Origin of the sequence: Collinsella aerofaciens (genome assembly GCF_015548375.1) — a bacterium.
Taxonomy (GTDB): Bacteria; Actinomycetota; Coriobacteriia; order Coriobacteriales; family Coriobacteriaceae; genus Collinsella; species Collinsella aerofaciens_AB.
Map to the genome: position 1 here is coordinate 1 of NZ_JADMWW010000019.1, position 54,665 is coordinate 54,665.

At 59.5% G+C, this 54,665-nt stretch carries 45 protein-coding genes, 1 tRNA gene and 1 pseudogene; 41 read left to right on the top strand and 6 right to left on the bottom strand.

Translation table 11 applies throughout. The features are described 5' to 3' along the window. Nucleotides 1-164 precede the first annotated feature (164 nt). Nucleotides 165-1,682, top strand: coding sequence for an ATP-dependent nuclease (locus I1969_RS08330; protein WP_195234505.1), 1,518 nt, complete (start codon nt 165-167; stop codon nt 1,680-1,682). After that, a complete protein-coding gene (locus I1969_RS08335) occupies nt 1,676-3,493 on the top strand; it encodes a UvrD-helicase domain-containing protein (protein WP_195234507.1) in 1,818 nt (605 codons plus the stop codon). The genes I1969_RS08330 and I1969_RS08335 overlap by 7 nt, the downstream gene beginning before the upstream one ends. Nucleotides 3,494-3,578: 85 nt before the next feature. Here I1969_RS08335 and I1969_RS08340 read toward each other — a convergent pair whose 3' ends face one another. Further along, complete coding sequence (locus I1969_RS08340) at nt 3,579-5,165, bottom strand: AAA family ATPase (RefSeq protein ID WP_195234509.1); 1,587 nt, start codon at nt 5,163-5,165, stop codon at nt 3,579-3,581. A 544-nt stretch (nt 5,166-5,709) separates the two neighbouring features. On the opposite strand from I1969_RS08340, the gene I1969_RS08345 reads away from it, so the two are divergent. The 6 genes from I1969_RS08345 (at nt 5,710) to I1969_RS08370 (ending at nt 13,342) form a co-directional block, all read left to right on the top strand. Then, entirely contained in the window at nt 5,710-6,798 is a 1,089-nt protein-coding gene (locus tag I1969_RS08345) for an AAA family ATPase (RefSeq protein ID WP_195234510.1), read from the top strand. Next, a complete protein-coding gene (locus I1969_RS08350) occupies nt 6,791-7,546 on the top strand; it encodes a hypothetical protein (protein ID WP_195234512.1) in 756 nt (251 codons plus the stop codon). The genes I1969_RS08345 and I1969_RS08350 overlap by 8 nt, the downstream gene beginning before the upstream one ends. Before the next feature lie 512 nt (nt 7,547-8,058). Further along, a complete protein-coding gene (locus I1969_RS08355) occupies nt 8,059-9,030 on the top strand; it encodes a LacI family DNA-binding transcriptional regulator (RefSeq protein ID WP_229028357.1) in 972 nt (323 codons plus the stop codon). Between the two features lie 183 nt (nt 9,031-9,213). Continuing rightward, nucleotides 9,214-10,614 carry a PTS transporter subunit EIIC gene (locus tag I1969_RS08360; RefSeq protein WP_195234516.1) on the top strand — a complete coding sequence of 467 codons (1,401 nt, stop codon included), beginning with the start codon at nt 9,214-9,216 and terminating at the stop codon, nt 10,612-10,614. A 106-nt stretch (nt 10,615-10,720) separates the two neighbouring features. Then, nucleotides 10,721-12,253 (top strand): glycoside hydrolase family 32 protein, encoded by a 1,533-nt coding sequence (locus I1969_RS08365; RefSeq protein WP_195234518.1) that lies wholly within the window; start codon nt 10,721-10,723, stop codon nt 12,251-12,253. A gap of 96 nt (nt 12,254-12,349) precedes the next feature. Continuing rightward, a complete protein-coding gene (locus tag I1969_RS08370) occupies nt 12,350-13,342 on the top strand; it encodes a PLP-dependent transferase (protein ID WP_195234520.1) in 993 nt (330 codons plus the stop codon). 133 nt (nt 13,343-13,475) lie between these two features. Here the strand turns inward: I1969_RS08370 and I1969_RS08375 are convergent, their stop codons facing one another. Further along, nucleotides 13,476-13,820 carry a winged helix-turn-helix domain-containing protein gene (locus I1969_RS08375; RefSeq protein ID WP_195234522.1) on the bottom strand — a complete coding sequence of 115 codons (345 nt, stop codon included), beginning with the start codon at nt 13,818-13,820 and terminating at the stop codon, nt 13,476-13,478. Nucleotides 13,821-14,013: 193 nt separating this feature from the next. Between I1969_RS08375 and I1969_RS08380 the strand changes: the two genes are divergently transcribed. The 26 genes from I1969_RS08380 (at nt 14,014) to ffh (ending at nt 45,615) form a co-directional block, all read left to right on the top strand. Further along, nucleotides 14,014-15,525, top strand: a complete 1,512-nt coding sequence (locus I1969_RS08380) for an IMP dehydrogenase (protein ID WP_035138103.1) — start codon at nt 14,014-14,016, stop codon at nt 15,523-15,525. 373 nt (nt 15,526-15,898) lie between these two features. Then, complete coding sequence (leuS, locus tag I1969_RS08385; RefSeq protein WP_195234524.1) at nt 15,899-18,475, top strand: leucine--tRNA ligase; 2,577 nt, start codon at nt 15,899-15,901, stop codon at nt 18,473-18,475. 259 nt (nt 18,476-18,734) lie between these two features. Continuing rightward, the gene (locus I1969_RS08390) at nt 18,735-19,229 is read left to right on the top strand and encodes a ribosome maturation factor RimP (protein ID WP_195234526.1); all 495 of its coding nucleotides are present in this window, start codon (nt 18,735-18,737) and stop codon (nt 19,227-19,229) included. Nucleotide 19,230: 1 nt separating this feature from the next. After that, entirely contained in the window at nt 19,231-20,478 is a 1,248-nt protein-coding gene (gene nusA, locus I1969_RS08395) for a transcription termination factor NusA (RefSeq protein WP_022094169.1), read from the top strand. Nucleotides 20,479-20,569: 91 nt separating this feature from the next. Continuing rightward, nucleotides 20,570-23,284: a translation initiation factor IF-2 gene (gene infB, locus I1969_RS08400; RefSeq protein ID WP_195234527.1), complete on the top strand. Its 2,715-nt coding sequence runs from the start codon at nt 20,570-20,572 to the stop codon at nt 23,282-23,284. Nucleotides 23,285-23,295: 11 nt separating this feature from the next. Further along, nucleotides 23,296-23,706 (top strand): 30S ribosome-binding factor RbfA, encoded by a 411-nt coding sequence (rbfA, locus tag I1969_RS08405; protein ID WP_006234038.1) that lies wholly within the window; start codon nt 23,296-23,298, stop codon nt 23,704-23,706. Further along, nucleotides 23,699-24,742 (top strand): DHH family phosphoesterase, encoded by a 1,044-nt coding sequence (locus I1969_RS08410; protein WP_195234529.1) that lies wholly within the window; start codon nt 23,699-23,701, stop codon nt 24,740-24,742. The genes rbfA and I1969_RS08410 overlap by 8 nt, the downstream gene beginning before the upstream one ends. A 15-nt stretch (nt 24,743-24,757) precedes the next feature. Continuing rightward, nucleotides 24,758-25,690, top strand: a complete 933-nt coding sequence (gene truB, locus I1969_RS08415; RefSeq protein WP_195234531.1) for a tRNA pseudouridine(55) synthase TruB — start codon at nt 24,758-24,760, stop codon at nt 25,688-25,690. Continuing rightward, on the top strand, nt 25,687-26,694 hold the full coding sequence (gene ribF / locus I1969_RS08420; protein WP_229028354.1) for a riboflavin biosynthesis protein RibF: 1,008 nt from the start codon (nt 25,687-25,689) through the stop codon (nt 26,692-26,694). The genes truB and ribF overlap by 4 nt, the downstream gene beginning before the upstream one ends. Next, nucleotides 26,687-28,795 carry a DNA primase gene (gene dnaG, locus I1969_RS08425; RefSeq protein ID WP_195234533.1) on the top strand — a complete coding sequence of 703 codons (2,109 nt, stop codon included), beginning with the start codon at nt 26,687-26,689 and terminating at the stop codon, nt 28,793-28,795. Before ribF ends, dnaG begins: the two co-directional genes overlap by 8 nt. A gap of 110 nt (nt 28,796-28,905) precedes the next feature. Then, nucleotides 28,906-30,255, top strand: a complete 1,350-nt coding sequence (gene rpoD, locus I1969_RS08430) for an RNA polymerase sigma factor RpoD (RefSeq protein ID WP_195234535.1) — start codon at nt 28,906-28,908, stop codon at nt 30,253-30,255. Between the two features lie 188 nt (nt 30,256-30,443). Next, a tRNA-Asn gene (locus I1969_RS08435) sits at nt 30,444-30,518 on the top strand. Nucleotides 30,519-30,679: 161 nt separating this feature from the next. Then, nucleotides 30,680-31,069: an Asp23/Gls24 family envelope stress response protein gene (locus I1969_RS08440; protein ID WP_187361832.1), complete on the top strand. Its 390-nt coding sequence runs from the start codon at nt 30,680-30,682 to the stop codon at nt 31,067-31,069. Between the two features lie 27 nt (nt 31,070-31,096). Then, complete coding sequence (locus tag I1969_RS08445) at nt 31,097-32,758, top strand: DAK2 domain-containing protein (protein WP_195234537.1); 1,662 nt, start codon at nt 31,097-31,099, stop codon at nt 32,756-32,758. A gap of 10 nt (nt 32,759-32,768) precedes the next feature. Beyond that, a complete protein-coding gene (gene recG / locus I1969_RS08450) occupies nt 32,769-34,946 on the top strand; it encodes an ATP-dependent DNA helicase RecG (protein WP_195234539.1) in 2,178 nt (725 codons plus the stop codon). Beyond that, nucleotides 34,943-35,599 (top strand): 16S rRNA (guanine(966)-N(2))-methyltransferase RsmD, encoded by a 657-nt coding sequence (gene rsmD / locus I1969_RS08455; protein ID WP_195234541.1) that lies wholly within the window; start codon nt 34,943-34,945, stop codon nt 35,597-35,599. Before recG ends, rsmD begins: the two co-directional genes overlap by 4 nt. Next, entirely contained in the window at nt 35,592-36,089 is a 498-nt protein-coding gene (gene coaD / locus I1969_RS08460; protein ID WP_195234543.1) for a pantetheine-phosphate adenylyltransferase, read from the top strand. The genes rsmD and coaD overlap by 8 nt, the downstream gene beginning before the upstream one ends. A gap of 68 nt (nt 36,090-36,157) precedes the next feature. Beyond that, nucleotides 36,158-36,655 (top strand): ATP synthase subunit B family protein, encoded by a 498-nt coding sequence (locus tag I1969_RS08465; RefSeq protein ID WP_040358176.1) that lies wholly within the window; start codon nt 36,158-36,160, stop codon nt 36,653-36,655. Further along, the gene (locus I1969_RS08470; protein ID WP_055309521.1) at nt 36,655-37,209 is read left to right on the top strand and encodes a YceD family protein; all 555 of its coding nucleotides are present in this window, start codon (nt 36,655-36,657) and stop codon (nt 37,207-37,209) included. Before I1969_RS08465 ends, I1969_RS08470 begins: the two co-directional genes overlap by 1 nt. A gap of 64 nt (nt 37,210-37,273) precedes the next feature. Further along, nucleotides 37,274-37,453, top strand: coding sequence for a 50S ribosomal protein L32 (gene rpmF / locus I1969_RS08475; RefSeq protein ID WP_022094017.1), 180 nt, complete (start codon nt 37,274-37,276; stop codon nt 37,451-37,453). 87 nt (nt 37,454-37,540) lie between these two features. Continuing rightward, complete coding sequence (gene plsX, locus I1969_RS08480) at nt 37,541-38,560, top strand: phosphate acyltransferase PlsX (RefSeq protein WP_195234545.1); 1,020 nt, start codon at nt 37,541-37,543, stop codon at nt 38,558-38,560. A gap of 124 nt (nt 38,561-38,684) precedes the next feature. Then, nucleotides 38,685-38,927: an acyl carrier protein gene (locus tag I1969_RS08485; protein ID WP_006234023.1), complete on the top strand. Its 243-nt coding sequence runs from the start codon at nt 38,685-38,687 to the stop codon at nt 38,925-38,927. Between the two features lie 3 nt (nt 38,928-38,930). Continuing rightward, the gene (gene rnc, locus I1969_RS08490) at nt 38,931-39,656 is read left to right on the top strand and encodes a ribonuclease III (protein WP_148332898.1); all 726 of its coding nucleotides are present in this window, start codon (nt 38,931-38,933) and stop codon (nt 39,654-39,656) included. 10 nt (nt 39,657-39,666) lie between these two features. After that, nucleotides 39,667-43,203: a chromosome segregation protein SMC gene (gene smc, locus I1969_RS08495; protein ID WP_195234547.1), complete on the top strand. Its 3,537-nt coding sequence runs from the start codon at nt 39,667-39,669 to the stop codon at nt 43,201-43,203. Next, nucleotides 43,203-44,120 carry a signal recognition particle-docking protein FtsY gene (gene ftsY, locus I1969_RS08500; RefSeq protein ID WP_055286404.1) on the top strand — a complete coding sequence of 306 codons (918 nt, stop codon included), beginning with the start codon at nt 43,203-43,205 and terminating at the stop codon, nt 44,118-44,120. Before smc ends, ftsY begins: the two co-directional genes overlap by 1 nt. 10 nt (nt 44,121-44,130) lie before the next feature. Continuing rightward, nucleotides 44,131-45,615, top strand: coding sequence for a signal recognition particle protein (ffh, locus tag I1969_RS08505; RefSeq protein ID WP_195234549.1), 1,485 nt, complete (start codon nt 44,131-44,133; stop codon nt 45,613-45,615). 117 nt (nt 45,616-45,732) lie between these two features. On the opposite strand, the gene I1969_RS08510 is transcribed toward ffh, so the two are convergent. After that, nucleotides 45,733-46,497 carry a DUF134 domain-containing protein gene (locus I1969_RS08510; protein ID WP_195234551.1) on the bottom strand — a complete coding sequence of 255 codons (765 nt, stop codon included), beginning with the start codon at nt 46,495-46,497 and terminating at the stop codon, nt 45,733-45,735. 166 nt (nt 46,498-46,663) lie between these two features. On the opposite strand from I1969_RS08510, the gene thyA reads away from it, so the two are divergent. The 4 genes from thyA to I1969_RS08530 all read left to right on the top strand — a co-directional run bounded on the left by thyA (nt 46,664) and on the right by I1969_RS08530 (nt 50,538). Beyond that, entirely contained in the window at nt 46,664-47,512 is an 849-nt protein-coding gene (thyA, locus tag I1969_RS08515) for a thymidylate synthase (RefSeq protein WP_195234553.1), read from the top strand. A 9-nt stretch (nt 47,513-47,521) separates the two neighbouring features. Beyond that, entirely contained in the window at nt 47,522-48,040 is a 519-nt protein-coding gene (locus tag I1969_RS08520) for a dihydrofolate reductase (RefSeq protein WP_138341192.1), read from the top strand. Nucleotides 48,041-48,149: 109 nt separating this feature from the next. Next, nucleotides 48,150-49,064 (top strand): TrmH family RNA methyltransferase, encoded by a 915-nt coding sequence (locus I1969_RS08525; RefSeq protein WP_195234555.1) that lies wholly within the window; start codon nt 48,150-48,152, stop codon nt 49,062-49,064. Between the two features lie 124 nt (nt 49,065-49,188). After that, a complete protein-coding gene (locus I1969_RS08530; protein WP_195544370.1) occupies nt 49,189-50,538 on the top strand; it encodes an MATE family efflux transporter in 1,350 nt (449 codons plus the stop codon). A 129-nt stretch (nt 50,539-50,667) separates the two neighbouring features. On the opposite strand, the pseudogene I1969_RS11120 reads toward I1969_RS08530, so the two are convergent. Next, nucleotides 50,668-50,826 (bottom strand): annotated as a pseudogene (locus I1969_RS11120) (cob(I)yrinic acid a,c-diamide adenosyltransferase); the annotation flags it as partial. Further along, nucleotides 50,817-50,885 (bottom strand): cob(I)yrinic acid a,c-diamide adenosyltransferase, encoded by a 69-nt coding sequence (locus I1969_RS11355; RefSeq protein ID WP_148331513.1) that lies wholly within the window; start codon nt 50,883-50,885, stop codon nt 50,817-50,819. The gene I1969_RS11355 and the pseudogene I1969_RS11120, both read right to left, overlap by 10 nt. 122 nt (nt 50,886-51,007) lie before the next feature. On the opposite strand from I1969_RS11355, the gene ftsH reads away from it, so the two are divergent. From ftsH to I1969_RS11195, 3 genes are all read left to right on the top strand, one after another. Then, nucleotides 51,008-52,900 (top strand): ATP-dependent zinc metalloprotease FtsH, encoded by a 1,893-nt coding sequence (gene ftsH / locus I1969_RS08540; RefSeq protein WP_171021520.1) that lies wholly within the window; start codon nt 51,008-51,010, stop codon nt 52,898-52,900. Between the two features lie 81 nt (nt 52,901-52,981). Then, nucleotides 52,982-53,473 carry a 2-thiouracil desulfurase family protein gene (locus I1969_RS08545; RefSeq protein ID WP_195234559.1) on the top strand — a complete coding sequence of 164 codons (492 nt, stop codon included), beginning with the start codon at nt 52,982-52,984 and terminating at the stop codon, nt 53,471-53,473. A gap of 216 nt (nt 53,474-53,689) precedes the next feature. Continuing rightward, complete coding sequence (locus I1969_RS11195; RefSeq protein WP_195234561.1) at nt 53,690-53,878, top strand: IS3 family transposase; 189 nt, start codon at nt 53,690-53,692, stop codon at nt 53,876-53,878. Between the two features lie 114 nt (nt 53,879-53,992). Here I1969_RS11195 and I1969_RS08555 read toward each other — a convergent pair whose 3' ends face one another. Continuing rightward, nucleotides 53,993-54,664, bottom strand: a complete 672-nt coding sequence (locus I1969_RS08555; RefSeq protein ID WP_229028356.1) for a Type 1 glutamine amidotransferase-like domain-containing protein — start codon at nt 54,662-54,664, stop codon at nt 53,993-53,995. Nucleotide 54,665: the final 1 nt, after the last annotated feature.

The window sequence follows — 54,665 nt, forward strand, 5'->3', positions numbered from 1 at the left end:
ACGGTGGCCATTATTCGGTGACCGGGATTGGTCAAAATAGTTTGACTATTAGCGGCTAAAATCGCCCGGCGCTAACACTCAATACTATCTTCAATCAAGCGACGATTAGCGAAGAGGATTTCGCTAACATTGAAAAGCGCTCAGGGGCTCTAGTTACTTTAAAGTTGGATGAGGACGAGCTCGGAATAACGGGACTCGACATCGATCCTACGACCGGAAACACTATTACCATCTGCGCTTTTGCTGACGACCCGGATTCTCGAATAGAATTTGTGGTTGAGGGAAGCGGGGAAAAGATCTCCCCTTCTTTCATGAGGTCCGTTCACATGTTCAGGTACTCTACTGCATCCTTCAATAGGGGAGACTTGGCGTTTGATGGCACCCGAGGTGTTGGCAAAGTTCTCTCCAAGGGCATCGCTCTTTACCTAGAGAAGGAGGGCAAAGGGGTCTCCGACTTTCTGGATGGGAGCGAGCTTAAAGGTCTGGTTGCAGATCTCGGCTCGATTGTCAGTGACGTTCCCATCTTGTCATCATATGGCGTGAGGCCGGGAGTTGACTCATCGGACGGTGGAACGCTTGGAACCTTGGTTACCTTGCTTGACAAGAGAGGCGTTCATTTTAAAAAGGCGGGTGTGGGCTTGCAGTATCTTGCCATTGCCTCGCTCTCAATAATCGAGAGCATTATGCGTCTTTCGCCTAAACGCCTTCAAGAGAGCCTCTGCTCGGATGACGATGGCAAGTGCGTGCTGCACGCTGTGCTGGCTTATGACGAACCCGAAGCTCACCTTCACCCGTATATGCAGAGGTGTCTCTCGAAGAGCTTGCATAGGATTTGCGAAGGGAGGGATGCCAAGTTCAACGCCCTTCTAAAGGAGTATTTCGGGATCGATTCAATCAAAGCTCAGCTGATCATGGTGACGCATTCGCCTAACATTCTGGCTCGCGGCTATAAGAACATTGTGCGATTCGGGCAGGGCGAAGATTCGCCGAAGGTCGTGTGCGGTAGGGATATTGATCTGTCCGACAAGTTTGAAAAGCATCTTATGTTGAATTTTGAGTCAGTACGTGAGGCTTTTTTCGCTCGGTCTGTTTTGGCTTTTGAGGGGCAGACGGAGTCCGGTGCTATTCCGGTGTTCGCCCGCAACCTTGGGATGGATCTGGATGATTATGGAGTTGTGCCAATCAGGGCTGGCGGGAAAAAGAACGTTGAGCCACTCTGTGAACTTCTGGGCAAGTTCGAGATTCCAAATTATTCCATTGTCGACAGGGATGATGAGCTGCAAGAAACTTCTGGAGACCATATAACGACAACCGGACGGGATTTTGAAGCTGAGGTTGTTGACGCGTTCTTCGCTAGCGATAACCAGGGTGCGTTTATTGCGCTTCTTGAGTCAATTGACCCTTTTCAGAGGGCAACTAGCATCAAGGGGAATTGCAGAGCTCTGAAAAACGCCCGAAATGTCTATGGCGTTAGCTTGCCGGGCGCTGAGTATGATTTCCGGGGGCCGGAGTTTGACGGGCAATTCGCCGGCAAGCCCGAATCGCGTGCGCTTATGTATGCATGGCTGTCATCGAACAAGGGCGTCGCGTCTGGCGTAGCCCTCGCGGGGGCTCTTGGTGCCGAAGGCGTTCCCGACTGTTACAAAAGTATTATTCGCAAGGCCGTGGGGCTTGAATGCTGATGAGCCAGACTGACTTGCTGGATAGCGTTGGGGCCGCGATTGAGGCACGCTGTGATGTAGATGCGTCACAGCGCTCCGCGATTTTTTCACCATCGAAGAGAGTGTTCGTGGAGGCGCCGGCAGGCTACGGGAAGACCACGGTGATGACTGGGCGGGCTTGCTGGCTGCTGGCATCCGGCGAAGTCCGGCCGCCAAAAAAGATTTTGGCCCTGACCTTTAGTGTCGCCGCTGCGCGGAGAATGCGAGCGGATTTGGGCGCCACTATGTCGGCGCTTCCGGGTTCCGTGACCAAGCGTTTTGAGGACAGCGTCATGGCGACCAATTTCCATGGCTTTGCTTGGGCCCTGCTGCGCAGGTACTGGAGATCGCTCTCGCTCCCAGTGAACGTTGACGAGCTTTCTATGGTCGATGATAACCACGCCGTTGACGAGCTGGTTTCGCGAGGCGGTAAGCTTTTCTGGGATGAAAAGAATGTTTTCAGCAGCTTCCTCCGCTCCATGAGAAATGGTCAAGACGAAGACCTGAGGCACGGCGTACGCCCTTTTAATAGGATAATTAAGGATAGGTTCGCGTCGAACGGTCTCTTGCCGTACTCTGGAATGATCTCCCTTGCAATTGAATTGCTTGCCGATTTCTCAAAGTTGAGGTCCTATCTGTCGACGGCGTTTCCTGTCGTACTCGTCGACGAAGCGCAGGACACGAATGCCCTGTGCTACATCTTTTTAAAAGGCCTGCTTTCCGATGAATCAGGAATCTGCATGTTCGGCGATCCTATTCAGCGTGTCTATGGTTTTATTGGCGCAATGGAAGGCTTAAAGACAAGGGCCACTACCGACCTGTGTCTATCGCAGCTGGAGCTCGAACATAATCATAGGTTTTCTGGGGGATCTATTGTCGGGGAGCTCGGTGCTGCGATTCGCTCCAACATGAAGGGTGTCATTGCCGGCGGTACGCCCCGACTTCCCATATTTGTTGGCGCTGCGCAGCAAGATGAAGCGACTGCCATCGTTTCGAAGGTCGCCACTCTCGCTCAAGGAGGTAGCGGTAGGATTGCGATTCTTGTTCGTAAGCGCGGTGCCCTGGCCAATCTCATCACTGACGAGCTGACTAAAGAGGAGATGCCATACTTCAACGGGCTTTTCTCGGATACAGATCCAGAGTTCGTTGAATTCAATGCATTTGCTTTATCCAGGATTACCGATGCAGCGTCTGGAGAAAAAGGCGTCAGCCTGTCTGCTGCGGACAAAATAATTGACTCCGTCTCTAATGAACTGCTGACTGGCTCCAGGAGATTCGAGTATGGGCGGTCCTATGCCATGCTTCTTGGGGCGCTGCGGAAACACCTTAAAACTGACTGCGTCGCGATGGATCCATCTGAGCGCTTCGACTATATCGTTAGCATCTTTTCCGAGGGCTCCCTGCGGCGTTTCTCCGATTACCTTGATGCAGACATCTCGATCATGACCATTCACTCCGCTAAGGGGCTCGAGTGGGACACTGTTTTCATTCCGGGCGTTACGCGTTTCGATTGGCCTGGAGGGATTTGCTCTCGTTGCGAAAATGCTGGTATATGCTTACGTTCTGCGCGAGGTTGCCAGATTGCTGATGCGAAGAAAATGCCAGATGGGCTTATTGAGGAAATAGGCCTGCTGTACGTCGGCGTCACTCGCGCCCGCAAAGCGGTATATGTCTCCGCTTCTATGCAGCGCAGGACAAATTACGGGAACTATCAGGTTGCCCGCCCCTCTTGCTTGACGTCTCTTCAGGGCATTGAGCCTGTGAGTTGGACGGTCATGGACGGGGAGGGGTGATTTGCGGCAGTACGGAGCGTGCCTACTGTTGGAGCGAGGTCCGGTCAGTGGCCTGGCCGGACCTCGCTGGGTGTGAAGAGGCCGTTCAGTGCGAAATATAGTGCCTTAGGGCTTCGGAAAGTTCGTCTCTCAGGTCGCCTTCCAACAAGGAAATTGCACGATCGACATAGATTTTGTTATCAATTCCGAAGTAATGCCCAACGCTTGTTGTAAGAGACTTATCGTTAAATAGCCCGAGAATCTCATTGTAATCATGGTCTTCAATGGCCTGTTGATATCTGTCGTTAACGTTCTTTTCTATGCTCGCAATATTAATTAAGGATACTATGCCATCGGCAGTCAACTGCTCATTATCCGAAATAGTTATTCCGGAAAGCACTTCCTTTACGCCTGCTACAAGCGCTTCCGATATCTGCTTCTTTGCTTGTTTGCTGAACCTTTCACTTACATATGTCTTAATGCTGGAAAAGGTCTTATCTGCATCAGCACCGAAACGCTGAGATAGAATCTGCACCGCTTCTTTGGTGAGAAAGAGATTTTCAACTTCTGCGACCTTGAGGTGGAAGATCCCCTTTTCCTTAAGTGCGTTGAGCTGTTCCTCGGTTTTAAAGTCTCTGTCTATGATGCCCTGGGCCTTTATGGCATGAAGGCTTGAGGTACGATTATATGCCTTCACATTATTGATGACCTGCTCGCATCCGCCGGAAGGGACTACATAACAATCGGGAAAGAGTGCGGAATAGATCCGCTTGTCGTAACTTCCTTCGGTTCCTTCAACGAATAGGACCTCTTTCCGGTTGCCAAGGAGCTCTATTAAGAGCTCCTTTGGAAGGTCGCTATCGGGAAGCATTTCTAATTCCCATTTGGTGCCATCGAAATTCTTAACCCAGATGATATCCGAGCTTCGGTGTGTTGAGGCGAAATTAACATCGTGGGTTATGTAGATAAAGAGGCAGTCTGGGCGCGACTGCTCTAGGGAAGTCCAGAGTCGCGCCATAAGCGATGGATGTAAATGAACTTCAGGCTCATCCATGATGATTATTTTGTCGTTTGGGACACAAAGAACTTGTGCGGCAAGATATAGCACTGAACGCTCGCCGTCACTCATTTGCGTTGCGCTGTAGCGATCCGTTTTACTTTTGGAGTACGCGTAGAAGGCCGCGTCTTCCTGCTCGATCTTTCTTTGAGGAAAGACTTCATCCCAAATTACTTTAAGCTTATCTAGTGCTGTTTTCGGTAGAGGGGGCCTTTCTACAGAAATAGACTCCGCATGTTTGCATTCATCAATAAACCGCTGGTTTTCAAGATTTACTTGTGCGATGAGTGCTGCTAAAACATCGTCAAAATCGTCAAGGAGCTTTGTCGTATAGCTTCCACCCCATCCCCATCGAACTTGTTTTTTCTCCTTATATTGGGAGCCGCCGTAAAAAACGTTATCTTCTGCTTCTGCAAAGCTTTTTAAAGGGACTCTCTCAGAAAAATTGATATCGCGCTGTGCTGAGATTCTATGGACCTTTTCGAAATCTTGTTGCTCTATCCAAGCACCGAGCTTTGATTTACCGGATCCATTTGGTCCGATAATAACGACGGAGTTGACCTGTGCTTCTTTACAGATCTTTATGTTGCTGGCATTGGGTAGCCAGTATTCATATTTTGATTCGTCTTCTGACAATTGACCCACCTATCTAATAACAATTATTGTTTTAATAATAGTATTGATAAGTCCCAGTGACCTGCTTGGTTCCAGCTTTGCATTGCCATACTCTTCGATTTTGCGGCCACAGTTGTTCTCATCAGGCTTAAGGCGCCATAGAAGGCGGAACCTTGCAGAGAAATATTATTACCAGAAGTGCTCTTCCGATTTAGTGGGCGCTCGAGGCGGATGTACCTCACGATGCCGATTCAGCCATCGGCGCACCTGAACTCTTCGATCATTCGCCTGGTAATCACGACAGTGCTGACAACGATGTCGCTCTCTCGTACCGTAAACATGCAGTAGGTCGGTAAGGGCCAGTTGGCGTAGATGCTCACCCCGTTCGCTAAAGACGCTACCAATGGATCGCCCTGCTCGCCGGGTAGTAGGTTGACGACGTCATCGTTCACGTTCCTGCTGCTGCGCGCTGGAAAACCTGACTTTGACTATGACGCCCCTCTGGGTCGCCTCCATGTTATACTTGCCGTAAAAACTTTACGGCAAGTATAACATGGAGGTTTCGATGCTAACGCGTTTTGAGGTCGAGGGATTCCGAAACTTCTCCCATAGATTTACCTTCAATTTGACCGATGTCAGGGACTACAGATTCAATACGTCAGCCATCGATGAGGGCATCGTTTCTTGTGGTCTTATCTACGGTAAAAACGCTGTCGGCAAAACAAATTTCTCCAATGCTCTTCTCGATATTTCAGCAAATGTGGGGCGTCGGACCTTCTATTCCAATAAAACTAATTATCTCAGCGCAGTTGATGGGGTCACGTCGGCGTGCTTTGCCTACACGTTTCGCTTTGGGAATGACGAAGTTGCTTATCGTTACGAAAAGACTGGGATAACAGACTATCTTCGTGAGACAGTGGTTGTTAACGGCAAGATTGCATTTGATTACGACCACCGTGCAGGTAAAGTGCTCGATGGCGATTTGGCTTCTATTGGTGCCGATCGATTGAATTGGGAGTTCAAATCTCCCGGCATTTCCGTTTTGGCGTATGTGTGCAATAACATTCCTTTTGAGAGGGCAATGCCTCTTTTTAAGCTTTATACGTTTGCGCGGTCAATGGATGCCATTGGCGACGCACATATGAACGACCGTAACCTTGTCTCCACCATCGCCGAAAACGTTATTTCGAATGGCTTGGTTTCTGAGCTTCAGGCTTTTTTGAACGACTTTGGAATTCAAGAACGCCTTACTGCGCGTGAAACGCCATCGGGTGATATCGCTTTGTACTTTGAAAAAAGTCGACTTATTCCGTTTGTAGAAAACTGTTCAAGCGGCACTGTTGCGCTGCTGCGACTGTTTAATTATTTTCATGCTACAAGTGTGCCGTCCTTGCTTTTTGTCGACGAGTTCGATGCATTCTATCATCACGATCTCGCCGAGAAGGTCGTTGACTATTTTAAGTCCCAGACTGGACGCCAGGTGCTTTGCGCATCGCATAATACAGATTTGTTCAGCAATAAAATCCTTAGGCCAGACTGCTTATTCATTCTTTCGGATCACAATATTATTTCCGCTGCCAATGCAACAGATAGGGAACTAAGGGAAGGGCACAACCTCGAAAAGCTCTATAAGGCTGGCGAATTCGATGTCTAGGAAGCAAGTCCTGCTTATCGTTGAGGGCATAAAGCAAGAGATTAAACTCTTCCAGGCTCTCTTTAGGTGCTATGGCCTCGACATTGGCTATGAGATCGTTTCCTATAACACAAATATCTACGAGCTTTACGAAAGGATGTTTTCGGACGGCTTTCAGGATGACTTATCGCTTCTCGGCGTCCTTAAGGAACGTGCGTCCGAAGAGGATAAGTGGTTATTTGACCAGGATTATTCTGATGTTTTGCTGGTCTTTGACTATGAGCCCCAAGATAATAGGTTCTCACCTGCACGGTTAGAGGAAATGCAACGTTACTTTAACGAGAGCACAGACAATGGCAAGCTCTACGTTAACTATCCAATGGTCGAGGCATGTAAGCACTTTCTGAAAATGCCCGACGTCGAATATCTAAGCAGAACTGTTTCCCGTGAAGACGTTTTGAATTACAAGGCAATTGTTGGCAATGCTTCTAGGTACCAGAGTTTTGAGCGGCATTTTATTAGGCCTGACGTTGATGAAATGATTGTACTTACCGCCATTAAGGCGCTTCGGTTGTGCGGTCATAACGGCGAGGCCGGTTATGAGTCTGAGTATAGAGACCTTGACCATGAGAGGATCGTGAAGGCGCAAAACGATACTTTGCGTTTGGCTGATGAGGTATGGGTTCTTGGCACCTGTCTGCTATTTATTTTAGATTACTCAACAGGTCTTATTGATTTCGCGGGAATCGAGTCGAAGCTGCTTGGCTAGACTTCTGGACGCTGCAGTTTCGTCTAATGGTCTCAATGCGGAGTCGTTATTTCGGAGGTGCGGGGAAAACCGGAAACCACTGAGCGCAACCCGATTTCGGTAACAAAACCGCAGGTCGCCGGAACTTAAAACAGGGGAATGCTCAGGAGTAACTGACTGTTAGGGCGTTGGTCATTGGCGGCGTCCCGCCCGCGCTTCGTTGGCTATGCTTGATGCGGCAACTCCGGCATGAGGCCGTCCTGCGCCTCATCGAGGCTCGGCACCGAGGCCTTCTAGGAAACGTTCGCGAGGCTCTGCTCAGGTCAATCTTTGCATGGGCGTATTCTTCGATTATGCAGCTAGGGTGATTCTCGTCTGGTAAAACTGGCTGCGAAGTGCTTATCACCAGACACGTCTCAAGTGACTCATTAGTTTCCATGCGTTTCTCTATCATGCAATCACTACGTCATGCGGTCGCTCGCACGGGTATCATGGTGAAAGCGATTTCAACGACGGGGGTGCTCGTGGTAAAGATGAAAGATGTGGCCGAGCTGGCGGGCGTTTCGAGCGCCGCCGTCTCGCGCTACCTCAACGGTGGATATATCTCGGCGGACAAGGCCGAGCGCATTAAGCAGGCAATCGAGTTGACCGGATATGTGCGATCCAGCCAGGCTCGCGCGCTGCGCACCGGCTCCACCGAGCTCATCGGCGTCATCGTACCTAAGATTAACTCGGAATCCGTAAGCCGCATTACCGCCGGTATTGGCCAGGTGCTCGGTCGCCGTGGCTACCAGATGCTGCTTGCCAATACCGATAACGTGGCCAATCGCGAGCTCGAATACCTCGATTTATTCCAAAACCATCCGGTCGATGGCATCGTGCTCGTGGCAACCATGATCACCGATGAGCACCGTCGCGCGATTGAGTCGTGTCGTGTGCCCATTGTGTTGATCGGCCAGCATGTCGAGGGCACGGCGTGCGTCTATCACGACGATTACGAGGCTGCCTTTGAGCTGGGCCATGCGCTTGCGGGCCGTGTGGACGGCAAGATCGCCTACATCGGGGTTACCGAGGAGGACCGCGCGGCCGGTTATGACCGCCGTCGCGGTTTTGAGGCCGGCTTGCGCGCCGCGGGTAACCCGCTCGATGCCGCCTTGATTCGCCTGGGCTCGTTTACGCTCGACTCAGGCTATGGTGCAGCACGTGAACTGCTTTCCGTCGCTCCCGATGTTTCGTTTATCGCGTGCGCGACCGATACCATGGCTGCGGGCGCGCTTCGTGCCATCGATGAGGTTCGCGGCGTGGGCGAGGGCATGCGTCGCGTGAGCGGTTTTGGCGACAACGCGTTTTTGCGCGCGCTGACGGGCGGCATTCCCACCGTACATTATGGCTACCTGACCAGTGGCGTCGAGGCGACCAATATGTTGCTCAACACGCTCGATGGCGTGGAGGGGGAGAGCGGTCTAAAGACCCTCAAGCTCGGCCATCAGCTGATGAATGTCTAGGCTTTGGGCATGTCTGCCGGCTTCTGATTCTCTGTTTTTGTCTCAAAACTACCTTTCACCGTCAATTATCGACCGTTTACCGCTATATGAAAACGATTACAGATATATGAAACTGAAAACGATTACAGTATAAGTGTCAAAGATGGCCGGGTGCACATGCGCCCGTTGGAGGAAAGGGAAGTCATGGACTACCGCAAATCAGCCCAAGAGGTGCTCGACAACATCGGTGGCGCCGACAACGTCGTCTCTGCCGCGCATTGCGCCACGCGTCTGCGCCTGGTGATTGCCGATAACGCGAAGGTTGACAAGGAGGCCCTCGAGAATATTGACGGCGCCAAGGGCGTCTTTGAGGCCCAAGGCCAGCTCCAGATTATTTTTGGCACCGGCACCGTCAACAAGGTCTACGACGAGATCATTGCGCTCAGCGGCGTCGAGGCTGCCACCAAGGCCGAGGTCAAGGAGGCCGCGGCGCAGCAGCAGAACATCTTTATGCGTGCCATTAAGGTGCTCGGCGACGTCTTTGTCCCCATCATTCCCGCCATCGTGGCTTCGGGCCTGCTGCTGGGCATTATGAGTGCCCTCAACTTTATGGCCTCCAACGGCTTTATCGCGCTCGACACCAATAACTTTATCTACAAGATTGCCGACCTGGTCTCGGGAACGTCCTTTGGCATCCTGCAGATCCTGATCGGTTACTCCGCCGCTAAGGCCTTTGGAGCCAACCCGTATCTGGGCGCCGTCGTCGGTGGTGCGTTCATCAACTCCTCGTTGCAGAGCGCCTACACGGTTGCCTCCGAGGGCGTGCAGACCATGGTCAACGTCATTCCCGGTATGTACAGCTTTGAGTGGGTCGGTTATCAGGGCCACGTGATCCCCATCGTTATCGCCTGCGCCATCCTCGCCTTCTTGGAGAAGCGCCTCCACAAGGTTGTCCCCGAGATGTTCGACCTCTTTGTGACCCCGCTCGTCTCGGTGTTCGTGACCGTGCTCGTGACTCTCGTTGCCGTCGGCCCCATCTTTGTCTGGGCTGAGAACGCCATCCTCGGTCTGATCCAGGCCCTGCTCACCCTGCCCTTCGGCATCGGTTCCTTTATCGTCGGCCTGTTCTATGCTCCCACGGTCGTTACCGGTATCCACCAGATGTACACCGCCATCGACCTGGGCCAGCTCGCCCAGTACGGCGTGACTTACTGGCTGCCCATCGCCAGTGCCGCCAACATCGCCCAGGGTGGTGCCGCGCTCGCCGTTGCATTTAAGACCCGCGATGCCAAGATCAAGGGTCTGGCGCTTCCTTCGGCCCTGTCCGCCTTCATGGGCATTACCGAGCCTGCCATCTTTGGTGTGAACCTGCGCTTCTTTAAGCCCTTCATCGCCGGCTGCATCGGCGGCGGTTGCGGTGCCCTGGTCTGCGCGCTCACTTCGCTGGCCGCCTCCGGCACGGGCGTTACCGGTATCTTCGGTATCCTGCTGTGCCTGGCCCAGCCCGTGCAGTACGCGATCATGTTTGCGGTCGCCGCGCTGGTTTCCTTTGCTGTCTCGTTTGTCCTGTACAAGGATGAGCCCAAGGCTTCCGAGCAGGCCTAAGAGCTTTTGCTTGAGGAACACCCGTGGGCTGTATGCTCGCGGGCGTTTCCCGTATCTGGTGCCGATCTCTGGTGCCTTATAACTTTCGATCCGTTAGGACTTTGATATGTCTAATGCACTTGGTCGCGACCTTGCAAAGCTGGTTGCCGCTGTTGACGCTGCCGCCTCTGAGTGCGGTCATGGCGCGTATGGCCAGCGCTTCCATATTATGCCGCCGGCGGGCTGGCTCAACGACCCCAACGGTCTTTGCCAGGCCGATGGCGTGTTTCACGCGTACTTTCAGTATGCCCCGTTTGATGTGAACGGCGGCGTCAAGATGTGGGGCCATGCCACGAGCCGCGACCTTATGAACTGGGATTATGTTGGCGCGCCACTGCTTCCCGACGAGCCGTTCGACTGCCATGGCGTGTATTCGGGCTCGGCATTGGTCGAGGACGGTCGCATTCGCGTGCTCTATACCGGCAACGTTAAGCTCCCCGATGCGGACGGCGTCTTTGACTATGTCAACTCCGGCCGTCGTGCCGACACCGTGTATGTCGAGAGTGTTGATGGACAGACGTTCAGCCAAAAGCGCGTGGTGCTGGCTTCCGAGGATTATCCCGAGGATTTGACCTGCCACGTGCGCGACCCCAAGGTGTGGCGCGATGATGATGGGCGTTACCACATGGTGTTGGGCGCGCGTCGTCGCGTGGATGGGCCGCATGTCGAGAGCCGTTTTTGTGCGATGCACGGCGAGGGTGCCGGGCGCGATGTGGGCGAGATCTTGGTGTATGGTTCGGCGGATATGCTGAACTGGGAGCTCGAGAGCCGTGTGTCTACGCCCGAGCGTTTTGGCTTTATGTGGGAGTGCCCGGGATACCTTGAGCTTGAGGCCGATGGTGGTGTGCCGGCGAGGTGGCTGTCCTTCTCGCCCCAGGGGCTCGAGGGTGGTCGTTGGGACCGCGGCAACGTATACGCTGCTGGCTACATGCCTGTAACGGGCGACATTACCGGTGGTGACGGTGCCTATGAGCTGGGCGAGTTTCGCTTGTGGGACGCCGGTTTTGACTTCTATGCTCCGCAGGAGTTCACGGCCGAGGACGGTCGCCACATTCTGATCGGCTGGATGGGCATGCCCGATGAGCCGACCTATGGCAACGCACCCACCGTGGTGTGCGGCTGGCAGCATTGCATGACGGTGCCGCGTGAGCTTACGGCCGGTGACGGCGACGTGGTGCTGCAGCAGCCGGCGCGCGAGATCGAGCGCCATTATGCCTCGGTGCGTGTGGGGGAGGGCTCGTTGGAGGTTGCCGGCGATACCTGCTTTGACGTTGTTGTCGACGGTGTCGACGGCGTATTTACCGCGATCGTTGATGGCGAGCTGAAGCTGGCGTTTGTGCCCGCCGAGGGCGAGCTGCCCGCGCGCTTTGAGATGCGATTTACCGATGAAGGTCGCGCTTCTGCCGGCTGCGGTCGCACCGTGCGTTGGGAGCCCGTCGACGAGGTTCGTAACGTGCGCATTATCGGCGATGTCTCGTCGGTCGAGGTGTTTGTGAACGACGGCGCGCTCGTGTTTTCGACGCGCATCTATCCCGAGACCTATGGCGTGTCCGTTGATGCTCCGGGTGCGAGTGTGACCTACCACGCGCTCAACATCTAGGCGATTCGTCGCATGTCGGCGCTATACTGCAGCCGTTGCCCACGATGCGGGAAACATCCGCATCGTGGGTTTTTGTTTATGAAGGGGTGGTGCCTTGTGGATGTACAGCAGCTAGAAGAGGCCTGGGCTGTAAGGGCTGGCGCGCGTGATGCGCGTCTTGTTGAGGCCCCTCACGTGCCGGCGGCGTTGTCGCTGTTGGGTATTGTGCGTCCCGGTGACCGCCTGGTGGCTTTTGCGGACGACTTTGCCGATGCGTTTGCTCGTGGCTTTGATGGCCGCGATGTTGTGCTGGTGGGGGATTCGTGCGCCGAGGTATTTGTTGCCGCGTCCGAGGGCTTTGATGCCTCGCTTGATGCCGAGGGGCCGCACCTGTGGTGGTTCGTCAATTCTATCGGCTGGTTTGGTCTGCGTGTGCCCGATCTGCGCGCGTTAGGCCGCGCAGCGCGTGAGGCTCATGCGCTGCTCGTGGTGGATAACACCGTGGCCGGCCTCTTTGGGTGCGATCCGCTGCGTTTGGGTGCCGTCCTGTCGCTTGAGGCACTCGACCGTGTGTGCGCCGGTAAGGCTCCTCGCAAGCTCGTTGCCGTATCGGTCGCACGCTCGCAGCTCAAGCGCCATCGTGTGGATGCTGCTGCCGAGTGCGCGCATGCCCTGCTTGAGGGCTGTGGCTTGGCCAAGCTTGATTTGCCTGTTAACGAGGCTGACGTGCTGGAGCGCGGGCTCGATACGCTCGACGTTCGCATGCAGGCCCACTTCGACCGCGCCCGTGCGCTGGCCGAGTATCTGGCGGCTAACGAGATGGTGCGCAACGTGCGCTATCCCGGGTTGAATTCGCATCCCGACCATTCGGTTGCAACGGGAATCCTCGAGCACGGCTTTGGCCCGGCAGTTGAGTTTGATCTGATTGACTGCACCGCGTGCGAATTCTTCAGCATACTGCCGGACGAATTCCGAACATCGCCCGCCGGCGGCGCAACGACGCGCCTTTCGGCCCCACGCGGCAAACAGGGGAGCACCATCCGCCTCTTTGCCGGCACCGACAACCCCCTGGTCGTAGCGTCCACCCTAGACAACGCCCTTCGCAACTAGCTAAATCATCCTCAACTCCATGAGTTGCGGTGAAATATGGATTGATTTACGGCTTTGATCGTATAAACAGTCCCTATTTCACCGCAACTTATGAGAAGGGGTTGTGTGGCTATAAGGCCCCGTCCCAAATGGGCTACTCTTTGATGCTGGCGATGAGGGCGTTGGCTTTGGTGGCGATGACGTTGTTGATGTCGGCCTGCAGCTCCTCGTAGACCGCTATGGCTCGCTCGCCGGCGGGGGTGAGGGTGGATCCGCGGGCTCCGTCGCGCTCGATGAGCTTGCAGCCCAGCTGACCTTCGGCCTCGTTCACAATGCGCCAGGCCTTGGAATACGCCATACCCATGCTCTTGGCGGCGCGGTTGAGCGAGTGCTCGCGGGCTATGCCTTGCAGCAGCAAGACGCAGCCGTGACCGAACACGCCCGGCAGATCCTTGTCGCACGCTTGAATGACCAACTTTGCCGTCGTCCTGTACTCCATGTGCTCCACGTCTCCCCGCTAAAGTGTTTGCTGGGCAAACGCAAAGCCTGCGTCAAACCCTCGTGTGCTCTTCTTAAATCATGCATTGTAGCAGTCAAAGTGCGTTAAGATACTTCCCCAGTATTGGGCGCCCAAGGTTGGGCTGGGTCCTACGAGGCCTGCAGCCGACCGGTCGCATGGAAAAAGGAGAAACATGGCTACGTTCTTTCCCGGTGAGTCCCACACGTTTTCGGAGTATCTGCTGGTCCCTGGTTACTCGTCCTCGCAGTGCATCCCCAACAACGTCTCTCTTAAGACGCCGCTAACCCGCTTTAAGCGCGGTGAGAAGCCGGCAATCACCCTGAACATCCCCATGGTTTCCGCCATCATGCAGTCCGTCTCGGGCGTCGACATGGGTGTCGCGCTCGCTACCGAGGGTGGCCTGTCCTTCATTTACGGTTCCCAGAGCGCCGAGTCCGAGGCCGCTATGGTCAAGGCCGTCAAGGATCACAAGGCCGGTTTCGTTCAGTCCGATTCCACGCTGACCCCCGACATGACCATGGAGCAGGTCATCGAGCTCAAGGAGAAGACCGGTCACTCCACCATGCCGGTTACCGACGACGGCACTCCCAAGGGTAAGCTCCTGGGCATCGTCACCAGCCGTGACTATCGTCCCAGTCGCGATGACCACCAGACGAAGGTCTCCGAGTTCATGACCCCGCGTGAGCAGCTCATCGTGGGCGACAAGAACATCAGCCTTAAGGTTGCCAACGACGTCATCTGGGACAATAAGCTCAACGCCCTGCCCATCGTCGACGACTACGATCACCTCATGGGCATCGTCTTCCGCAAGGACTACGACAGCCACAAGACCAACCCCAACGAGCTGCTCGACGGCGACAAGCGCTACATGGTCGGTGCCGGTATCAACACCCGCGACTATGCCGAGCGCGTGCCGCTGCTCATCGAGGCCGGTGCCGATGTCCTGTGCATCGATTCTTCCGAGGGCTTCAGCGAGTGGCAGAAGCGCACCATCGAGTGGATCCGCGCCAACTACGGCGAGGACGTCAAGGTCGGTGCCGGCAACGTCGTCGACGCCGAGGGCTTCCGCTTCCTGGCCGACTGCGGTGCCGACTTCATCAAGGTTGGTATCGGCGGCGGTTCCATCTGCATCACCCGTGAGACCAAGGGCATCGGCCGTGGCCAGGCCACCGCGCTGATCGACGTCTGCCGCGCTCGCGACGAGTACTACGAGGAGACCGGCGTCTACGTGCCCGTGTGCTCCGATGGCGGCATCGTCTACGATTACCACATGACGCTCGCCCTTGCCATGGGTGCAGACTTTATGATGCTGGGTCGTTACTTCGCCCGCTTTGACGAGAGCCCGACCGAGCGCGTCAACGTGAACGGTCAGTACATGAAGGAGTACTGGGGCGAGGGTTCTGCGCGTGCTCGCAACTGGCAGCGCTACGACCTGGGCGGCGCCGCGAAGCTTAGCTTCGTCGAGGGCGTCGACTCCTACGTTCCCTACGCCGGTTCCCTCAAGGATGGTGTGGGCGGCACGCTCTACAAGGTCAAGTCCACGATGTGCAACTGCGGTGCCCTCTCGATCCCCGAGCTCCAGGAAAAGGCGCGCCTAACGCTGGTCAGCTCCACCTCCATCGTCGAAGGCGGCGCCCACGACGTAGTCGTCAAGGACTCCCAGCAGAGCGTCAGCTACCGCTAAGTGGCTTTCCCAAGCACCGCACCTTGCCGTTCAAACCGTCGCTCGCGTACCAAAGTACGCGACGCTCCTCTTTCACGGCAATCTGCGGCACCTGGAAAACCCGTTCGTGCTAGAACGAGTTTCAGACAAAGGTTGATTCCCAACCACGTTATTTAGATAAAGCGAGATGCCTGCAAGTCGCAGGCATCTCGCTTGTTGTATTTGCTATCATCATGCGAGTTAACGATGTGACGGGGCGTTCTTACCTTTGCTCGCTGCAAGTTCCGCACGAGCCGAAGAGCACTTAATGTGCTCTTCGTGCGAGCAGGACTGTCCGCAGCAGCGAGCAAAGGTAAGAACGCCCCGCCCCAACCGAGATAACAAAGGAGCTGATATGTGCGATTGCACAGATCATAAGGACGAGATTCCTGTTTACGACGCGCAGGCCATCGAGTCCCGGTGGATGAAGGCCTGGGAGGACTCCAACCTCTTTGCCGTCGACACCGACGACAGCAAGCCCAAGAAGTATGTGCTCGAGATGTTCCCGTATCCGTCGGGCGATCTGCACATGGGCCACGCGCGCAACTATACCATCGGCGATGCCATGGCCCGTCAGGCCCGCATGCGCGGCTACGACGTGCTGCACCCCATCGGCTTTGACGCCTTTGGCCTGCCCGCCGAGAACGCCGCTATCAAGCACAACACGCAGGCTGCCGCCTGGACGTATAAGAACATGGACCAGGCGCTCGCCACGATGAAGCGCATGGGCTTCTCCTACGATCTGGATCGCATGGTCAAGACCTGCAGCCCCGAATACTATCGCTGGGGTCAGTGGATCTTTGAAAAGATGTGGGAAAAGGGCCTGGTCTACCGCAAGAAGAACCCGGTCAACTGGTGCCCCAACTGCAAGACCGTTCTGGCCAACGAGCAGGTCACCGAGGGTAAGTGCTGGCGCTGCGGCACCGAGCCCGAGAAGCGCGACCTTGAGCAGTGGTACTACAAGATTACCGAGTACTCTCAGGAGCTGCTCGACGACCTGGAGAAGCTCCCCGGCTGGCCCGAGCGCGTCAAGCAGATGCAGGCCAACTGGATCGGTCGCTCCGAGGGCGCCGAGGTCGACTTTACCCTGTGCGACCGGGATGGCGAGCCCATCGAGGGCGACGAGGGCAAGATCACCGTCTTTACCACGCGTGCCGATACGCTCTTTGGCGTTTCCTTCTTTGTCCTGGCTCCCGAGTACGCCCGTCTGCACGAGCTCGTCGAGGGCACGGAGTACGAGGAAGCCGTGACCAAGATCGTCGAGGACTCCAAGCATATCTCTGCCGTCGAGCGTGCCCAGGGCACCATCGAGAAGCACGGCGCTTTTACCGGCCGCTACGTGGTGAACCCCGTGAACGGCGAGAAGGTCCCCGTGTGGGTTGCCGATTATGTCGTTGCCGACTACGGTACCGGTGCCGTCATGGCCGTTCCCTGTGGCGACCAGCGCGACTTTGAGTTTGCCCGTAAGTACGACCTGCCGATCGTGCCGATCATCCTGGACGATGACGATCGCGCTGCCATCGAGGCCAGCGGCGAGACCATCGATACCTTCCATGCCGAGACCGTCGACTGGGATTGCGCCCACGCTGCCGAGGGCACGCTCGTCCAGTCCGGCAAGTACACCGGCATGCGCGGCGGTAAGCACTCCGAGGGCGAGGCTGCGATCGTGGCTGACCTCGAGGCCATGGGCTGCGGTCGTCGCAAGGTCGAGTTCCGTCTGCGCGACTGGCTCATCAGCCGCCAGCGCTATTGGGGCAACCCCATCCCGGCCATCCACTGCGAGCACTGCGGCATCGTTCCCGTGCCCGAGGACCAGTTGCCGGTGACGCTGCCCGAGAACCTTGACCTGGGCGCCGGCGAGACCCTCGCCGAGTGCAAGGAGTTCTACGAGACCACCTGCCCGGTCTGCGGCCGTCCGGCCAAGCGCGAGACCGATACCATGGACACCTTCACCTGCTCCAGCTGGTATTACCTGCGCTATACCGATCCGCACAACACCGAGCTGCCTTTCTCCCGCGAGGCTGCCGACCGTTGGATGCCCGTCGATAACTACATTGGCGGCATCGAGCACGCCATTCTGCACCTGCTCTACAGCCGTTTCTTTACCAAGGCGCTGCGCGACCTGGGCCTGCTGAGTGTGGACGAGCCCTTCACCAACCTGCTGTGCCAGGGCATGGTCAAGGACGAGAACGGCGACACCATGTCCAAGTCCAAGGGCAATGTCGTGCCCCCGAGCTCGGTCATCGAGCCCTACGGCGCCGACACCATGCGTCTGGCGATCCTGTTTATCGCTCCGCCCGAGAAGGACTTCGACTGGGATCCCAAGGCCGTTGAGGGCGCCAACCGCTTCATCAAGCGCGCCTGGCGTATCGTTTGGCAGCTCGTCCAGTCCGGTGACGCCAACTTGGCCTTCGACAAGTCCGCGCTCGACGAGGTTGCGATGAAGCTCTATCGCGAGCGTCACCGCACCATCGCCAAGTGCACCGAGGACTTCGACCGCGGCCAGTTCAACACCGCCATCTCGGCCGTCATGGAGCTCGTCAATGCTGCGAGCGCCTATCTCAACGCCACTGAGGGTACCGCCCGCGACAAGGCGCTGTGCTACGGCGTGGCCAAGGATATCGTGAGCGTCCTTGCCCCCATCTGCCCGTTCTGGGCCGACGAGCTGTGGCACGAGGCACTCGGCTGCGAGGGCAACGCCTACACCGCCGCCTGGCCCGAGTTCGACCTGGCCGAGTCCATTGAGGACACGGTGCAGATCGTGGTCCAGGTGCTCGGCAAGGTCCGCGGCCGCGTCGACGTGGCCCGCGATGCCTCCAATGAGGATATGCAGGCTGCCGCCGAGGCCGCCGTCGCCAAGTGGCTCGAGGGCAAGACGGTCGTCAAGGCCATCTGCGTGCCCGGCAAGCTGGTCAACCTGGTGGTCAAGTAAGCGCTGCGCGCTTAGCTGACGCATAAAAGACGAGAGGGCGATCCGGTTGGGTAGTCCCTCGTTTTGCATGTACCTGCCCTGATGTCTGCGTTCAATTGTCCTATTCTTGTGGAGAAGCTGTGCGCACGCTGACCTGCAGATTCGTACTGTGCTTGCACGTTTCCGCAGCTATTGGTATAGTTTGCTTGCAAATGAAGTTGTAATTGAAAGAAGTGGGGTTTCGGCCCCGCTTCTTTTTTGTATGGATGGAGGTGCCGCAATGGTCAAGACTAAGACCGAGCAGTCGATCATCGACGCGCTCGAGGCCGTCGCTCCCCAGCACGATGTCGACATCGTCGACGTCGAGCTCGTGGGTGCCACCAAGGCCCCCTGCGTGCGTGTGCGTATCGAGGGTGCCGAGGGTCAGAGCCTGTCGCTCAACGACGTCACGGCCAACACCAAGTGGGTCGGCGATGTGATTGAGGAGCTCGATCCCATCTCTTCGAGCTATACGCTCGAGGTGTCGAGCCCGGGCATGGCGCGCCCGCTGCGCCGCCCGTGCGACTTTGCCCGCTTTGTGGGCGAAAACTGCGAGCTCACCTCCACCGCCACCGAGGGCCGTCGCAAGTACGCCGGCAAGATTGCCGCTGCCACCGAGACGAACGTGACCCTCGAGCTCGAGGACGGCGAGTCCGTCACCCTCGATTTCTCTGATGTTAAAAAGTGCAAGTTGAAGCCCACCTATGACTTCAAGCCCGCGAAGGAAGGAAAGTAAGATGGCAGCATCCGACATGATGTCCGCCCTGATGGAGCTTTGCCAGGAGAAGCACATCGACCAGCTTTACCTGATCGACCGCCTGGAGCAGTCGCTCGCCAAGAGCTATGCCGAGATCCTGCATCTTGAGTGGGGCGCCAAGGTGACCATCGATCGCACCACCGGCAAGATCTACGTCTACCGTCTGGAGCCGATCGACGATTCCATGGACGAGGAGGGCAACTTCACCGAGTTCGAGGAGATCGACGTCACTCCTAAGAACACGAGCCGTATCGCCGCCCAGCACGCCAAGGCCGAGATCAACGCAATCGTACGCAACTCCGCCCGCGAGCAGATCTACGAGGAGTTCTCCGGCCGCATCGGTGACCTCATCAGCGGTACCGTGCTGCAGTCCACGCCCGACTTCACGATCGTCAAGATTCGCGAGGGCGTCGAGGCCGAGCTTCCGCACTTCGACCAGCGCCGTTACGAGAACGAGCGCAACGAGCGTCCGATGGGCGAGCGCTACCTGCACAACCAGCATATCAAGGCCGTGATCATCGACGTTCGCGACCCCAACTCCAACTTGCAGCCGGTCCGTGGCGAGCACAGCCGCCCGCCGATTGTCATCTCCCGTACCCACCCCGAGCTCATGCGTCGTCTGTTTGAGCAGGAGGTGCCCGAGATCTATGAGGGCACCGTCCAGATCAAGTCGATCGCCCGCGAGCCCGGTCAGCGCTCTAAGGTCGCCGTCCACTCGCTCGACGATCGCCTGGATCCCGTGGGCGCCTGCGTCGGCCCTAAGGGCAGCCGTGTTCGCGCCGTCGTGGGCGAGCTCCGTGGCGAGCGCGTCGACGTCATCCTGTGGGATGCCGATCCGGCCGTCTACGTCGCCAACGCCCTGTCGCCTGCCAAGGTCACCCGCGTCCTTATCGACGAGGAGAAGGCCTACGCCGGCGTCATCGTGCCCGATGACCAGCTGTCCCTCGCCATCGGCAAGGAGGGCCAGAATGCCCGCCTCGCCGCGCGCCTGACCGGCTGGCACATCGACATTAAGTCCGAGACCCTTGCCGCCGACATCCTCAAGAATGTTCCCGTTCACGAGGAGCCCGCCGCCGACCTGATCGGTGACGAGGAGGACGAGGACGTCCGTCGCTGCGAGTTCGTGTCCGAGGACGGCATCCAGTGCCGCAACCAGGCCCGTCCCGGCTCCCGTTTCTGCGGTGTCCACGATACCGACGCCTTCGATGATGCGGAGGACCTGATCTAGCGCGCGGTCGCGCCGGGCGGGTCCCAGCGCATATCCCACGCTCGTTCAGTCTCTAGGCACCCAAGGTGCCAGAAAGGGTAGGTGAAGTCATATGGCAAAAGTCCGTGTGTCCACCCTGGCCAAAGAGTTCGGCATGACCTCCAAGGAACTGATGGGTCATCTCGCCGAAATGAAGATTCCCGCTAAGTCCGCTTCCTCCGCTCTGGAGGACGCATACGTCGCCATGGTCCGCAAGCAGCTCGCCTCGGTGATCGAGGCCCGCGCCCAGGAAGTCGAGGCCGCCAAGCTGGCCGAGGAGCAGGCCGCTGCCGCCGAGGAGGCAGCACGCGCTGCCGAGGCAGAGCGCGAGCGCATCGCCGCCGAGAAGGCACGCGAGGAGGAGCGCCGCCAGTTCGCCGCTGCCCAGGCTGCCGAGGAGGCCGCCCGCGCCGAGGCCGAGGCTAAGAAGAAGGCCGAGCAGGAGCGCCTTGCCCGCGAGAAGGAGGAGGCTGCCCGCGAGGCCCAGCGCCGCGCCGTTCCCGCTTCCGACTCCGGTTCGCGTTTCCGCTCTCTGCTCGACCAGATCGCCGCACAGGAGACCGTGCTCAAGGAGAAGAAGGACGCTGAGGAGAAGGCCAAGGCCGAGCGCGCTGCCGAGCGCGGCAACCGTCGTGGCGGCAACAACGACCGTCGCGGCGGCCGTCGTAACGATCGTAACGCCTCCGACAGCAACTCCGAGCGCAACGCATCCGAGAGCCGTCCCCACAGCCATCGCACCAACGCCAGCAACAACGTCGCTGCCGGTATGGACTTCCCCAACCCCGATAAGCAGGGCAAGGGCAAGAAGCGCAAGGGCGGTCACAACAACGAAGAGGACCACTACAGCCGCATGGCTCGCGAGGCCGAGGAGTACAGCCGCGAGAAGGTGCTCGAGGAGGCTCGTGCCGCCGTCGAGGAGGCCTCTCGCGAGTCCACCGGTCGCCGCAAAAAGCGCAAGGAGAAGCGCGAGCGCGAGGCCGCAAAGGCTCAGGAAGAGCGCAAGATTGAGGAGGCGCTGGCCCAGGGCGTGAACCCCGAGGACCTCGACGCCATCAAGGTCTCCCAGGGCGTTACCGTCCAGGAGCTCGCCGAGGCGCTCGACGTTCCGGCCAACGACATCATCAAGCGCCTGTTCCTGCTGGGCACGCCGCTTACCATGACACAGTCCATGTCCGATGACCTCGTCGAGCTCGTTGCCGACGACCTGGGCCGCCAGATCAAGATCATCACCCCCGAGGAGGAGAACACCTTCTCGTTCTACGACGACCCCGCCGATCTTAAACCGCGTGCCCCGGTCGTCACCGTCATGGGTCACGTCGACCACGGCAAGACGAGCCTGCTCGACGCCATCCGTCACACCGGCGTCGCTGCCGGCGAGGCGGGCGGCATTACCCAGGCCATCGGCGCTTCGCAGGTCATGATCAACGACCGTAAGATCACCTTCATCGATACCCCCGGTCACGCCACCTTTACGGCCATGCGTGCCCGCGGCGCCAAGGTGACCGACATCGTCATCCTGATCGTGGCTGCCGACGACGGCGTCATGCCCCAGACCATCGAGTCGATCAACCACGCCAAGGCCGCCGGCGTACCCATCGTCGTCGCCGTCAATAAGATTGATAAGCCGGGCGCCAATCCCGACCGCGTGCGCCAGGAGCTCACCGAGTACGGCATCATCCCCGAGGAGTGGGGCGGACAGAACATGTTCGTCAACATTTCGGCCAAGCAGAAGATCGGTATCGATGACCTGCTCGAGACCGTGCTGCTCCAGGCCGACGTGCTCGAGCTCAAGGCCAACCCTGATACCTTTGCTTCGGGCAACGTCCTCGAGGCTAAGCTCGACAAGGGCCGCGGCTCGGTTGCCACCGTGCTCGTGACCCGCGGTACCCTGCACGTGGGCGACACGCTGGTCGCCGGCCTCACCTACGGCCGCGTCCGCGCCATGCTCGACCCCAAGGGCAACGCCGTCACCGAGGCCGGTCCCTCAGACGCCGTCGAGATTCTTGGCTTGCAGTCTGTGCCCAACGCCGGCGACGAGTTCCGCGTGTTCGAGGACGAGCGCGAGGCACGTGCGCTGGCCGACGAGCGTTCGCTCAAGGCCCGTATCGAGGAGCAGAGCCGCGTCAAGCACGTGACGCTCGAGAACCTCTTCGAGACTATCGCCGACGCCGAGGTCAAGGAGCTCAACCTGATCATCAAGGCCGACGTCCAGGGTTCCATCGAGGCCCTTCAGGACTCCCTCGACAAGATGGATCAGTCCGAGGTGCGCATCAACACGATCCACTCCGCCGTTGGTGCCATCAACGAGACCGACGTGGTCCTGGCCGACGCCTCCAACGCCATCATCATCGGCTTTGGCGTCCGTCCCGACGGCAAGGCCCGCTCCGCCGCCGAGCGCGAGGGCGTCGAGATCCGTTGCTACGACGTCATCTATAAGTGCCTCGAGGACCTCGATGCTGCCCGCATCGGCATGCTCAAGCCCACCGAGGTCGAGGTCTCCACGGGTGCTGCGACCGTTCTGGACACCTTCAAGGTGCCCAAGGTCGGTATCGCCGCCGGTGTCCGCGTCGAAGAGGGCGAGATTGCCGCGACCGATTCTGTGCGCCTGGTGCGCGACGGCATCGTGGTCTTCAACGGTAAAATCGCCTCGATGCGCCACTACAAGGACGAGGCCAAGAGCCTCAAGAGCGGCTCCGAGGGCGGTATTGGCCTGGAGAACTTCCAGGACATCAAGCCTGGCGACACCATTGAGGGCTACCGCATCGACCAGGTTGCCCGTACCGAGTAGGGGGTAGCGCTATGAAGCAAACGCAGGCAACCCGCCGTCTGGGCGAGCAGCTTCGCGAGAAGCTCGGTTATATCCTGCTCTTTGAGGTTTCCGATCCGCGTCTCGACCTGGTCACCTTGACCGCGGTCGAGGTTGCGGTGGACCGTTCGTTCGCGCGCGTGTACGTGTCGTGCGACGCGAGCCGCTACGACGAGGTCATGGAGGCGCTCGCCAGCGCCAAGGGCCGCATCCGTAGCCTGTTGGCCCGCTCGCTCGATTGGCGCGTCACGCCCGAGCTCGATTTTCGCATCGATCGCTCGACCGATGAGGCCGAGCGCATCACGCGTGCGCTGGAAAACGTTCCCGCCACGCTTGCGATCGAAAAGGACGAGGACGGCTATCCGATAGCGGATGCCGCCCAGGAGGCAGCTTTAGATGACTAATTCCGCCGACCTCGCCTCGTGCGAGTCTGCAGATATTCAGCGACGCATCCTCGAGCTCATCGAGGGTGCGTCCTCCATTGCGATTTCGGGACATACTTCTCCCGATGGCGATGCCTTGGGCTCCGTATTGGGTCTGGGCCTTTCGCTCATGAAGTTTTTCCCCAACAAGGACATTGCGCTTCTGCTGGCAGACGATGACCCGGTTCCGCGTATCTACCGCTTTATGGAAGGCTCCGACCGTCTGGTGCCGGCATCTGCGTACGCCGGCAATCCTGACCTGTTCATCTCGGTGGACGTGCCGGTCGTCGAGCGCCTGAACAACTCCGCCGAGGTGCTGCGTCGATCGGCGCATGTGGTGTGCTTCGATCACCATCCGGCGCGCGAGGAATTTGCCGAGCTGAGCCTGAGGTGCGTCGGCGCCGCGGCCTGCGCCATGATCATCGACCGCTTTTTGGACAATTGCGGCATTGTGGCTCGCAACGGTGTCGCGACCTGCCTGCTGTGCGGCCTGGTGACCGATACCGGTCGTTTTCAGTACCAAAACGCCGATGCTGCTGCGTTCCATGCCGCCTCGCGCCTGGTCGCGCACGGTGCCGATCCGGCGCGCGTCGCGCTCGAGGTCTACCAGAGCATGCGCGTAGAGTTCTTGCATCTCAAGTCCATCGTTATGGGTCGTATCAAGACCGTGGCGCACGGTCGCGTGGCATATAGTTATGCGTACCAGAGCGACCTCGAGGCCTGCGGCGTCACTTCGGATGAGTGCGACGGTCTGGTCGATGTGGTGCGTTCGGTGATGGGCGTTGAGGTCTGCCTGTTCCTAAAGGGCATCGAGGGCGATACCAAGGTGCGCGGCAACCTGCGCTCCAAGGGTGACCTCGATGTGTCCGAGATTGCTGCCAACTTTGGCGGTGGCGGGCATCATGCCGCCGCCGGCTTTTCCAACAACGGAACGATTCGCGAGACGCTCGCCGTGGCACTTCCCATGCTGGCCGAGCTGGTGGGGGAGGATCCCGCTTCGGTGACCGTCGAGCTCTAACTTTTTGGATGGTACATGGCTCGTCGTACGCCTTCTCAATTGAATATGCTGCTCGCCGTCGATAAGCCGGTGGGCTGCACGTCCCACGACGTGGTATCGCAGTGCCGGCGCGCCCTCCATGAGCGACGCGTCGGCCATGCCGGTACGCTCGACCCCATGGCCTCGGGTGTCATGGTGGTGGGCGTGGGCCAGGCGACCCGTCTGCTGGGCATGCTAACCCTCGATACCAAAAGTTATGTTGCCGACATTTCGTTTGGTGTCGAGACCAATACCGATGACGCGGAGGGCGAGGCCGTCCGCACGGTGCCCGTTGCCCCCGAGCTGCGCGATCTCGCTTACGCCCGTGAGCAGCTGGCCGCTATGCTTGGCCCGCAGATGCAGGTGCCGCCAGCGTTTTCGGCCATCTCGGTTAATGGCGTTCGCGCCTATAAGAGTGCTCGCGAGGGCAATGCGGTTGAGTTGCCCCCGCGCCCCGTCGAGGTCTATGCCGCCGACCTGATCGCCGTGGGCGGCGAGGGCGATACGTGCGTCTGGACCGTGGCGTTTTCGGTAAGCAAAGGCACCTACATTCGCGCGCTCGCTCGCGATCTGGGTCGTGCCTGCGATAGCGCTGCGCATATTTCCGCGCTGCGCCGTACGGCCTCCGGCGTGGTTTCCATTGGCGCCTGTCATGCGGTAGAGGAGCTCTCTGCCGAGACCGCTGCCGGTTTCGCTCTGGATCCCATCGCCGCCCTAGGTGCCACGCGTGTCGATTTGCCGGGTAATCTTGCAGACGACCTGCTTTGTGGCCGCCGCATTCCCGTTGAACGCGCGCTTGCGGACTTCGATACGGCGAAGGCGCCGTTCGCGCTCGTGCTCGATGGGGGATTGAAGGCGCTTGCTCGTATCGAGGGCGGCCGCTTTGTGATGGAGCACGTCTTTCCGCAGGCGATCGGCGGTGTTCGATGATGCTGGCGCCCCACGAGCTCGCGCGTATCTTTTTCGCGGGTGAGTTGGATGAGGCCCGTATCGTTTCTGCCGATGCTTTTGATGGGTGCGAGTTCTTGGGTTCCGCGTCGATCGCTATTGGCGTGTTTGATGGCGTGCATCGTGGGCACCAAGAGCTGATCGAAGCGGTTATTCGCGATGCACATGATCACGGCAGCAAAGCGGTCGTGGTCACCTTCGATCCTGATCCGGACGTCGTGGTGAGTCCGTTGCCCGCCCAAAAATTGATGACGACGGCCGACCGCCTGCACGCTCTGGCTCAAACCAGGGTCGATGCGGTGGTGGCCGTTCCCTTTACGCCTGCCGTGGCGGCACTCGACCATGTCGGGTTTCTGGCGTTGTTGTCGCGCGTTGTCGACATTCGCTCCATTCGTGTAGGCAGCGACTTTAGGCTCGGCCGCGGCGGCGCTTCGGGCGTTGCCGAGATGCGCGCCTGGGGCACTGAGCGTGGGGTTGACGTTTACGGTCACGACCTGCTCTGCGTTAACGGGCAGACCATCTGCGCCACGCGTATCCGCCATGAGCTGGGTCAGGGTCATGTGGAGCTGGCCGCAGAGCTTCTCGGCCGTCCCTATATGCTGCGCGGCGTTGTGGCGGCTGGCCGTCACGAGGGCTCCGACATGGGCTTTCCCACGGCAAACATCCAGGTGCCCGACGGCATCCAAGTGCCTGCCGATGGCGTCTATGAGGGTCTGGTGCTGGTCGACGATACCGTATGGCCTGCTGCCGTTAACGTCGGCCTGCCGCCGACCTATGCCGATGATGCCGCCTCGGCGCATCTCGAGGCCAACTTGATCGGCTATGCGGGCGACCTGTATGGCGCCTCGGTGTCGCTGGCGTTTACGCGCTGGCTGCGTCCGTCTCGCGTGTTCGATTCCCTGGACGAGTTGATCGCGACCGTCGAGGGTAATATCGACGATATCCGTCATAACTTGGGTGAGCAGGGGGTGAGTATCCGTGATTAGCGATGAGGAAAAAGATCAGGTACGCGCGGCGTCAGACTTGGTTGCCATCGTGCAGGAAACGGTTGAGCTCAAGCCCCGCGGCCATGAGTTTTGGGGCTGCTGTCCGTTTCATGGCGAAAAGACCCCATCGTTTCACATTATCCCTGCTACGCAGGTGTGGCACTGCTTTGGCTGCGGCGAGGGCGGCGACGTCTTCACCTATATCATGAAGCGCGAGAACCTGAGTTTTCCCGAGTCGATCCGCTATTTGGCTGATCGTGCGGGCATTGAACTGCACGATACCGGTGCGCAGCGCGATCGCGGCACCAAGCGTGCCCGCATCTATGACCTGTGCGCCGAGACGGCCCAGTTCTACCACACCATGCTTATGCGCGGTAAGGACAGCCGTCCGCGCGAGTACTTTGCCAGCCGCGGCATGGGTGGCGACGTCTGCCGCCGCTACTGCCTGGGCTTTGCACCGGGCCGTAACGCGCTGGTGTCGCAACTGTCCCAGGCGGGTTTTACCCCGCAGGAGATGATTGACGCCAACGTGGCCGTGAGCCGTGGGCGCGGACAGCTCGCCGACCGTTTTTACGACCGTGTGATGTTTCCCATTTTTGACGAGCAGGGTCATAACATCGCTTTTGGCGGGCGCATCATGGGCGATGGTCAGCCTAAGTACCTCAACACCGCCGAGACGAGCGTGTTTCATAAAAAGCGAAACCTCTACGGCTTTAACTGGGCCAAGGAGTTTATCGTCGCGCAGGATACCGCCATCGTGGTGGAGGGCTATACCGACTGCATCGCCTGCTGGGAGGCGGGGATCAAAAACGTCGTCGCCACGCTGGGCACGGCGCTCACGGAGCATCACGTCAAGACGCTAACCCGCTTTGCCAAGCGCATTGTGTATATGTTCGATGGCGACGCCGCCGGTCAAAAGGCCGCTCGCCGCGCGATTCAGTTTATTGAACAGGATTCGATGGACCTGCGCTGCGTGGTGCTGCCCGACGGCAACGACCCCATGGAGTTCATCACAGCACATGGCGGCGAGGCACTTCAGGCGCGCATCGATGCCGCCGAGCCGCTTATGGACTTTGTTTACCGTTCGCTGCAGGAGTCGAGCGACATCACCACGCCGGGCGGTCGCGCCAAGGCGCTGGAAGATGCGCTGACGCTTATCTATCCGCTGCGCGATAGCTATATGATCGACACGTACTTTATCCAGATTGCCGACCTGTTGGGTTTGGATCTGGAGACCGTGCGTGCGAGTTCGGGTCGCGTGTTTCGCGATTTCGCCAAGCGCGAAGATGCCGAGCGTCGTCGCGAGCAGAATTACGAGCGCCAGCGGGCGCAGGCCGAGCGCTCTGGAAATGCGGGCGGTCGGGCATCGGGTTCTCGCGATGCCGGTCGCGGTGCTTGGGCATCGGGCGCTACGCCGCCGGTGTCCGCGCCGGTCGAAGAAGAGCCGTACGACTACGTCCCGCTCGATGCCTACGGTGCCGCTCCCGTGGAGGTCGTCGACGACCTGCCGCCGATCGATGTGCCTGATGGTATGGGCGCTGTGCCTGTGCCTGATGGTTCGAACGCACCGGCTGCGGCGGCGCCGATGGTTTTGACCGATCTAGAGCGCAAGTCCTTGGCAGGGGAGCGCGAGCTGCTGACCATGCTCACGAGCTACCCCGACCTGTTCCGCACGTATGCCGACCGCATCTGCTCCATCGAGTGGGTTGACCCACGTCACGAGTCCATCGCATGGGCCGTTCTGGCAACGCCGCCGGGAACCGATCCTGCAGCCTGCATGGATGCGGCACGCTCGGTGTGTCCCGAGGCGGCAACGCTTGTGAGTGCCGGGCGCATCTCGGCGACGAGCAAGCACCCCACCGAGACGAACATCGTGTTTATGCTCGATACGCTCGAGCTCTACACCATCAAACGCCGCATGCGTGCCGCACAGGCCAAGCTGCGCCAGGACCGTTCGCTCGATGATGAGGCCCGTCGCGCGCTGACCGTTCAGGCCGCGCAAGATTCGCAACGTCAACGCGAACTGCAAAAGTCGATCGGCGGCGTGGCGGACCCGTTCCGTTTGATCGGCCTGGAGGCCGCGGGCACCGAACAAGCCTAGATGTTGTGGTCAACCAGCGTATTCTCGCCTATATCCAGTCTTCTTTTTGGGTATAGACGTCAATGTGTGTGCTAAAGTATTGAGTCCTGTGGACTATGAAGGGAGAATCTGTGCCAAAAAAGACTGAGAGCACGGGTACTGGGCTGGAATCCTACGTTGCAAAGCTCATGGGCAACGGCTCAAACAGGACTTCGGTAACCGAGGACGAGATTCAGGTCGCCCTGAAGGATATCGATGTTTCTGACGAGCAGCTCACCGCGGTGTATTCCGCGCTGCGCAACAGCGGCATCCAGATTATCTCCGCGAGCGGTAACGACGACGCCCCCATGGACGTCGACGATGACGATAACGATACCGATACCGACGATTTCGATGACGACGACGAGCACGATTCCGGCTCGCTCGACGATCACGAGCTCAAGATGGCCCGTCAGGCCGACGCCGAGATGGGTTCTTCCAAGAGCAAGAAGAAGCGCACCGTGCGCACGTCCCGTTCACGCTCCCGCGTGCGCGGCATCGATGCCTCCACGGTGATGCTGACCGGCGACCCGGTCCGTATGTACCTCAAGGAGATCGGCAAGGTCGACCTGCTGACCGCCTCCGAAGAGGTCGATCTGGCCATGAAGATTGAGGCCGGTCTTGAGGCCACCGAGAAGCTCGAGGCTGCCGAGGCAGGCGAGCTCGAGCTCACGCGTACCGAAATGCGTCGTCTTACGCGCATTGAGAACGTGGGTCTCGAAGCCAAGCAGGCACTCATCAGCGCAAACCTGCGTCTGGTCGTCTCCATCGCCAAGCGCTATGTCGGTCGCGGCATGCTGTTCCTGGACCTTATTCAGGAGGGCAACCTCGGTCTGATCCGCGCCGTCGAGAAGTTCGACTACCAGAAGGGCTTTAAGTTCTCCACGTACGCCACGTGGTGGATCCGTCAGGCCATTACGCGCGCTATCGCCGACCAGGCCCGTACCATCCGTATTCCCGTGCACATGGTCGAGACCATCAACAAGCTCGTCCGTGTGCAGCGCCAGCTCCTTCAGGACCTGGGTCGCGACCCGACCCCCGAGGAGATCGGTGCCGAGATGGACATGAGCGCCGACCGCGTTCGCGAGATCCAGAAGATCTCGCAGGAGCCCGTGTCGCTCGAGACCCCCATCGGCGAGGAAGAGGATTCCCAGCTGGGCGATTTCATCGAGGACTCCCAGGCTATCGTTCCGCCCGATGCGGCCAGCTTCTCCATGCTGCAGGAGCAGCTCACCCAGGTGCTCGATTCGCTTGCCGATCGTGAGCGCAAGGTTATCGAGCTGCGCTTTGGCCTTGTCGACGGACATCCCCGTACGCTCGAGGAGGTCGGCCGCGAGTTTGGCGTCACGCGCGAGCGCATCCGCCAGATCGAGTCCAAGACTCTGGCCAAGCTTCGCCACCCGAGCCGCTCGAGCAAGCTCAAGGACTATATCGAAAGCTAGTCAAGCAAGAGGCGCCCTCAAGCACATCCGCTTGAGGGCGCTTTCATGTAGTCGTTGGGGACGTTCTTGAATGACTGGTCGTTTAAGAACGTCCCCAATGACTAGGTCGGAAAATTTCTTAAAAAAGTTCTTGCCCTGAGCTGATTCGTCCGTATAATAAACTTCGTTGCTTGAGAGCACGCACCTATTCCTCGGTAGCTCAATGGTAGAGCACGCGGCTGTTAACCGCGCTGTTGTAGGTTCGAGTCCTACCCGGGGAGCCAGGTTGTAAAACCCGTCGCTTATGCGGCGGGTTTTTTCATGCCGCGACCACTTGACTCGAACGTTGCCATATCAACATTTCGTGTCGAGGATGTAATCCCGCGACCCACCACCTCAACATGGCGCGGTCGTTGTAGAATATTGCAATGATTGCTCCCACGACATGGTGCCGCGAGCACCAGATAAGGAGATTCTTGTGTCTGAGACCATTAACGGCAGCCTGAGCGTCTCGAACGACGTTATTGCCGATATTGCCGGTTATGCCGCGATGACGTGCTATGGCGTCGTCGGTATGGCTGAGCAGCTCCAAGGCGCCGAGAGCGTGCGCCTGCTTGCCGGTCAGCGCCTCCGCAAGGGCGTGCTTGTCTCCGCCGACGAGAACGGCCTTACGGTCGATCTTCACGTCGTGCTCGAGAACGGCGTCAACATGAAGTCCGTCTGCCACAATCTTTCGAGCTCCGTTGCCTTCACCCTGCAGGAGATCGCCCAGATCGATCCCGCCAGCCTTAAGATCGGCATTCACATCGACGCGCTCAAGAGCCGTCTGAACTAGCATCCGAAAACGGAGATTCAAATACCCATGATTGCAAAGACCATTCGCACCTGTTTTCCGATCGCTGCGGCTGCTGTTTCCGACAAGGCCGAGGAGATCAACAAGCTCAATGTCTTCCCCGTACCCGACGGCGACACCGGTACCAACATGTCGCTCACGCTCGCCTCGGTGACCAAGGAGCTTTCCGCCCTTCCCGCCGATGCCGATATGGAGGCCATCGCCGGCGCCATCACCCACGGCTCCCTGATGGGTGCCCGCGGCAACTCCGGCGTCATCACCTCTCAGATCCTGCGCGGCGTGGCCGAGGGTCTCGTCTCTGCTGATGAGCCCATCACGTCCGCCAACATCGCCTATGCGTTCCGCCGCGCCGTCAAGGTCGCCTTCCAGGCCGTCCGTAAGCCCATCGAGGGCACGATTCTCACGGTGCTGCGCGATGTCTCGACCAAGGCCGACGAGTGCGAAAAGAAGAAGTTCTCGGCCGAGGACGCGCTCGATGCCATCGTCGTCGAGGCCTACCAGTCCGTCGCTCGCACGCCCGACCTGCTGCCCGTTCTGAAGGAGAACGGCGTGGTCGACTCCGGCGCCTTTGGCTTTGCTATTTTCCTTGAGAACTTTGTTGCCGCCGCGCTTGGTCGCAGCACCGTTGTCGAGGATTTCTCCGCTACGTTTGAGTCGGCCGGCTCTGCCCGCGATGCCGCTCTTGGCCGCGTTGAGATCGAGGCTAACGACGACTGGGAGGGCTCGGAGTTCCGCTACTGCAACGAGTTTCTCTTTAAGGCCGACGCCCCGTTTGACGAGGACGAATGCCTTAAGTTCCTAGGCTCCATGGGCGACTGTGAGCTACTCGTGGGCGCCTACCCCGATTACAAGATCCACGTGCACTCCAACACCCCCAACCTGGTGCTCGAGCACATGCTTCAGCTTGGTCAGATCTACGAGGTCTTTATCCACAACATGGAGATGGAGGCCCACGACCGTACCGCCAAGATTCATGAGGACCAGGAAAAGGCCGCCGAGCCCGCCAAGGCGCTGGGCTTTGTCGCCGTTGCCGCTGGGTCCGGCGAGGCAGACATCCTCAAGTCCCTCGGCGTCGACGTGATCGTGTCGGGTGGTCAGACCATGAACCCCTCGACTGCAGACCTGCTGGGCGCCGTTGACCAGGTCAACGCGACCTCGGTCATCATCCTGCCCAATAACGGCAACATCCGCATGGCTGCCGAGGCCGCAGCCTCAGCCTGCACCGACAAGAAGGTCGCCGTCGTTCCCACCAAGACCGTTCCGCAGGCCTTCTCCGCGCTGTTCGCGGTCCTGCCCGATTCCGAGCTCGAGGATGCCGTCGCCGCTATGGTCGACGCCATCAGCGAGGTCCGCGATGGCGAGGTCACCCGCGCCGTGCGCGACTCCAGCGCCTCCGACGGTTCGCCAATTCACTCCGGTGACGTCATGGGCATCATTGCCGGCTCCATCGATGTCGTCGGCTCCGACGTGAAGCAGGTCACGCTCGATTGCATCAACCGCATGCAGGAGGAAGAGGAGGGCGACGCGCTGACGATTCTGGCCGGCGAGGAGCTGTCCGATGAAGCCTTCCAGGAGATCGTCGACGCTATCGAGGAGGCTCAGCCCGACCTGGAGATCGACGCCCATCGTGGCGAGCAGCCGCTCTATCCTGTGATCTTCTCGATCGAGTAGGCATCTGCCCATGTCCGAGCTCTGCTCCGTGCCGCGCGTCTCGGATCGCTTTGCCCAGAGCAATGCGCTCGACGAGGATATTGCGCGACTCAAATATGTTTCGGGTAAACGTGAGGAGGCCCTTCGCCGTCTGGGAATTCGGACGGTGGGGGACCTCCTTCTCCATATCCCTCATCGATACCTGGACTTTACGCGCTCCTGGTCCATCGAGATGGCGCCCATCGGTACCGTGTGCACCATCATCGCCACGGTCGACCGTATCGTTCAAAAGAAGCCGCGTCCGCGCATGCAGGTGACCGAGGTCTCACTCGTTGATGAGACGGGCGTGCTGCAGGTCGCCTTTTTCCGTCAGCCTTGGATTGCCCAGCAGCTTAAGCAGGGCGACCGCCTGGCCGTGATGGGCAAGGTTGAGTTTGCCTACGGTTTTAAGCAGATGGCCTCGCCGCACTTTGAAAAGCTCGATGAGGGGCGTGCTGCGGGCACCATTTTGCCGGTCCATTATGTGAGTGACGGCGTGAGCCAGGCATGGATGCGCCGCATCGTAAGTGGCGCGCTCGAGGTCGTCGGCAATCCTTTCGACCCGATTCCCGCACGCTTGCGCGTTAAACGTCGCCTGATGAGCAATGCTCGTGCGCTTCGATCGATCCACTTTCCCTCGAGCATGGCTGAGCGCGATATCGCGCGCGCACGGCTTGCCTACGAGGAGTGCCTCTACCTGCAGCTGGCGCTGCGCCTGCGCAACGACGGCGGCCTGGTCGATGTGGTGCCCTATGCCCACACCGCGGGCGAGCACCTGGCCGCGCTTAAGCAGGCCCTGCCGTTTTCGCTGAGCGACGAGCAGGAGGCCGCGTTCCAAGACATCCTGCGCGATATGTGCGATGGCGGGCGCGTGATGAACCGCCTGCTGTTGGGCGACGTCGGTACCGGCAAGACCGCCGTTGCCGCCTGCGCGCTGGCTGTGGCTGCCGATAGCGGCACGCAGGCCTGCGTTATGGCGCCCACGGGCGTGCTGGCGCGTCAATATGCCGATAAGACCGGCCCCTTGCTCTCGCGGGCTGGCATGACCTGGGCGCTCCTGACGGGCGCCACGCCGGCGGCCGAGCGCGAGCGGATCCGTGCCCAGCTGGAATCGGGCGAGCTCGATGTCCTCTTTGGCACCCACGCGGTGCTTTCGGATAACGTTGCGTTCAAGCATCTGTCGCTCGTGGTCATCGATGAGCAGCACCGGTTTGGCGTCGGCCAACGCAACGCCCTGCGTGCGAAGGGCCCTGGTGCCGATCTGCTCGTTATGACGGCAACGCCCATCCCACGTACGCTGGCGCTTTCGGTCTACGGCGATCTGGACACGAGCATCATCCGCCATCGGCCCGTCCCTGGCGCTGGCGTGACGACACGCGTGCTTACCGAGTCGAGCCGCGACCTTGCCTATGGCGCCATCCGCGAGGCGCATGAAAAGGGTCAGCAGGCCTACGTGATTTGCCCGCTCGTGGAGCCGAGCGACTCGGCCGATGAGCTGGAGGACGTGCCCGGTATCGCTCGCGACGACGAGGGCCGCGTGACGGTCCCCGTGCCGCTGCACGATACGGTGACCGAGCTCGATCGCCTGCGTCTGGCGTTGCCGGGTCTTGCCATCGAGCGCCTTCACGGCCGCATGCCAGTGGGGGAGAAGGATCGGGTTATCGATGCCTTCAAGCGCGGCGAGATCGACGTGCTCGTCTCGACTACGGTGGTCGAGGTGGGCGTCGACGTGCCCAACGCCACCGTCATGGTCATCGAGAACGGTGAGCGCTTTGGCTTGGCGGCCCTGCACCAGCTGCGCGGCCGCGTGGGCCGCGGCAGCGTGTCGGGCACCTGCCTGGTCATGACGCACTCCAAGGGCAACGGCGGCGCTTCGGCGGCGCAAGACCGTCTCCAGTCGCTCGAAAAGACCTCGGACGGCTTTACGCTCGCCCAGATGGACCTTCGTCTGCGCCACGAGGGCGAAATCCTGGGGTACCGCCAGCATGGCGGTGTGACTCTGCGCTTTGTCGACCTGGATGCCGACGAGGAGCTGATCGAGTGGGCCCATTTGGACGCGGTCGAGCTCTTGCGGTATGCTTGCAACCTTGACTCCGTGGCGACGCGCCCCCTGCGCGATGCGGTCGCCATGCGATATCGACACATTTTTAAGGAGGTCAGCGGAGGATGAGAATCATCGGCGGCGAATGGCGCGGTCGTAAGATCGAGGAGCCCCGTGGTCGCGATGTCACCCGCCCCACGACCGATCGTGTGCGCGAGGCATGCGCATCTATGGTCATGTCGGCATTCGACTTCGATCTGGACGAGGTCCGCGTGCTGGACGCCTTTGGCGGCTCCGGTGCCTTAGGGTTAGAGATGCTCTCACGTGGTGCCCGCTCGCTCACGACGTTCGAGATCGATCGGAATGCCGCGCGGCTCATTACCAAGAATATCGAGTCGCTCTGCCGTGACCGTGCGCGTTGGCGCGTGATAGCGGGCGACATGCTGGCGAGTGCCTCGCGCGGTCGTGTGCCGGGCGGCCCCTTTGATCTGGTCCTGCTCGACCCGCCCTATGCTTTTGGTGCCGAGCCGGTCGAGGAGCTGCTGCAGAACCTGGCTCAGCAGGGTCTTCTTGCACCTGGCGCTTATGCCCTGTTTGAGCATGCCGCCGCCGATGCGGGCGCGCATCCGGCAGGCTTTGAGACTGTACGTGAGAAGCGCTACGGCATTACCTCGGTCGACCTGCTTCGTTGGGTCGGCGATGACGATGGTGAGGGCGATAGCGCCGGCACCGATGCTGACAACAACGATGCCACGACGTTTCAGGAGGATGCTCATGAGTGACACCATCAATCGCGTGATCGTCCCGGGCACCTTCGATCCCATCACGTTTGGCCATATCGATGTGATCCGCCGCGCCCGCCGCATCTTTCCCAGTGTGATCGTCGCTGTTGCCGAGTCACAGGGTAAAAACGGTGTGGGCACCACGTTTATGCTCGATGAGCGCGTGGCGCTGGCCCGCGAGGCGCTCGGTAATATCGACGGCGTCGAAGTCCTGCCCTTTACCGGCCTCTTGGTCGACTTCGCTCGTGAGCAGGGGGCGGGGGCCGTGGTCAAGGGCCTGCGCGCCATGACCGACTTTGAGTATGAGCTGCAGCAGGCCGACCTCAATTATCGCTTGGATAGCGAGCTGGAGTCCATCTTTGTCATGAGTGCTCCGCAGTACGGTTACATCTCGAGCTCGGTCGTTCGCCAGATCGCCTCGCTCGGCAGCGATGTATCGACGTTTGTGCCGCCCAACGTGGTCGAAGCGCTCAGACATCGCTTTTCGTGACGTTTTTTATTGCCTGGTGGCATGTGGTAAACTAGCACGATGATATGTTACCTATGAAAGGAGACCGGATGCCGGGCGAGAATTTTCCTGGCGATAGGATCGTCAGCTTGGTCGATGAGCTCGAAGGGCTGATCGAGGAAGCCAAGCCGCCTTTCGGCAAGAACGCTCAGTTCAAGGTCATCGACGCCGACGTGTTCTTCAATATCCTCGACGAGATCCGCATGAGCTATCCCGAGGAGTGGCAGAAGTCCCGCCGTATCCTTAAGGAGCGCGAGGAGCTTATGGCTTCCGCCGCCGCTCAGGCTGATTCCATCATCGCCGACGCTCAGCAGCAGGCCCTCACCATTGCCGGTGAGCAGGAGATCGTCCGCCTTGCGCAGCAGCAGGCCGACGACATCCGCGATCGTGCCCAGCAGTACGAGCGCGAGACGCGTTATGCTGCCGAGGACTACGCGGAGCAGGTCTTTACGCACCTGGAGGAGAACCTCAAGAGCCTGACTGGCACCGTTACCCGTTGCCGTCAGCAGCTCAACGAGGGTGCCGCCCAACAGAATGGTCAGTGGTAATGGCTGAGTTTCCGAGCGTTACCGTCGATCTTTCCGAGCAGCTCGAGTTTCCTGGAGATTCGTATCCGCTGACCGGTAAGGTCGATGTCGCCACCTACACGGTGGGCGAGAAGGAGTACCAGCTTCAGGACGGCATCGACTACGACGTTGTCTTTACCAATGCCGGTACCGGTGTCTTGCTCACGGGCATGGTCCGCGCGCACGCCACCGGCGAGTGCGACCGTTGCCTGGAGCCCGCCTCGTTTGATATCGCCGGAGAGATCGAGGAGTTCTACCTCTTTGAGGAGCCCGAGGATCCCGAGGCCTACGAGGACGGCTACGAGCTCCTGGGTGAGGACCGCATCGTCGATCTGGGTGAGCCCATCAATGACGCGGTCGTTATGGACACGCCGTTTGTGGTGCTCTGCAAGCCCGATTGCCGTGGTCTGTGCCCCACCTGCGGTTGCAATCTCAACGTCGAGCAATGCGATTGCGCCGCCCAGGCAGAGGCAGAATGGGCCGCTGCCACGGAAAATCCATTTGCAGCATTGAAGAATCTCAAGCTCGATGAGTAAAACTGTGGTAGTATCGCTACTTGCGCGTAATCGCCACACTGGATAGTTCATAAGGAAGGTCACTATGCCCGTACCTAAACAAAAGCAGGGTCGTATCCGCACTCACACCCGTCGTTCCGCCAACATGAAGATCTCGGCTGCTGCTCAGTCCACGTGCCCCCGTTGCGGCGCTGTCAAGCTTCCGCACCACGTGTGCCCCAGCTGCGGTTTCTACAAGGACCGCGAGGTTATCGTTACCGAGTAACGGTATACTCTGGATGCGATGCCGTTCCAAATGGAACCACAATGGCCGGCTCAATGAGTCGGCCATTTTTGTATAAGGAGCATGTATATGAGTAACGTTCGCGTTTGTGTAGACGTTGTGGGCGGAGACGAGAAACCTCAGGTTGTTCTCGATGGTATCGAGGCTGCGCTTGCCGCCGATCCCGATATCGAGGTCTTGGCAGCTGGCCCCGCCGAAATCGTCAATCCCTTTGCCGCCTCCCATGCGCGCGTCGAGGCCCTGGAGGCGCCCGACGTTATCGCCATGGATGACGATCCCATTCGCGCCGTGATGACCAAGCGTAAGTCGTCGATCGTGCTTTCTTGCCGCGCCATTAAGAAGGGCAACGCGGATGCGTTCTTCTCTGCCGGCTCCACCGGCGCCATGACGGCCGCTGCCACAGCCTACGTGACGCCGTTTAGGTATCAGGCCGAAGGCAAGAAGCAGCCGGTGCGCCCCTGTCTGACCAATGCGCTGCCCAATCGCGCCGGCGGTCTGACGGTGTTGTGCGACATGGGTGCCAACCCTGATGTCGAGGTTGACGATATGGTGCGTTTTGCTCAGATGGGTAGCGCCTATGCCCGCGTCGTCCTGGGCATCGAGCATCCCCGCGTGGGCCTGCTTGCCAACGGCACCGAGGACGAGAAGGGCTCCAACTTTACCAAGGCTTGCTTCCCGGCTATGAAAGCCGCCGTTCCCGGCTTTGTTGGTAACTGCGAGGGAACGGACATCACCTCGGGTAACTTCGATGTCGTCGTTGCCGATGGCATGTCGGGCAATATTGCGCTCAAGGCCACCGAGGGCGCTGCCAAGTTTTTGCTTCAGGAACTCAAGGGTGTCTTTATGTCTTCGCTCGGCACCAAGATTGCCGCGCTGCTCATCAAAAAGCAGATGCGCGAGATTAAGGCCAAGCTCTCTGGCGACGCCAAGGGCGGCGCGATTCTTCTGGGCCTGCGCGGCGTGGTCCTGATCGGCCATGGCGCCACCTCAGTCGAGGCTGTCAAAAACGGTACGCTCGCGGCGGCCGAAGCCGTGCGCGCCGGGCTGGTCGAGAATGTCGCCAACTCTATGGACGGTATCGTTTTATAAGAGCGAGTTAGGGCGCTGTTATGTGCTTCGCGGCGCACGTCGTGGGGTAGAATCAGAACCGTGTCTTGGTACCGCCCGGGCGGTACCATTCTTTTGGTATTCATGCACTATGAGAGGAAGCGCTATGGACCGCTCCGAAATCTTCGACAAGATCGCCGAGGTCGCTGCTGACGTTCTGGGCGTCGATGTTGCCGAAATTAGCGATGAGACCACCTTTGACGACCTCGATGCCAACTCGCTCGAGCGCCTGCAGCTGGTTACGGCTATCGAGGACGAGTTCAACCTCGAGATCGATGACGAGACTCTGCTCTCGCTCAACTCTGTCGCCGACGCCGTCGATGCTATCGAAGCTGCCAAGGAGGCCTAAGTCTTGGCTTTATCCGAACGACTTACGCGCGCCCAGGAGATTCTGGGCCATGAGTTCAATGACAAGGTGCTGCTGCGCGCGGCCCTTACGCATCCCTCGGCAGTCGAGGGCCAGCCGGTTTCTGCCAGCTATGAGCGCCTTGAGTTCTTGGGCGATTCCATTTTGGGTGCTGTGGTCGCACGCTCCCTGTTTGAGTCCTATCCGGAGTTTGACGAGGGCAAGCTCACGCGCCTGAAGGTGTCGCTTGTCTCGGGCGCTACGCTATCCGAGGTTTCTCACGAGCTGGGCATCGACGACATCATCATCTTTGGTGCCTCCGAGACCGGTACCGGTGCGCGCGGCCTGCATTCGGCCCTCGAGAACGTCTATGAGTCGCTCGTGGGCGCGCTGTACCTGGATGCCGGCTGGGATGCCGCGGCAGAGTTTATCCATCGTACGCTTAAGCCGCATTTGGCTTCCGAGCGTGCCGAGCATCCTGCGAACCCCAAGTCGTTTTTGCAGGAGTGCGTGCAAGCCGACGGTCACGAACCCCCGGCGTACAAGCTCGTCGGCTCCGAGGGCCCGGCGCATGCGCCCACCTTTACCGCCGTGGTGTTGATCGATGGTATTCGTCAGGGTCGCGGCTCCGGCTCCTCAAAGAAGGAAGCCGAGGGAGCCGCCGCGCTCGAAGCGCTCGACCGCATGGGTTACACCACCAACGGCGTGATTCTGAACAAGAAGCACGTGTAAGCGAGGAACCGTGTATCTCAAGTCCCTCACGCTCAAAGGGTTCAAGTCGTTTGCCGACCGCGCCCATATGACGTTTGAGCCGGGCCTGACCGTCATCGTCGGTCCCAACGGCTCGGGAAAATCGAACATCTCTGACTCGATTCTGTGGGTCCTGGGCGAGCAGAGCGCCAAGCAGCTGCGCGGCCAGGCCATGGAGGATGTCATCTTCTCGGGCTCGTCAGCGCGCAAGCCGGTGGGTGTCGCCGAGGTCACGCTTGTGCTCGATAACTCGGACCATATGCTGCCCGTCGATTTTGACGAGGTCGCTATCACCCGTCGTATGTATCGCTCGGGCGAAAGCGAGTACCTCATCAACTCGAGCCCGTGCCGCCTGATGGACATTCAGGACATCTTGCACGATTCGGGCCTGGGCAAGGATACGCATTCCATCATCAGCCAGGGCAAGCTCGACGCCATTTTGCAGAGCCGCCCCGAGGAGCGCCGCGCCCTCATCGAGGAGGCCGCCGGCATCTCCAAGCACAAGCGCCGCAAGGAGCGTGCGCTCAAAAAGATTAAGTCGATGGACGAGCACCTGACGCGTGCCCGCGACATCAATAAGGAAATCGCCCGTCAGCTGCGACCGCTGGAGCGTCAGGTCGATCGTGCGCGCAAGTACAAAGAGTTGTCCTCGCGCGCGAATGAGCTTACGCAGATGCTGGCTGTCGACGAACTTCGTTCGCTGCAGTCGCAGTGGAACGACCTGGAGAGCCGCTCCAAAGAGGGTGCGGCCGAGCTTGAGCTTGCGCAGTACCGCTTGGACGAAAAGGAGCGCGAGCTCGAGAAGCTTCAGGTCATGCTCGAGGAAAAGGGCCTGTTTGTGGGCGACCTGGGCGAGCAGCGTCGTCATATGCAAGATGTGGTCGGTCGCATTAACTCCGATATGCGCCTGCTTGAGGAAAAGGGCCACAACATGGTGTCGCGCCTGTCTGACATGCGCGGGCAGATTTCGAGCTCCGAGCATCAGCGTCGTCGCGTTGTCGAGGAGCTCGAGGACGCGCGTGCGCAGCTTGAGGAAGCGACCGGTGCGCACAGGCAGGCCCAGGAGGACGTTGACGCCGCTGGTCCTGCCGCCGCTGAGCTCCACGAGCGGCGCGTGGCGCTCGACAATCAGATTTCGCAGCTTACGCGTGGGCAACGCGATGTGCAACGCGTGGCCGATAATGCCGCGCTCGAGCTCGCCAAGGTGAAGGATTCCTTGAGCAATGCCGAGGTCGAGGACAACATGTATGCCTCGCGCCTGGAGCAGATTGACGAGCAGCTCGAGGAGGTCACGGCCTCGCTCGAGAGCCGTCGCGACCGCGCCGAGGAGCTTGAGGGCGCTCTTGAGGAAGCGCGCCAGGCTCAGGTCGATGCGCGTGAGGCCACCGAGACGGCACGCGCGGCCCTGAAGGACCTGCGTGCCCGCGAGAGCGAGGCGCGCAACAAGTTGTCCGAGGTGCGCTCGGAGCTTGCCAGCCAAAAGAAGCTCGATTCCCGTATGGCCGACAGCTCGCCGCTCGTGAGCCGTCTGGTGGGTGCGCTGGGCGACGATGTCTTGGGTCGTCTGGGCGACGTGCTGGAGGCCCCGCGCGAGCTTGAGGGCCTGGTTGAGCAATTGCTCGCCGGCGATATCGATGCGCTGCTGTTTGATGACGTCGCCACGCTTGAGCGTGCCGGTCGTGCGGCTCTGGACCAAAAGAAGGCCTCGGGCGAGGCATTGCTGGTGGCGCGCGGCGTGAGCGGCTCTACCGCCGCTGAGGGCGCTGCCGGTACCCGCCTGGTTGATCGTCTGTCCGTGCGCGCAGGCTACGGACCCGTCGTCGAGGCGCTGCTCGGCGGCTATTACGTAGTGAACGATCTTGCTGCCGCGCTTTCGGCGCCGGTCGTTGACGGCGTGACTTACGTGACCCCCGATGGCGCCCGCGTCGCCTGCGGCGGCCTGGTGCGTGTGGGCCTCGATGCCGGCGAGGCGTCGGGTGCTCTGGAGCGTAAGCGTCGCATTCGCGAGCTGGAGGGGCTTGAGCCCGATTTGGCCGCTGTGTTTGAGCATGTGTCGGATCAGGTCGTCGAGGCCAATGCGGCCGTTGAGGAAGCGCGTGCCGCTGAGGGCGATGCCGCCGGTGAGATTGCCCGTCTTGAGGGCGAGCGCCGCTCGCTGCTTTCCGAGATCGGCCGCTTGGAGCAAAGCGCCAACAATGCCGAGGTCGAGCGCGTGCGTATCTCCAAGCGCCGCGAGCAGGCCGCCGAAGCCGTTCGCGCTGCGCGCCCGCGGGTTGATGAGCTCACCCGTTCGCGTGACGAGGCCCGCGCGCAGGCAAGCGATCTGGGCTTGCAGATTGCCGAGGCCAACGACGAGCTCGACCGCGTTCGCCGTGACGATTCCGAGGCTGCCGGCAAGCTCGCCGACGCCAAGGTTCGCCTAGCCCAAACGAGTGAACGCCTGCGTTCGCTGAAGGGCCGCGTGCCCGACCTGGAGCATCGTCTTGAGGGCATCGACCGTCGTATCCGCGGAACACGCCAGGCCTCGCGCTCGCTCGAGCTGCTGCGCCTGCGCGTCGATCCCATGCACGAACGCTATTCTGCTCTGTTGGAACGCGCGTCGGATTGGGCAGCGCGCCTGCGTGACCAGGCCTCTCTGGAGGAGGCGGACTCCGCTTCGCTCAAGAAGACCATCGAGGATGCCAAGGCAGAGGTTGCCCGCGCTAAGGAGCGAGTCGATACCGCCTCTGCCACGCAAAACGAGTTCAAGGTCGCGCGTGGCAAGCTCGAGGTGCAGGTCGAGGCTGCCATCAAGGCCATTACCGCCGATGGCACGACGGTGCTCGAGGAAGCGCTCATGCTTCCGGCGCCCACGGACCGCGATGCCGCCGAGCGCGAACTCAACCAGCTTGTGCGCCAGATCAACAACCTTGGTCCCGTTAACCAAGTTGCCATGGAGGAGTACGAGCAGCTCAAGCGCCGCGCCGACTACATCGAGGAGCAGCTGGCCGATCTGGAGAGCGCGCGCAAGGCGCTCACCAAGATCACGGTGGCCATTGATCGCAAGATGCGGAAGGCCTTCCTGGTGACGTTTGAGAAGGTCGACGCGAACTTCCGCGAGATCTTCGCTATGCTCTTCCCGGGCGGCCAGGCTCATCTGGAGATGACCGATCCCGAGCATCCTGCCGAGACGGGTATCGAGGTCGTGGCGCAGCCGCGCGGCAAGCGCATCACCAAGATGATGCTCATGTCGGGCGGCGAGAAGAGCCTGACGGCGCTCGCCCTCCTCTTTGCTGTGTACCGCACGCGCACGGTGCCGTTCTATGTGCTGGACGAGGTCGAGGCGGCGCTCGATGACGCCAACCTGTCCAAGCTCATCGGCGCACTCGATGTGTTGCGTTCCGATACGCAGCTCTTGGTTATCTCGCATCAGCGCCGTACTATGGAGGACGCTGACGTCCTCTATGGCGTCTCGATGCAAGCCGACGGCGTCAGTCGCGTCGTCTCGCAAAAACTCGATCGCGAAACCGGAAAGGTCGTGAATGCATAATGGGATTCTTCGATGCTCTCTCGCGCGGACTTGAGCGCAGCCGCGAGGCTCTCAACGAGGTCTTCTACTTTGGTGGCGAGGTCGACGAGGATTTTTGGGAGGACCTGGAGGACACCCTCGTAATGGGTGACATGGGCGCCGAGGTCGCTATCAAGGTCTCCGATGACCTGCGCGATGCCGCGGCCAAGAAGAACCTCAAGACCGCTCCGCAGCTTCGCCGCGCTCTGGCCGAGCAGCTTGAGCAGCACTTTGTGCCCATCGAGCGCGATCCGTTCTCCGATACGCCGAGCTGCGTGCTGTTTGTGGGCATCAACGGTGCCGGCAAGACCACGACGGTCGGTAAGATCGCGAGCGCCATGGCTGCCCGCGGCAAGAACGTGGTGATCGGTTCGGCCGACACCTTCCGCGCCGCCGCCATCGAGCAGCTTGATGTGTGGGGCCAGCGCGCCGGCGTTCCCGTCATCAAGCGCGATCGCGGCTCCGATCCGGCGAGCGTGTGCTATGACGTGCTCGACGAAGCCGATAAGCGCGGCAGCGACCTGGTGCTCATCGATACCGCCGGTCGTCTGCACACGAGCCCCGAGCTCATGCGCGAGCTCGCCAAGGTGGTCAATGTGACCCGTAAGCGCGCCGCCAATATGGCCGCCGGTCCCATGCCGGTCTCGGTTGTGCTTGTGATCGATGCCGCCACTGGCCAGAACGGTCTGAACCAGGCGCTCGAGTTTAACGAGGCGCTGGGCTTGGACGGTATTATCATGACCAAGCTCGACGGCACGGCAAAAGGCGGTATCGCCATGGCCGTGGCCGAGAAACTCAAGCTCCCGATTCTGCGCATCGGCGTGGGCGAGCAGGTCGATGACCTGCAGGAGTTCAATGCCAAAGATTTCTGCCGCGCCCTGGTGGGCGAGTCCAATTAAGGAGTGACTAGTGTTTGATTCCCTGAGCGATCGCCTCAACGACACATTTGACCGTCTGCGCGGCAAGGGCAAGCTGACCGAGGCCGATATCACCTCGGCCATGCGCGACATCCGCATGGCGCTGCTCGAAGCCGACGTCAACTTTAAGGTCGTCAAGGAGTTTGTCGCCAAGACCAAGGAGCGCTGCATGACCGCCGAGGTCATGGAGTCGCTGTCGCCGGCGCAAAACGTCGTCAAGATCGTGCTCGACGAGCTTACCGAGATGCTCGGCTCCACCGAGAGCAAGCTCGTCTTTAGCAATCGTATTCCCAATGTCATCATGCTCGTGGGCCTGCAGGGCTCCGGTAAGACCACGGCGGCCGTAAAGCTGGCCTACCTGCTTAAGAAGCAGGGCCGCTCACCGCTGCTCGCCGCGTGCGACGTCTACCGCCCCGCTGCAGCCGACCAGCTGGCCACACTCGGCGGCGAGATCGGCGTGCCAGTCTTCCGCGGCGACGGTGCACACCCGGTCGACATCGCCAAGGGCGCCATCCAGGAGGCCGTCGACCACCTGCGCGACGTGGTCATCGTCGATACCGCCGGTCGTCTGCAGATCGACGAACAGATGATGCAGGAAGCCGTGGACATCAAGAAGGCCGTCAAGCCCGATCAGGTGCTAATGGTCGTCGATGCCATGACCGGCCAGGATATCGTCAACGTCGTCTCGACCTTTGCCGAGCGAACCGACTTTGACGGGGTGATCATCTCCAAGCTCGACGGCGATGCCCGTGGCGGCGGCGCGCTTTCCGTGCGCCAGGTGACCGGTAAGCCCATCAAGTTCGTGAGCATGGGCGAGAAACCCGATTCGCTGGAGCCGTTCTATCCCGATCGTATGGCCAAGCGCATTCTGGGCATGGGCGACGTCGTCGGCATCATCGAGAAGGCCCAGGAGGCCGCCGATGCCGAGCAGCTCGAGGCTGCCGAGCGCATGCTGCGCGAGGGCTTCACCATGAACGACATGCTCGACCAGATGAAGGCCGTCAAGAAGATGGGCGGTATGAAGGGCATCCTGGGCATGCTTCCCGGTGGCCAGCGTGCGCTCAACCAGATGGGCGGCAATCTGGACGAGGGCATCTTCGATAAGAACGAAGCCATCATCATGTCGATGACCAAGGAGGAGCGCCTGCGCCCCTCCATCATCAACGGTCAGCGCCGTGCCCGCATTGCCAAGGGTGCCGGTGTGACCCCCACTGAGGTCAACAGCCTTATGAAGCAGTGGGGCGAGATGAACAAGATGATGGGCCGCATGCGCACGATGGCCAATCAGGCACAGGCTGGTGGCAAGAAGGGCAAGAAGGGTAAGAAGGGCAAAAAGATGCGCATGCCCAATATTCCCGGTCTGGATGCCATGGGTCTGGGCGGCATGGGCGGCCTGGGTGGCTTGGGAACGGGCGGTCCCAAGTCCGATATGGACCTGCTGCGTCAGATGGAAGCGCAGATGCGCAATAAAAAGTAATGGCTCTTTTGAGTTGTGTATGGCGAAGGCCGCCTGGATCGTATTCCAGGCGGCCTTCGCCGTTCGGTTGCAGGTTGTTGTACGCGTGGGAGCGTGCTGGCGGCAGGGTATTTGCCGCTAGTGGCAGCCGCAACCCTCGTGGCCCTTGTGCTCGTGATGGCCGTGGCAGCCGCAGGACTCGCCATGCTCGTGGGCGTGCTCGTGGTCGTGACCATGGCAGTCGCAGGTGGCCTCGCCGGTCTGCGCGAGCGTGCCCGCGATAAGGGCCTCGACGCAGGCGTCGCAGCTGCCCTGGGCGCCCGCGTAGACCGTGATGCCGGCCTGGGTGAGTGCGTTGATGGCGCCGCCGCCGATACCGCCGCAGATAAGCGTGTCGACGCCGCCGTTGGCAAGCAGGCCCGCCAATGCGCCATGACCGGTGCCGCCGGTGCCCACGACCTGTTCGTTGAGCACCTTGCCATCCTGGATGTCGTAGATCTTGAACTGCTCACTACGGCCAAAGTGCATAAAGATGTTGCCGTTGTCGTACGTCGTTGCCACCCTCACGGTGTCGACCTCCTTTGCTGGCCATGCGGCCGTTGTCGTGGTGATGGGGGAGTACGCGATGTTGCCACCTTCGATGACGATCGCCCGTCCATTGACCAGCGCGTTTGCCACCTTGCGATGCGCGCGGCTGCAGATTGCCGCCACCGTGGCGCGGGCAATGCCCATGTGCTGGGCGACTGCCTCTTGGTTAAGGCCTTCCAAATCGCACAGGCGCAGCACTTCGAGCTCGTCGACTGTCATATCGATGGCATCGCCGCTCGCCAGGCCATCGGGGGTAAAACCGCGATATTCGGGGATGATCCCGACGCGGCGCAGTTTCTCGCGTCTTCCTGCCATACACGCTCCTTATCTGACATATGTCAACAATAGGATAGCGCATGAGTGGTGCTGCGCAAGACATTTTTGGCATATGTCAGAAAATGAGGGCTTATGTTTGGGCTGTGGGGCTGCGTGCGCCTGGGCTACAATGAATCTCGCTTGTAGGCGACTGACAGGAGGGTCAATGAGCAAGGCTGATCAACAGTTTGTAACCATGTGCCGCGATATTCTGGACCATGGCACCACCACCGAGGGCCAAAAGGTCCGTCCGGTGTGGGAGGATGGCACCCCTGCCTATACCATTAAAAACTTTGGCGTCACGGCGCGCTACGACCTGCGCGAGGAGTTCCCCGCGCTTACCCTGCGCCGCACGGCGCTTAAGTCTGCGATGGACGAGATTCTGTGGATCTATCAAAAGAAGTCCAATAACGTCCATGACCTCAACAGCCATATTTGGGACGAGTGGGCCGACGAGACCGGCTCCATCGGCAAGGCCTACGGGTATCAGATTGGCCAGAAGAGCCATTATGCCGAGGGCGATTTCGACCAGATGGACCGCGTGCTGTACGATCTTAAGCACACGCCGTACAGCCGCCGCATTATGACGAACACCTATGTGTTTAGCGACCTGTCCGAGATGCACCTGTATCCGTGCGCCTACAGCGTTACCTATAACGTCACGCAGCGCCCGCAGGACGATAGGCCCACACTCAACATGATTCTCAACCAGCGCAGCCAGGACATTTTGGCCGCGAACAACTGGAACGTTTGTCAGTACGCCATCTTGCTGATGATGGTCGCGCAGTCGGTCGATATGATCCCCGGTGAGCTGCTGCATGTGATTGCCGATGCCCACATTTACGACCGTCATGTCAATATCGTCCGTGAGCTTATCGAGCGCCCGCAGTTTGCGGCGCCTAAGGTAACGCTGAACCCCGACGTGCACGATTTCTATGCGTTTACGACCGACGACCTGATCGTGGAGGGCTACGAGCACGGCCCGCAGGTCAAGAACATTCCCATCGCGGTGTAGGTGACGCGCATGACGTGTAAGCTTTCTGCCATTGTCGCCGTGTGCGATGACTGGGGTATTGGGTGCGAGGGCGACATGGTCGTGTCCAACCGTGCCGACATGCGTCATTTTGTGGCATGCACCAAGGGTTGCCCGGTCATTATGGGGCGCAAGACGCTGTTGAGTTTTCCCGGCGGGCGTCCTCTCAAGAATCGCCGTAATATCGTGCTCACCCGCGACGAGAGCTTTGCTGCCGAGGGCGTCGACGTGGTGCATGGCGTTGACGAAGCGCTCGTCGCGGTAGCCGATGAACCCGTTGCGTGGGTGATCGGCGGCGGCGAGGTGTATCGACAGTTCTTGCCGTATTGCGTCGAGGCCGAGGTTACGCATAACCATTGCGTGCATGACGTGGATACGTACTTTCCCGATCTGGATGCCGATCCCGCGTGGGAGATTGCGAGGCGTGGCGGTGTTGCCACGATTGCCGCGGGCGAGGGTGACGAGGGTCTCGATTATGAGTTCGTGACGTATCGTCGCGTTGAGGCGTAAATCGTCTGGCGTGAACGGTATCATCGGGTTATTTGAATGCATGGGGCGGCGCTTAGCGTCGCCTCGTTTGGTATAGATCTGCTGTAAAGAAAGGTGCGGGCAGGCTGCTATGACTGATGCCGTTGAGGTGCTGCGAATCGATTCGCTCGAGGACGAGCGGCTCGATGCCTACGTGCGACTGACCGAGCGTGAGCTTCGCTGCGTGCTGGAGCCGCAGAAGGGCATTTTTATCGCCGAGAGTGCCAAGGTCATCGAGCGTGCAGTGCGCGGCGGATACGAGCCGGTGAGCTTTCTTTTGGGCGAACGCTGGCTCGACCAGATGCTGCCGCTGTTTGAGCGCCTGGCGGTACGCGAAGGTGCGGGCCCGGTTCCCGTGTTCGTGGCCTCGATGGAGCTTATGGAGCAGCTGACGGGCTTTAACGTGACGCGCGGTGCGCTCGCGGCGTTCCGTCGCCCGCGTCAGATTCCGGTAGCCGAGTTCTTGGGCGGCGTCGTCGAGGCGGCGGGGGAGCGCCCGGTGCGCGTGTGCGTGCTCGAGGGCATTGTCGACCACACCAACGTCGGCGCGATTTTCCGCTCGGCGGCTGCGCTGAACGTCGATGGCATTTTGGTGAGTCCTACGTGCTGTGACCCGCTGTATCGTCGCTCGGCCCGCGTGAGCATGGGCACCGTGTTTCAGGTGCCGTGGACGCGTATTGGCAGTGAGGCGCGCGTATGGCCGCATGATGGGCTGGCGGCGCTGCACGATGCCGGCTTTTCGTGTTCCGCCATGGCGTTGACGGATGATTCGGTGTCGTTGGACGATCCCGTGCTGCAGGAGATTGATCGCCTGGCGATCTTTATGGGTACCGAGGGTGCCGGCTTGGGCGCCAAGACCATTGCCGGCTGTGACCACGCGGTGCGCATTCCGATGGCGCACGGGGTCGATTCGCTTAACGTGGCCGCGGCGAGCGCCGTCGCCTTTTGGCAGCTGTGCCCGCACGTGAGCAATGAGTATCACTACCAGCCGGGTTTGTATCACTAGGCAGTTTTCCGCACCGCGCTCTAATTCGGGGTGTTTCGGTCGCCGCCAGTCGGTGCTAAGCTAGTATTGGCTTTGGTCTTAAATTGCCGTTATGTTGTTTGACGTATGCTGGCGGGGAGGGCGTGTGGCTAAGAAATCTACGGCTATCGATGTAACGCAGGGTGTCATTTGGCAACAGCTGCTGTCGCTGTGCGTTCCCATCTTTTTTAGTTCGTTTTTTCAGCAGGCCTACACGCTTATCGGTACGTATATCGTTGGCCAGTTTGGCGGCAAGCTCGCGCTGGGTGGCATTCAAGCCACGATGGTGCTCACCGAGCTCTGCATTGGCTTTTGCGTTGGCGTCGGCGCCGGCTGCGCGGTCATTACCGGTCAGTATTTTGGCCAGCACGATGATGAGCGACTGAGTCGTTCGGTCCATACAGCCATGACGCTCGCGCTGGTGGGCGGTATCGCTTTCTCGATTCTTGGCATAGTGTTCGTTGAGCCCATGCTGGTGCTTATGAACACGCCGCATGAACTATTGGCCGAGGGCGTGGCCTATGCTCGCTGTTATTTTGCCGCGATGGTTGCGGCACTGCTGCTAAATATGGGAACCGCACTGCTGCGTGCCGTGGGCGACACGCGCGGGCCCGCCGTGATCATTGCCTCTGGCTGCCTTGTTAACGTGGTGCTGGATATCATCTTTGTCGCTGTGTTGCATATGGAGGCGCTGGGCTGCGGCATCGCAGTGGCGCTGACCATTTGCTCCAATGCAACGATGATCGTGTTGCGCATGATGCGCGCTCCGGGTGCATGGCGTCTTTCGCTGTCTAAGCTCGGTATCGATCGCGGTATTTGCAAGAGTATGATCTCGTGTGGTCTGCCACTCGGTTTTCAATCGGCTGCCTATTCGATCTCGAACGTGCTGATCCAGGTGTCGGTTAATTCGTTTGGCGCCGATGTCACGACTGCTTGGGGTCTATCTGGGCGCCTGGATGGCATTATCTGGATGGTGACCGAGGCGCTCGGCGTATCGATCACTACGTTCTCGGCGCAGAACTTTGGCGCGCGCAACTACGAGCGCATGCGCAAGGGCTACCATACGTCGCTCGTGCTGTCGTTTATGCTCATTGGTGGCCTGTCTGCCGTGCTGCTGGTGTTCTCGGGTCCGTTGTCGCGTCTGTTTGTCGACGATGCTTCGATTTCGGCGTACACCACGACGATTCTTCATTTCATCGCGCCGTTTTACGCGATCTTCTCGATTATCGAAAACGCGTCGGGCTCCATTCGCGGCGCCGGCGTGAGCTTGCAGCCTATGATGCTCACCATCTTTGGCACCGTTGTCTTGAGGGTGATCTGGGTGTTTGCAATCATGCCCTTCGATCCGTCGCTTGAGCATCTACTGCTGGTCTACCCCGTAACCTGGCTCATCACCGCAACCATGTTCACCATCTACCACCACAGCGGCAACTGGCTAGGCCGCGCCACCGCCTAGCTCATCCGTCGGATACCCCTGATAAGTTGCGGTGAAATAGTTCCTGAAAAGTCCTTGCGGACCGTCAAACAAGTACTATTCCACCGCAACTTCCTTATGAGCTTTAGGTGTTGGCGGAAAACGAATCAATTAGTATTCGATGCCTTGGCGGGCTAGGAGACCTTCATCGAAGTAGTGTTTGACGGGGCGCATTTCGGTTACTAGGTCGGCAAGGTCGGCGAGGGGTAGCAAGCCGCGGCCGGGGAGCACGAGCTCCGTGGTGGCGGGCTTTATCGCAATCAGTTCCTCGACATCCTCTCGCGCCCCAAAGCAGCCGTCGTCTTGCCCTTGCCGTCGCCTGTATAGATTTGAACCTTGCCGACTTACAGTGATGCCATCTCTGTCCTTTCGTGCCCGGCGTCGGTTTATCGTCGCTCGGGTTGGGTATTCTAGAAACCATTATCAACCCCAGTAGATGGAGTTCAAGCAGATGGAGATGGATGACAACAAGCGTAGACGGAATATGATCCTCTACGTGCTCATCGCCTTCGTCGTCTACCTCGTGCTCTCGACCGTTCTGTTCCCCAACATCGGTCACACGCAGCAGATTACGAAGACCGATTACTCGACGTTTGTCAAGGCGCTCGATAAGAAGAGTGTCGACAAGGTCGAGTACAACACGGACGATTACTCGATTTATTACACCAAGAAGGGCGAGGACGAGAACATCGCCTATAAGACGACCGGTGTGCCGAACGATGCGGGCTTTACCGATCGCGTGCTTGAATCTGGCGCTTCGCTGGAGTCGGTCGTTCCCGATAAAAACTCGGGTTTGATGACCTACTACCTGCTCACACTCATTCTTCCCATGGCGATTTTCTTCCTCATCGGTTGGTGGCTCAACCGCCGCATGAAGAAGGCTATGGGCGATGACGGCCCGTCGATGAACTTTGGCGGCGGCGGTTTTGGCGGCGGCGGACTGGGTAAGTCCGGCGCGCGCGTGATCGCCTCCAAGGACGTGGGCGTGACCTTTAAGGACGTCGCCGGCCAGGAAGAGGCCAAGGAGTCTCTCAAGGAGGTCGTCGACTTTCTGGAGAAGCCGCAGCGCTACGAGGAGATCGGCGCCAAGCTGCCGCGCGGTGCTCTCCTTGTTGGCCCTCCGGGTACCGGTAAGACCCTGCTTGCCAAGGCTGTTGCCGGCGAGGCCGGTGTTCCGTTCTTTAGCATTTCGGGCTCTGAGTTCGTTGAGATGTTTGTTGGTCGCGGCGCTGCAAAGGTTCGTGACCTGTTTAAGCAGGCCAAGGAAAAGGCCCCGTGTATCGTCTTTATCGATGAGATCGATACCATCGGTAAGAAGCGCGATGGCGGCGGCTTTAGCGGCAACGACGAGCGCGAGCAGACGCTCAATCAGTTGCTGACCGAGATGGATGGTTTCGATAACCACAAGGGTATCGTTGTCCTTGCCGCAACCAACCGCCCCGACAGTCTCGATCCCGCTCTACTGCGCCCCGGTCGTTTTGACCGCCGCATCCCCGTCGAGTTGCCCGATCTGACCGGCCGTAAGAACATCCTCGAGCTCCACGCCAAGAGTGTGAAGACCGAGCCGCCGATCGATCTGACCGCGATTGCCCGTGCCACGCCCGGTGCCTCGGGCGCCGACCTGGCCAATATCATCAACGAGGGCGCCCTGCGCGCCGTTCGCGAGGGTCGCAAGCGTGCAACCCAGGACGACTTCGAGGAGTCGGTGGAGGTCGTCATTGCCGGCCAACAGCGTAAGTCCACGGTGCTGTCCGACCACGAGAAGCAGGTCGTTTCTTATCACGAGATCGGCCATGCCATCGTTGCCGCTCGCCAGAAGGGCTCTGCGCCGGTCACGAAGATCACCATCGTGCCGCGCACGAGCGGTGCTCTTGGTTATACCATGCAGGTCGAGGAGGACGAGCGCTTCCTGACGACGCGCCAGGAGGTCTTGGACAAGCTCGCCGTCTACTGCGGCGGCCGTGCGGCCGAGGAGCTCATCTTTGGCGAGATGACGACCGGTGCCGCCAACGATATCGAGCAGGCCACCAAGCTCGCCCGCAATATGGTGACTCGCTTTGGTATGTCCGACGAGTTTGGCATGATGGCGCTCGGTACCGTGCAGAACGCGTATCTCAACCAGGACACGTCGCTTACCTGCGCCCCCGGTACGGCCGAGCGTGTGGACGCGATTGTCGCTAAGCTAATCGAGGACGCGCACGATCGCGCCCTGCAGATCCTCAAGGAGAACAAGTTCAAGCTCCATGAGCTGGCTCGTTATCTGTACAAGAAGGAGACCATCACGGGCGAGGAGTTCATGAATCTCCTCACGCGCGAGAATCCGCTGATGCCCAAGCAGCAGTAACGCCGCGGCCGAGCCAGTAAACGCCGACGCCCCATTTGAGCAGCTTTCTCAAATGGGGCGTTTTGCTTGAGAGGGATGGAAATGAAGATCGTGGTGAGCGCCTGCTTGATGGGCGAGAGCTGCAAGTATAACGGGCTCGACAACTACCACCGCGCGTTGGTCGAGGCCTGCGAACGTACGGGGACCGAGGTTCTCTTGGTGTGCCCTGAGGTCTTTGGCGGCCTGCCCACACCGCGCAAGCCGTCCGAGATCGTGGACGGCGAGGTCCGTACCTGCGAGGGCATCTCGGTCGATCGCGAGTTTCGCCTAGGCGCTCAACGTGCGCTCGATATGTGCGAGCAAGCGGGCGGTCCGGAAGAGATCGCCGCGTGCATCCTGCAGGATCGCAGCCCCTCGTGTGGCGTAGGTCGCATCTACGACGGAACGTTCAGCGGTACGCTCACCGTGGGCAACGGTGTTTTCGTCGACCTGCTCCTGCGCCACGGCTACCGTGTGATCCCGGCAAGCGAGTTTGATCCCAGCATGTTGGAACATTGCCCACAGCACTCGAACCCAACACTTTCTCACGGGTGACCGTTTTGGCATCATCCGTGAATTTGATATTGAGTACGACCCGGTCATCAAAGACGTCGACCGAGTTGACAGGCGCCGTACCCAGGTAGCCCCTCCCTGCGGCTCTCGCGCAGGAACGCGTACACGGCCCTCTCGTCTCTTGCGCCCCTCCCGGAACTGTCCACATCAGTGTGGCCAATCCAGTCCGCCAAGGGCTGCGGCCCGGACAACGCGGCGATGGAGGGCTTCTTCGGCCTGCTCAAGAAGGAGTTCTGGCACGGCGGGGACTGGTCGGACTGGACCCCCGCCCGCTTCATCGAGGAGCTCGGGGGCTGGATCGGCCGATACAATACGGAGAGGCACAGCGATGCGCTCTGTGGCCGCACGCCGGCCGAGTTCCGCTCCGCGCTGGGAAGGGCCGCGTAACGGTCCAAGAAATCGTCCGCTGTCCCCATTCTTGCCCCTTTGGGACGGCTTCTTGTTGGGGCGTGCCTGCCCCGGACCCTGCTAGGAACGAGTGTAGCAAACTGGAATTTTAAATTAGTCTTTGCAAATAACCTTTGAACCTTCACCATCAATTACAATTCCCTGACGATTGTTATTTGGGCATAGATTCAAATTCGAAAACTCAGTTATTATTTTCTCGGTAACTTTCTTAAATGGTGCTGTAAGAAAATGCGGAAGAACATAGAAATCAATCAAATTAAGCCCTGCATCATCTTCTTGTGAGTAGTCCTCCGGCTTTTCATCCATTTGCTCGATATATTGGATGTTTGGAGCGCATACAATCGCACCTGCTGATTCACCAATCATCAGTTTTCCCTTTGCCAATTCTTTCTTCAACAGCTCATCCGTTCCCGTTTTACGGAGCTGGTCTATAAGGAAAAAAGAATTTCCGCCGGTAAAATAGATCACATCCGCATCTTCAAAAAGAGACTGTATCGTTGAATAAGCCTCCGTTGAAATATCAATTTCAGTTACGATTGCTCCCAACTTTTTGAATAATTTTCGAGCCGAGCCGACATAACCGGTGTAGCCTTCACGCAGCGAAGCTGTTGGAATAAATGCGACTTTTTTATTTTCAATTTCTTCCTTTATCAGGCTTCCTACACTTGAAAAGTGCGAACTGTTAGCGCCGGAATAATTTAGCCAAATATAGTCGGCCGAGATTGACCAATCCCGGCCGACCCATTTTAGCCAACACGCCCGCATC

What these genes read in the sequence shown, in the direction of transcription:
- infB (WP_195234527.1), top strand. Translation starts at nt 20,570, where the DNA reads ATGGCAAAAGTCCGTGTGTCCACCCTGGCCAAAGAGTTCGGCATGACC.
- I1969_RS08365 (WP_195234518.1), top strand. Translation starts at nt 10,721, where the DNA reads ATGTCTAATGCACTTGGTCGCGACCTTGCAAAGCTGGTTGCCGCTGTT.
- I1969_RS08510 (WP_195234551.1), bottom strand. Translation starts at nt 46,497, where the DNA reads ATGGCAGGAAGACGCGAGAAACTGCGCCGCGTCGGGATCATCCCCGAA.
- recG (WP_195234539.1), top strand. Translation starts at nt 32,769, where the DNA reads ATGTCCGAGCTCTGCTCCGTGCCGCGCGTCTCGGATCGCTTTGCCCAG.
- nusA (WP_022094169.1), top strand. Translation starts at nt 19,231, where the DNA reads ATGGCAGCATCCGACATGATGTCCGCCCTGATGGAGCTTTGCCAGGAG.
- I1969_RS08335 (WP_195234507.1), top strand. Translation starts at nt 1,676, where the DNA reads ATGCTGATGAGCCAGACTGACTTGCTGGATAGCGTTGGGGCCGCGATT.
- I1969_RS08390 (WP_195234526.1), top strand. Translation starts at nt 18,735, where the DNA reads ATGGTCAAGACTAAGACCGAGCAGTCGATCATCGACGCGCTCGAGGCC.
- rsmD (WP_195234541.1), top strand. Translation starts at nt 34,943, where the DNA reads ATGAGAATCATCGGCGGCGAATGGCGCGGTCGTAAGATCGAGGAGCCC.
- I1969_RS08525 (WP_195234555.1), top strand. Translation starts at nt 48,150, where the DNA reads ATGACTGATGCCGTTGAGGTGCTGCGAATCGATTCGCTCGAGGACGAG.
- I1969_RS08470 (WP_055309521.1), top strand. Translation starts at nt 36,655, where the DNA reads ATGGCTGAGTTTCCGAGCGTTACCGTCGATCTTTCCGAGCAGCTCGAG.
- I1969_RS08375 (WP_195234522.1), bottom strand. Translation starts at nt 13,820, where the DNA reads ATGGAGTACAGGACGACGGCAAAGTTGGTCATTCAAGCGTGCGACAAG.
- I1969_RS08465 (WP_040358176.1), top strand. Translation starts at nt 36,158, where the DNA reads ATGCCGGGCGAGAATTTTCCTGGCGATAGGATCGTCAGCTTGGTCGAT.
- truB (WP_195234531.1), top strand. Translation starts at nt 24,758, where the DNA reads ATGGCTCGTCGTACGCCTTCTCAATTGAATATGCTGCTCGCCGTCGAT.
- ribF (WP_229028354.1), top strand. Translation starts at nt 25,687, where the DNA reads ATGATGCTGGCGCCCCACGAGCTCGCGCGTATCTTTTTCGCGGGTGAG.
- leuS (WP_195234524.1), top strand. Translation starts at nt 15,899, where the DNA reads ATGTGCGATTGCACAGATCATAAGGACGAGATTCCTGTTTACGACGCG.
- I1969_RS11195 (WP_195234561.1), top strand. Translation starts at nt 53,690, where the DNA reads ATGGAGGGCTTCTTCGGCCTGCTCAAGAAGGAGTTCTGGCACGGCGGG.
- I1969_RS08345 (WP_195234510.1), top strand. Translation starts at nt 5,710, where the DNA reads ATGCTAACGCGTTTTGAGGTCGAGGGATTCCGAAACTTCTCCCATAGA.
- ftsH (WP_171021520.1), top strand. Translation starts at nt 51,008, where the DNA reads ATGGAGATGGATGACAACAAGCGTAGACGGAATATGATCCTCTACGTG.
- I1969_RS08445 (WP_195234537.1), top strand. Translation starts at nt 31,097, where the DNA reads ATGATTGCAAAGACCATTCGCACCTGTTTTCCGATCGCTGCGGCTGCT.
- plsX (WP_195234545.1), top strand. Translation starts at nt 37,541, where the DNA reads ATGAGTAACGTTCGCGTTTGTGTAGACGTTGTGGGCGGAGACGAGAAA.
- I1969_RS08410 (WP_195234529.1), top strand. Translation starts at nt 23,699, where the DNA reads ATGACTAATTCCGCCGACCTCGCCTCGTGCGAGTCTGCAGATATTCAG.
- coaD (WP_195234543.1), top strand. Translation starts at nt 35,592, where the DNA reads ATGAGTGACACCATCAATCGCGTGATCGTCCCGGGCACCTTCGATCCC.
- I1969_RS08380 (WP_035138103.1), top strand. Translation starts at nt 14,014, where the DNA reads ATGGCTACGTTCTTTCCCGGTGAGTCCCACACGTTTTCGGAGTATCTG.
- I1969_RS08440 (WP_187361832.1), top strand. Translation starts at nt 30,680, where the DNA reads ATGGTGCCGCGAGCACCAGATAAGGAGATTCTTGTGTCTGAGACCATT.
- rbfA (WP_006234038.1), top strand. Translation starts at nt 23,296, where the DNA reads ATGAAGCAAACGCAGGCAACCCGCCGTCTGGGCGAGCAGCTTCGCGAG.
- ftsY (WP_055286404.1), top strand. Translation starts at nt 43,203, where the DNA reads ATGGGATTCTTCGATGCTCTCTCGCGCGGACTTGAGCGCAGCCGCGAG.
- I1969_RS08555 (WP_229028356.1), bottom strand. Translation starts at nt 54,664, where the DNA reads ATGCGGGCGTGTTGGCTAAAATGGGTCGGCCGGGATTGGTCAATCTCG.
- I1969_RS08520 (WP_138341192.1), top strand. Translation starts at nt 47,522, where the DNA reads ATGACGTGTAAGCTTTCTGCCATTGTCGCCGTGTGCGATGACTGGGGT.
- I1969_RS08485 (WP_006234023.1), top strand. Translation starts at nt 38,685, where the DNA reads ATGGACCGCTCCGAAATCTTCGACAAGATCGCCGAGGTCGCTGCTGAC.
- I1969_RS08355 (WP_229028357.1), top strand. Translation starts at nt 8,059, where the DNA reads ATGAAAGATGTGGCCGAGCTGGCGGGCGTTTCGAGCGCCGCCGTCTCG.
- I1969_RS08360 (WP_195234516.1), top strand. Translation starts at nt 9,214, where the DNA reads ATGGACTACCGCAAATCAGCCCAAGAGGTGCTCGACAACATCGGTGGC.
- I1969_RS08545 (WP_195234559.1), top strand. Translation starts at nt 52,982, where the DNA reads ATGAAGATCGTGGTGAGCGCCTGCTTGATGGGCGAGAGCTGCAAGTAT.
- rpmF (WP_022094017.1), top strand. Translation starts at nt 37,274, where the DNA reads ATGCCCGTACCTAAACAAAAGCAGGGTCGTATCCGCACTCACACCCGT.
- I1969_RS08350 (WP_195234512.1), top strand. Translation starts at nt 6,791, where the DNA reads ATGTCTAGGAAGCAAGTCCTGCTTATCGTTGAGGGCATAAAGCAAGAG.
- thyA (WP_195234553.1), top strand. Translation starts at nt 46,664, where the DNA reads ATGAGCAAGGCTGATCAACAGTTTGTAACCATGTGCCGCGATATTCTG.